The following is a 56534-nucleotide window of genomic DNA, read 5'->3' as shown; positions in this document are numbered from 1 at the left end:
GCGGCGAGCTCGATCCCGGTGGCCGTCGGCGAGTCGCTGTATTCGGTGGCCCAGTTCCGCGAGTACCTGCATCGGCGGGCGGCCGGCATCGTCCAGGTCGACGTGGCCCGCATCGGCGGCATCACCCCTTGGCTGAAGGTCGCGCACCTGGCCGAGGCGTACAACGTCCAGGTCTGCCCGCACTTCCTCATGGAGCTGCACGTCAGCCTCTGCTGCGCGGTGCCGAACAGCGGCTACCTGGAGCACATCCCGCAACTGCGGGCGATCACCCGGCACGAGATCGAGATCGTGGACGGGCACGCGCTGGCTCCGTCCGCCCCCGGGCTCGGCATCGAGTGGGACCGCGACGCGATCGACGACCGGAGAGTCGGGTGAGCACGCGGACCGCCACGCCACCGGAGGCCTCCCCAGCAGGACCGCGCAGGCCGCCGCGCATCCCGCTCTGGGCCAACCCCCGCCTCGGCCTGGTCGTTCTGCTCATCGGCCTGGTCGCGCTGTTCACCACGTTGCGGCCGGCGTTCCTGGACACCGGGCTCACGCTGGTGCCGTTGCAGTCGGACATCAGCGTGTACGCGGTCGTCGGGCTCGCCCAGTTGGCGGTCCTCTCGCTCGGGCACATGAACGTGGCCGTCGGCCGCATGGCGGCGATGAGCGCGTTCGCCATGGGGCTCGCCTACGACCGGCTCGGCGTGCCGCTGCCGGTCGGCCTGGTGATCGGGCTGGCCGTCGGTACGCTGCTCGGCGCACTCGCCGGTCTGATCATCTCGCGGACCGGCGTCAACTCGTTCGTGGTCACGCTCGCGATGGACTTCGCCCTGGTCGGGCTCATCACGATCCTCTACACGAGGTTCACCGACGGGGTCGCCTTCAGCGGTCAGCCGGCGGGCATGACGGCGCTGCGCAACGACACGTTCGCCGACTACTGCATGGGCGAGGTGTGCGGCCCCCGCGTTCCGCTGATCGTGCCAGTGGCGCTGGTCGCGGCGCTCGCGGTCGGGTTGCTGTTCCGGTACACCCGGCTGGGCCGGGAGATCCTGATGACGGGCTCGAACGAGAAGGCCGCCGAGCTGTCCGGCATTCCCACGAAGAACCGCGTCGTGCAGGCGCACGCGCTCAGCGGGCTGCTCGCGGGGCTGGCCGGGTTCCTGCTCGCGGCGAACAACGGGGCGTTCTCGGCCAGTATCGGGGACCAGTTCCTCCTGCCGTCGTTCCTGGGGCCGGTGCTCGGTGGCACGCTGCTGGCCGGCGGCGCGGTCAGCATTCTCGGCACGGTCCTCGGCGCGACGCTCACCCAGGTCATCTACAAGGGACTGAACCTGCTGCAGTTCCAGCTCGACGAGCTCAAGCTCTACATCGGGCTGGTGCTGCTGGTCGCCCTCTCGCTGGACCGGGTGCGTCACGTGATCGCCGAGCGAAGGGGGGCACGGGCATGAGCACCAGCCGTACCAGCGTGATCGCCGGCCGCCCGGAGTTCACCCTCGCTCTGCTGGCGGCGGCCGGTTTCGTGGCACTGGCCGTCGCCACCGGGGGCGGCCTGCTCTCCAGCGGCACGCTGGGCGCGTTCTTCCGGTTCCTGGCCGTGCCGATCATCATCGGGCTGTCCCAGATGGTGGTGCTCGCGATCGGGCAGATGAACCTGTCGGTCGGCGCGCTCACCGGACTCTGCTCGATGGTCGCGGCCTGGCTGATGATCGACGCCGGACTGCCGGCGCCGGTGGCCGTACTCGGAGCACTCGCCGTCGGCGGCGCCGCCGGCCTGGTCAACGGGCTGCTCGTCGTGTTCACCCGGATCAACGGGTTCATCGTCACGCTCGCCACCATGACCATCATCGAGGGGCTCCGGTACGGGGTGAACGGCCCCGACACCTTCCAGGGCTACTCGCCCGGGTTGCGGGACTTCGGCCGCGCCTCCGTGCTCGGGCTGCCGGTGGTCTTCCTCGTCGCACTCGCGGTGGCCGCTCTCGTGGGCGTCTTCTTCGCGCGTACGGTCGCCGGTCGGCAACTGCTCGCCACCGGCGGGAGTCCCTTCGCCGCGCGGCTGTCCGGGGTCTCCAACGACCGGTCGATCATCGTGGCGCACGGGCTCAGCGGACTGCTGGCCGGGGTCGCCGCGATCATCACGGTGGCCGCCTCCGGCTCGGTCAACTCCAGCATCGGCGATGACCTGCTGCTGCCGAGCTTCGCGGCGCCGATCATCGGCGGGGTCGCGCTCACCGGCGGCGTGGTCAGCGTCGTCGGCACCTGTCTCGCGGCGTTCCTGGTCCGGCTGGTGGACGTCATGCAGGCCCAGTTCGGCATCAACCCGCGCTGGATCGACCTGATCGTCGGCGCGGTCGTCCTTGGCGCGGTGCTGCTCGGCACCGTCCGGCAGAGACTGTTGCGGAGGTCGTCGTGATGCTCACGGCCGAGGGTCTGGTCAAGACATTCCCGGGGGTACGCGCGCTGGACGGCGCCACCCTGCGGCTCACCGCCGGCAGCGTGCACGCCCTGCTCGGCGAGAACGGCGCGGGCAAGAGCACGCTGATCAAGATCTTGACCGGGGTGTACCAGCCGGACGGCGGGCGGGTGCGCCTCGGTGACACCGAGGTGCACCTGGCCGGTCCGCTGGACGCCCAGCGGGCCGGGATCGGCGTGGTGCACCAGGAACGCAACCTGATCCCCCAATTCTCCATCGCCGAGAACATCGTGCTGCACCACCTGCCACGGCGCTTCGGGCTGGTCGACCGCTCCCGGATGCGGGCCGAGGCCCGGCGCTGCCTGGACCTGCTCGACCTCGACCTCGACCCGGACGCCCCGGTCTCCGGGCTCTCCGTCGCGCAGGCCCAACTCGTCGAGATCGCCAAGGCGCTCAGCATCGACAGCAAGGTGCTGTTGCTGGACGAACCGACCGCGTCGCTCACCGGCGACGAGGCCGACCGGCTCTACGCGATCGTCCGCAAGCTGCGTGACAGCGGGCACGCCGTCGTGCTGGTCAGCCACAAGCTGGAGGAGGTCTTCGCCGTCGCCGACACGGTGACCGTGCTGCGTGACGGGCGTACCGTCGCCGAGGCCGAGCCGCTGGCGGACTACACGCAGGACCGGATCGTCGATCTGATGGTCGGGCGGGCGTACGCCTCGGTGCGCCTGCCCGAGCGGCAGGTCGACCCCGAGACGCCGGCGGCTCTGCGCCTGCGCGGGGTGAGCACCGCGCGGGGCCACCGCGACATCTCCCTGTCCGTACGTCCCGGCGAGATCCTCGGGCTGTACGGCCTGGTGGGCGCCGGCCGCAGCGAGCTGGCCAAGGCGCTGCTCGGGCTGGACCGGATCACGTCGGGCACGGTGGAGGTCCAGGGTCGGCCGGTGCGCATTCGCGATGTCGGCGAGGCGCTGCGGCGCTACCGGATCGGTTACGTGACGGAGAACCGGAAGGAAGAAGGGCTCTTCCTCGACCAGCCGATCACCCGCAACATCGGCGTGACCGTGTGGCGGAGCCTCGCCCGCGCCGGGCTCGTGACGGACCGGGCCGAGCGGCGTCTGTCCGAGGAGTACGCCGACCGGCTCGGCATCCGGGCCTCCTCGGTACGCCAGCTCGCCGGCCAGCTCTCCGGGGGCAACCAGCAGAAGGTGAGCCTCGCGAAGTGGCTGGCCGCGCGCTGCGAGATCCTGATCGTGGACGAGCCGACCGTCGGCATCGACGTACGTACCAAGGCGGCCTTCCACGAGCTGATCGCCGAACTGGCCGGCTCCGGGCTGGGGCTGCTGCTGATCTCGTCGGACCTGCCGGAGATCGTCACCCTCGCCGACCGGATCGCGGTGATGAGCGACTTCAGCCTCCGCGGCGAGCTGGTCAACGACCATGACTACGCTCGGATGAGCCAGGCGATCATACGGTTGATCCACGCCGGGTCCCCCGGCTCTGAAGCCGCATGAATCCGGGTGAGCCGGACGACGATCTCGCCCGGCTCACTCGTGGCATTACGTGGCGTTCGCGCCGTTCTTGGGATTGCCCTTGACGCGTACGAAGCCCCAGTAGACCAACGCGATCCGCCTACAGGCCGTGCGCACCAGGATGAAGTACCCACCGCATACCTTGTCGCGCAGTGTGATGTAGAACCGGCTGTCCGCATCGGCCTTGCGACTGCGATCGAGGTAGTACTTGTAATGCTTGTACGTGTTGCCGATCAGCCCGTAGCCGTAGTCGTGCGAGTCACAGGCCGGTCGGAAGTCGAACCCCGAGGGGCGGTCCGGAGATTGCGTGCAGTGGTCGTGGTTGATGCCCATGACCTTGAACCCGCTGGCGGTCCGCTTCCAGCTCGGACTGTGCCAGCCGTAGTGAGCCGCCCAGGAGATGCAACCGATCTTGGTCCACCACATCCAGTCCTTGGCCGTGGGGCAGTACTTGGGGTAGGCCTGCGGAGGATCGATGCCGTCCGGGAGGAAATCGCTCGCCGGCGGGCCTGTGGCGTTGGGGTCGGGGAAGGCCGCACCCGCGATCGGCGCGTCGGGAGCCGGCCGGTCGGAATCGGTGGAGGTCACGGTGGGAGCCGCGGTGCCTGCCGCGAAGGCCAGTTGCCACCCGCCGTTGGTGGCTGACTGGATCGACGTCAGGCGCCCGATCTGGTCGTAGCCGTAGGTCGCGTCGGTGCTGCCATCGCTGGGATCGGTCACGGTGCGCAGCAGGCCGGAGGTGTCGTACGCGTAGCCGGCCAGTGTCTGCGGCGACTCGGTGCCGGCGGTGACCGTGATCCCCTTGAGCCGGCCCGCGTAGTCGCCGAGCGTGCTGCCGGTGGCCGTGGTCGTCGTGGCGTAGGCGAACGTGAGGAGGGTCTCGGGTGCTTCCGCGCCGGCCGGTTCCGTGATGGTGCCGATGCGGCCCTGGGAGTCGTAACCCACCGTTGACTTGCCGTAGGCGGTGGTGCCGGCGCTGGTCACCCGCCAGGTGTCAGTGCTCTGCAGCCCGGCCGGCTGCGCCCAGGTGTAGGTGTACTTGAGATCGGCCGCGCTGACGGGATTGCCGTTGGCGTCGGTGAAGGTGTCGTCGCCGGTCTCCACGGCGCCCGGATCCACCACGACCGCCTCGGACATCGTGGTGCGCATCGTCCCGACAATCGCGTCCCACTTGGTCGTTTGGGTGATCTTGGATCCGGTGGTGTCCTCGTAGGTCTGGATACCGCCGCCGTCGGGGAACGAGATGCTGCTCTTCAGGTTGTAGCGGATCGAGGTTCCGTCGGCCAGTTCCGTGGTGACGATGGCGCCGCTCTGGACGTCCAGCTTCCGGTTGATCGCCCCGCCGAGGAACTCCGCTTGCCATCCGGGCCCGAAGACGGCCAGCTCGGGGCGGGTGGCGGGGGCTGACTGCGGTCGAGCCAGATCACCGGCGGCGGCGGCGACGCCGTGCTGGCGGCCGATCACCCCTTCGGACACGTCCAGTTCGTTGATCTTGAAGGTGCTGGAGTCGGAGAAGTATTGACCTGGGCCGACCTCCTGGACCGCGGCCGGCGCCGGATCATCGGTGGTGGTGGCGGATGCTTCTGGGGAGAGCAGGGGGAGCATCACCATCGCGACGGCGACGGTGACCGTTAATCGGCGCAATTAGTTCTCCTGGGTGAGCTGGTGATCTGATCAGTTCCACCTGGACAGTAGATGACCGAAAACCTCTCAACAAGGGTCTGTACAGACATTCAAGTTGGTGCTCAAATCGCGTACGGGCTATGCTTTGCCGCAATTCCCGAAAAGCGCGAATAACCATCATCATCCCAGGTCAGATGAGCTAAGGCCATTCGTGTAGCGATTTTATGGCGGCTTTATGGTGACCCTGTGGCGACCGCGTCTATAATCAATGCTCTACCGATTCGGCGCCGTTTCGGTCCATTCCGCGACCTCGTACGTCTCGTACTCGGACACTTCGCCAGGCTTGTGGAATCGGTCAGGCTGGCTCCCGACCGTCAGGCGGCGAGGCTTGCCGTCGTCTCCCGGAGGGAGTTTCCGGGAGCCGTGCGGCGGCGTCGCCACGACATCCCGCATGGCCAGCAGCGTTCCGTTGCCGGGGTTGATGATCCACTGGCGGCGGTACGTGCCGAGCTGCTTGGGTGCGGTGTAGAGACCGAGGGGAATGGTCGTCTCCACCGGCAAGGAGATCACCACTCCGCGGCGGCCCAGGGGGTCGGTCGTCTCGGCCTCGACCTTGACGCCGGGCAGGGTGGCGAGCATCCGGAACGCGGCCGCCCGTACCTCCGGAGGGGCGGGTGCCCCGGCCAGCAGGGTGCCGGCCACATCACTCAGCGCCCGGACGCGCTTCTCACCCGGCAGGGCCCGTATCGGCTGCCTCGTGACCGTCGGGGCGTACGCCTCCCAGTTGCCGTCGAGGTTCAGCAGGGCGTTCTCCAGTTGCTTGGGCTGGGTCGGCAGCGTGGCCACCTGTTCGGGGGTCATGCCGAAGAATCGTTGATCACTGTTCCTGCGGCACGTCTGCGCCCTCTTCGCGGTCTCCAAGAACAGGGTGCCGGTCCCTTCCTCAGTCGGGACCGACACCTTCATGGGCGCCCCCGCCTGCTGCCATTTCCGCTTGTCGTCGGCGGTCCATGGACGGGCGGGCAGGTCCTGGTAGGTGAAGCACGACTTGCCGCTCCGATCGGTCCATTGGTCGTACTGCATCCTCCCCTCGACCTTGTAATGGTCCGACGCGCTCTCGCCGACCGCGTAGATCGTCCCGGCGATGCGGGTGGTGTGCCAGTACGTGCCGGTCGGCCCTTTCCGCACATTGGTGGCGGCCACCAGCAGTGCGTTGCCCGGCTCGTGAAGAATCTCGTTCTTGCCCAAACGGATGGACTGATCCCTGTCCGAGGTCAGAGAGATGGCGGCCACGATCCCCGCGATCAGAGCGGCCGTCGCCACCATGCTCACCATCGGGACCCTGAAGCCGCGGCGGGCGCGCGGCGGAGGGCCGGAGCGCCAGTTGGTTCGCAGGGTGAGCCGGTCCGGGTTCTCCTCACGGGCCAGTGCCGTCCGTACCTGCCGTAGCGCGTCGATCTCATCCATCGTTCTTCTCCCCGGGGAGGGCGCTGCGGAGCTTTATCCGAGCCCGGTGAATCTTGGCCTTGACGGTGCCGAGGGGCAGCTCCAAAGTCGCTGCGATCTCGGCGTACGACAGCTCGCCCCAGGCGAGCAGCAGAACGGCGCTGCGGTCCTGGGCGCTCAGCGAGGCGAGGGCCTTCGCCAGCCGAGGGCCGTACGCCGCGGCGGCCACCCGATCACTGACCAACTCGGCGAGGCCGTCCTCCGCGGGGTCCACGCCCGTTCGGGCGAACGCCTTGTACATACGGGTTTCCTGCCGATGGTGCTTGGCGAGCAGATTGCTGGCGATGCCCCACAGCCACGCGCCGAACTCCGATCGCCCGTCGAACCGCTCCCGCTGCCGGAACGCGGTGGCGAACGCCTCCGCCACGACGTCATCGGCGAGAGCTGGCCCGAGGCGCCGCTTGATGTAGGCATGGAGTCGTGGGGCGTGGCGGCGGAACAGTTCGCCGAACGCCTCAGGGTCTTCCAGAGAGGCGGCGACAACTTCCAGGTCGCCGAGCCTCTCCGTAGGTTGACTCACCACTCTCGCCGCAACCATGGGGTGGTGTGTCCCGTCATGGGTAGTTCCTCCGTGTCCGAGGTGCTGACAATCTCCTCTATCCCGAAGGCGGCTCCCCGGTTGCGGCCTACTCGCCGTTCGCGAGGTGTTTGTCGAGGAAGGCGAATGTGCGCTGCCACGCGTCATCCGCCGCCGGCCGGACGAGGCCGTGACGCAGCGGGAACAGCGCGAGTTTCGCGATGGGGTGATGACCGTCGGTCATGAAGGAATGCCCGGCGGCCGGATAGATCTCCACGTCGTGCTCGACGCCGAGCGCCCGCATGTGCTCCCGCAGCCGCGAACCGTGCGGCACGAAGCCCAGGTCGCGGCCGCCATAGGAGCCCACGACGGGACATACCGCCCGCAGCTCTTCCTGGTCCCGGGGGACCGCGCCGTAGTTCACCGATACGGCTCGCACGCCGGGCGGCTCGCTCGCCGCGTACGCGAGGGCGAATCCACCACCCATACAGAATCCGATCACCCCGAGCCGGCCGCCGTCGACGTCTTCGCGGTCGGCCAGCCACCGCCGGGTCGCGTCGATGTCGGCGGCCGGGCGCCCCGGCTTACCGGTCGCGAACTGGTGCATGGCCCGTGTCAGGCACCCGATCCTGGTGCCGTGGCTGTACAAATCCGGCAAGACGGCCGCATAGCCATGCGCGGCGAATATGTCTATTACATGAAGCATGTCCGGTTCTACGCCGTAGATTTCGTGCACGACCACCATCCCCGGCCATCCGGCCGCGGGTACGGTCCCTTTCGGTAGTGCCATTGTCGCCGTCAGTGAACTGCCGTCCGGCAGCGGAATGCGTACGGGTTGTCGCACCAAGCGCTCCTTAGGAGATGACCAAATCTATGATTTTGGTCGTGCAGAAAGATATGCTCCTCCTGGCTTGGTCGAAGGCGCCACCCACAAAGCGCTCCCCTTGATATGCGGGCGATATGCGGGTGCTATGCGGGCCCTCGATTACCGTCGGCTTCCGGAGTCATCTGGACGCCAGATCAGCGAACTTTCCGGCGCTATGTTCATGGCCAAGGAACTGGGCGCCTAACCGTATCCCCCCATACGCACCTGTTCAGAGAGGTGAGCATGCCCGCAACCAGCAGGCCGACCGTCAGATCCGCGATCACCGCCCTAGCGGTCACTTTCGCGGTGGCGCTGATTCCCCAGGCCGCCTCAGCGCAGGCCGCCGGCGCACTGGCCGTGTCCCACAAGAGCCCGTTCAACTGCGGGAAGACCTTCTACGCCAACAACTGGACCCCCACCCACAACCCAGCGGGGTCCATCGACTGGCAGAACTATGGCAGCGACGCCATCAACGGTGAGACCGTGCGCGCCACCGCCGCGGGCACCGCGACCTTCTACAACGCGGGAAGCACCAGCTACGGCAGGTGGGTCGAGATCCGTCACAGTGACGGCACCAGAACCCGATACGCCCACCTCGCGACCCAGGTGAAGTCGCCCGGCAGCTCCATGACCGTCAGCCAGGGCACCGTGATCGGGACGGTCGGCTCGACGGGCGGATCGAACGCTCCACACCTGCACTACGAACAGCGCACCTCCAGCGGCGCGATGGACACCAGCCCGACCGTGGAGGGCACGACCGTGTCCTTGGGCACGAAGAAGGCCCTCAAGAGCACCAACGGCTGCGGCGGCGGCAGCCCCACCAACCCCAACACCCCGGAGAGCGTCTGCGGCAGCGGCTTCACGGTCATCGACTCGGCCGCCCTCACCGGTGGCCGCGTCTATCTGCTCTACAACTCGGGTAACAAGAACAACTGCGTCGTCACGCTGAAGACGACGAGCCTCGGCACGGCGACGTCGGTGTCGGCCTTCCTGCAGCCGAAGGGCGAGAGCAAGGCGAGCGACTCGGGCAAGTTCGACTACTACGCGGGGCCGGTCAAGCGCGACGCGGCCGGACAGTGCGTCGTGTGGGGCGGCTCGGTCGGCAGCAGCACCTACACCAGCCCCTCTGAGCACTGCGGTTAGTTCTCTCAGCTGGGCGACACACGTCAAAGGCCACTGCCCGATCGGGGAGTGGCCTTTGACGTGTGGTTCTCGCGGTTGGGCGCCCACAGTTGGTCGGCGTCCCCGGCGGCGAGCCGGCCTCGGTAGACGTCGATCTTGTGGTCGATGAGCTTGAGGTTCTCCTGTATCTCGGCGAGCTTGGCGCTCACGTCGGCGCGGTGGGCCTCCATGAGGGCGAGTCGTTCCTGCTCGTTGCCGTGCCCGGCGGCGACGAGCTGGGCGTAGCGCCGGATGGTCTTGATGGGCATGCCGGTGGCCCGCAGCCGGGTGCAGACGGTGATCCAGTCCAGGTCGAGCTGCTGGTAACGGCGCCGGCCGCCGGCGGTGCGGTCGACGGTGGTGACGACCAGGCCGGCGCGTTCGTAGTAGCGCAGGGTGTGCACGCTCACGCCGGTGCGACGGGCGGCCTCGGCGATGCTCAGGCCGGTCTGAGAGACAGAGCGCTTGACTTCGAGCACGCTCTAAATTCTAGCGTCGTGGTCATGGGTACCTCAATGCTGCCGAAGACCACGGACGACGAGCTCAGCCAAGGCCGCAGGCTGCTGGTTCTCGCGATCTGCTGCGCCAGCATCATCGTCGTGGTGATGGACATCTCCATCGTCAACGTCGCGCTGCCGGCGATCCGTCGCGACCTGCACGCCTCGGTGTCCGGCCTGCAGTGGACGGTCGACGCGTACACCCTGGTGCTGGCCGGCTTCCTGGTGCTGGGCGGGTCGACCGCCGACCGGGTCGGCCGCCGGCGCGTCTTCCAGGTCGGCCTCGCCGCCTTCGGGCTCGGCTCGCTGCTGTGCAGCCTGGCGCCGAGCATCGGCTGGCTGATCGCGGCGCGTGCGCTGCAGGCTGTCGGTGGCACGATGCTCAACCCGGTGGCGATGGCGATCACCGCCACCACGTTCCCCGATCCGGCCGAGCGGGCCAGGGCCATCGGCGTGTTCGGCTCGATGTCCGGCCTGTCGCTGGCGCTGGGGCCGATCCTCGGCGGCGCCCTGGTCGACGGCCTTGGCTGGCGCTCCATCTTCTGGATCAACGTGCCGATCGTGGCCGCCGCGATCGTGTGCACCGCGCTGTTCGTGCCCGAGTCCCGCGCCGCCCGGGCGCGCCGGTTCGATCCGGTGGGTCAGGTTCTGGTGATCCTGATGCTGGGCAGCGTCGTCTACGCGATCATCGAGTCCCGCACGCTGGGCTGGACCTCGCCGGTCATCCTCAGCCTGCTCGCCGTCGCCGTGCTCGGCGCGCTGGGCCTCCTCGGCTACGAAGCGCGCCGGGCCGACCCGCTGCTGGAGCTGCGCCTGTTTCGCAGCGTGCCGTTCAGCTCGGCGATTCTGATGGCGCTCTTCGCCTTGTGCGGGTTCGGTGCGTTCCTGTTCGTGACCACCCAGTACCTACAGGACGTACGCGGCATGTCGGCGCTGACGGCCGGGCTGTGCCTGCTCCCGGTCGGGGTGCTGGTCGTGGTGCTGTCCCCGTTCACCGGCCGGCTGGTCGGCAGGCGCGGTCCTCGGCTGCCGCTGGTGGTCGCCGGGGCCGCGCTGGCTCTGGGCGGCGGCGCGTCGATGTGGCTCGGCCCGGCCACCCCGCTGCCGGCCGTACTCGCGATCTATCTGCTGTTCGGCGTCTTCCTGGGCACCGTCAACCCGCCGATCACCAACACGGCGGTCTCCGGGATGCCCCGCTCGATGGCCGGGGTGGCCGCCTCGTTGGCCTCCGCCAGCCGGCAGAGCGGCACCACGCTCGGTGTCGCGATCTCCGGAACGATCGTGGGTTCGGCCCTGGCCGGCGGCGGGACGGCGTACACCGGCGCGGAGCACGGCGTGTGGTGGCTGGTGCTCGGGCTCGGCGTCGGCATCCTGGTCCTGGGGCTGCTCAGCACCGGGCGCTGGGCCGCGGACACCGCCGGGCGGGCGGCGGCGCTGTTCGAGGAAGTGGACCGGGGCGCGGATCTTGGGGAACACCCGGCCGGCACGTAACTCCGCAACGGGACAAACGTTGCCAACGCGGCGCTAGACTTGCATAATTCGTTATCTTGTACCTTTCGTGTTTATGTAGGTAGGTTTGGCGCTATGACCGCATCCAGGACTCCGACCACCGCCGAGGAGCTGCGCGGTGCAGGCCTCCGGGTGACGGCCGCCCGCGTCGCACTGATCGAGACCGTCCGCGACGGTGACCATCTCGATGTCGAGGCGATCGCCTCCGGTGTACGCGATCGCGTGGGCCACATCTCCCTGCAAGCCGTGTATGAGGCCCTCAACGCGCTCACCGCGGTGGGACTCGTACGCCGCATCGAACCGGCCGGCAGCCCGGCCCGGTTCGAGGGACGCGTCGGGGACAACCACCACCACGTCGTGTGCCGGTCGTGCGGTGTCGTCGCTGACGTCGACTGCGCGGTCGGCGAGGTGCCCTGCCTGACCGCGTCCGACGCCCACGGCTTCTTGATCGACGAGGCCGAGGTCATCTACTGGGGCCTGTGTCCCGACTGTTCCACCGCCAGCAGTTCCTGAGCACCGTGATCCCATAGTCCGGAAGGATTTGCATGTCCGAGAACCATGATGCAATCGTCACAGACGCGAAGGCAGAGGGCGGAGGTGGCTGCCCGGTCGCGCACGAGCGCGCCCCGCACCCGACGCAGGGCGGCGGAAACCGCCAGTGGTGGCCGGAGCGGCTCAACCTGAAGATCCTCGCCAAGAACCCCGCCGTGGCCAACCCCCTCGGTGAGGAGTTCGACTACGCCGAGGCGTTCAAGACCCTCGACCTCGCGGCCGTGAAGCGGGACATCGCGGAGGTGCTGACGACCTCGCAGGACTGGTGGCCGGCCGACTTCGGCAACTACGGCCCGTTCATGATCCGGATGGCGTGGCACAGCGCAGGCACCTACCGGATCAGCGACGGCCGCGGCGGCGCCGGCGCCGGCCAGCAGCGCTTCGCCCCGCTCAACAGCTGGCCGGACAACGGAAACCTCGACAAGGCTCGCCGCCTGCTGTGGCCGGTCAAGAAGAAGTACGGCCAGAAGCTCTCGTGGGCCGACCTCATGATCCTCACCGGCAACGTCGCCCTGGAGTCGATGGGCTTCAAGACCTTCGGCTTCGGCGGCGGTCGTGCGGACGTCTGGGAGCCCGACGAGGACGTCTACTGGGGCCCCGAGACCGCCTGGCTCGACGACCAGCGCTACAGCGGCGACCGGGAGCTCGAGAGCCCCCTCGGCGCGGTCCAGATGGGCCTCATCTACGTCAACCCGGAGGGCCCGAACGGCAACCCGGACCCGCTCGCCGCGGCCCGCGACATCCGTGAGACGTTCCGCCGGATGGCGATGAACGACGAGGAGACGGTCGCCCTGATCGCGGGCGGTCACACCTTCGGCAAGACGCACGGCGCCGGCCCGGCGGACAACGTCGGCGCCGACCCCGAGGCCGCCTCGATCGAGGACCAGGGCTTCGGCTGGAAGAACACCTTCGGCACCGGCAAGGGCGCCGACGCGATCACCAGCGGCCTTGAGGGCATCTGGACGAACACCCCCGTGACGTGGGACAACAGCTTCTTCGAGATCCTGTTCGGCTACGAGTGGGAGCTGTTCAAGAGCCCCGCGGGCGCGAACCAGTGGCGGCCGAAGGACGGTGCCGGGGCGGGCACCGTCCCCGACGCCCACGACCCGTCGAAGCGCGTCGCACCGACGATGCTGACGACCGACCTCTCGCTCCGCATCGACCCGATCTATGAGCAGATCTCGCGACGCTTCCTCGAGAACCCCGACGCGTTCGCGGACGCCTTCGCCCGTGCGTGGTACAAGCTCACCCACCGCGACATGGGCCCGATCGTGCGCTACCTCGGCCCGGAGGTCCCGGCCGAGACGCTGCTGTGGCAGGACCCCCTCCCCGCGGTGACGCACGAGCTCATCGACGCCGCGGACATCGCCTCCCTCAAGGGCCAGATCCTCGCCTCGGGCCTGTCGGTGTCCCAGCTCGTATCCACCGCGTGGGCGTCGGCCTCGACCTTCCGCGGCGGCGACAAGCGCGGCGGCGCCAACGGCGCGCGCATCCGTCTCGAGCCGCAGAGCGGATGGGAGGTCAACGACCCCGACCAGCTCGCGATCGTGCTGCGCACGCTGGAGGGGATCCAGCAGGCCTTCAACGCCGCCCAGACCGGCGGCAAGCAGGTCTCGCTCGCCGACCTGATCGTGCTCGCCGGTGGTGCGGCCGTCGAGCAGGGCGCCAAGAACGCCGGCTTCGACGTCGAGGTCCCCTTCACGCCTGGCCGCGTGGACGCCTCGCTGGAGCAGACCGACGTGGAGTCGTTCGCCGCGCTCGAGCCGACCGCCGACGGGTTCCGCAACTACCTCGGGAAGGGCAACCGGCTGCCGGCCGAGTACCTGCTCATCGACCGGGCGAACCTGCTGACCCTGAGTGCCCCCGAGCTGACGGTCCTCGTCGGTGGCCTTCGCGTCCTGGGCGCGAACTACCAGCAGTCGCAGCTCGGCCTCTTCACCGCCACCCCCGGGTCGCTGACCAACGACTTCTTCGCCAACCTGCTCGAGCTGGGCACGACGTGGCAGGCGACGTCCGAGGACGCGAACACGTTCGAGGGCCGCGACGCCGCCACGGGCGAGGTCAAGTGGACCGGAACTCGCGCCGACCTCGTCTTCGGGTCGAACTCCGAGCTGCGCGCGGTCGCGGAGGTCTACGCGAGCGATGACGCGAAGGAGAAGTTCGTGAAGGACTTCGTCGCGGCGTGGGACAAGGTGATGAACCTCGACCGGTTCGACCTCGTCTGATCATGACGTTCAGGCCCGCAACCTGCTCCGATAGTGGCCGTGTAGCGATCGTGTAGACCCCGCGACGAAAGTCGTTCCTGTCTCTCACAGGGACAGGAACGAAAGGGGAAGTCATGGTTAAGACGGTCCGGTTCTACGCGCGCTATGTCGTCAGCACCCTCTCCACTGCCGTGTTCATCCTCAACGGCTGAGGTTCGGTCCCACTTGACGGCCTCTGGGAGCGGCTTTGTGCCGCCCCAGGGGCCGTCGTGTTCCACGACCACCGCGCAAAGGATGGAACAGGATGTTCGGGACAGCCGCCCGGCAGATGGGTTACGCCTGGTCGATGCTGGCAGGCCGGCGATTCCGGGTGAAGGACGTGGCCGCGCTGGTGGACGACCTGCGCGCGACCCTGGAGGAGTTCGGATCCCCCGGTGAGGGCGCGGGCGAGATGCTGACCGCGCCCGATCCCGAGATGCAGCGAGACCTCGCCGCGCGCCGGCTCCGGCGGACGGTGCGGTTGACGGCCCGCGACACCCCCTACTACCGCCGCTGGTTCGAGCAGCACGGCATCGACCCGGCATCCATCACCCTGGACTCCCTGGCATCGATCGAGCCGACGACGAAGGCCGCGCTGCGCGACCTGCCGTCCACGTTCGTCGCCGACCGGGCCCGCCCGGCCGTACTCGCCCAGACCACGGGCACGACGGGCGTGCCGACCATGGTCTGGTTCTCCCGGTACGAGATCGACCTGATGTCTGGCATGTCGGCCTTGGCGCTGATGCTCGCCGGTGGGCTCCGCCCCGAGCATGTCTGGGCCAACTGCATCACCTCGCGGTCCATCGCCCAGATCCTCATCGAGCGGGCGGTGACCATGACCGGGGCGGCCTTCTTCCACCTCGGTGTCGTGGACCCTCGCGCCACGCTGGACCGGTTGGCGGTCCCGCTGCACGTCCCGGGCAAACGGCCTCAGGTGACCCACCTCAACACGACGGCCTCCTACCTCGCGGCCCTGGTCCAGGAGGCCGAGCGGGGCGGATGGCACGCGAAGGACTTCGGTCTCGAAGAGATCCACTCCGGTGGCGAGGTCCTCACCGACGCGCTGAAGGAGCGTGCGGAGGCCATGTTCGGGGCTCCCGTCCTGGACGGCTACTCGATGACGGAGATCGCCCCCGTGGGCGGCCAGGTCTGCGGGCAGGGACACCTTCATCTCCCCACCGACCAGGGACACGTCGAGGTCCTCGACCCCGAGACCTTCCGACCGGCGGCTCCTGGGGCCCACGGTGTGCTGGTGGTGACGCCCTACACCATGTACCGCGACACGACCCTGCTGCTCCGTTATGTCACCGGTGACATCGTCAAAGTGCTGCCCGAGAGCGAGACGCCGGCCTGCGAGCTCGCGGCCGTACCGGCGACCTCACGGGTGCTCGGCCGGCTGTCACCCTCGTCCCTGACCACGCGCGACGTCCTGGACCTCCTCCAAGCGGAGCACGAGATCCCGCTCCCGACGCGATACGCGCTGGAGGAGACCCGGTCGGGACCGGTGCTGCACGCCGTGACCGGCAAAGTGAGCCGCGCGCTGGTGTCCCGGCTGGAGGAGCGCGCGGCCGAGCTGAAGCTTCCGCTGCGGGGCATCGAGCTCGTCGACGATCCGGCCGACCTCCCCGCCCTCTGCCGCGTCCGCGCGGACCTGCGGGAGCACACCTTCGAGCAGGTCACGGCCACCGCGTCCGCCCGGGTGGACAAGCCGGCCCTGCGGGCGGCCGCGGAGGCGGTCGCCGAGATAGGAGTCCGATGAGCGCGCCAGTGAGCGAGGCGGTCCTGCGCGGACTGGTCCTCTACCTGCTCATCCTGCTGACCGTGGGTGTCGCGGCGGTCTACTTCGCCAGAGTGACGATGCCGCGCCCGCCGGTCGGCCGGTTCGTCTGGACCGACATCTGGATCATGGTCGTGGCACTCGTCGCCATGCCGTTCGCCTACATGCACATGCCGGTCGGGCTGGTCGTCACGATCTTCGGTGTGGTCGTCTTCACCGTGTCGCAACTCGCCCTGTCGCCGGTGCTGGGCGGCCGGAACGCCGCGCTGGCGGCCGCTCTGCTCTGCGCGGCGGACGTGGCCGCGTACTTCGCGGGATGGCCGACGGCGGTGCTCGTCGTCAACGACCTCACGATGATCCTCCTCACCGTCGGGGTCGCCAACCTGTGGGCGCAGACGGGGATGAAGGCCGCCCACGTGGCGGGCCTGGCCGCCGCACTGACCGTGTACGACGCCCTTGCCACGGGCGTGAGCTCGCTGACGACTGATTTCGTGTTCCGGGTCGAGGGGTTGCCGTTCGCCCCGATACTCGCCACCGGCTACGGGCCCGTCACGAGTCTGGCCGGTCTCGGCGACTGCCTGATGCTGGCCGTGTGGCCTCTGGTGGCGGCCAAGGCGTACGGCAGGGCCGCCGGCTGGTGGGCCGCCGTGATCGAGGGGACGTTGCTGCTGGGCCTGACGCTCGCCGTCCTGTTCACCGATCTGGACTTCGTGCCGCTGCTGCTGCCCCTGGGGCCGCTGATCGTGGGACAGCACCTGTTCTGGCGGCGCCGCGACCGGGCTCGCGCCCTGCGGAGCGGACCGGATCGAGTCGAGCTCACCGAGGCACTGGCCGATCTCCCCGCCGCCGCAGGCTCCTGGGTCGCGCTGCACGAAGGAGCCGTCGTCGCGACGGGGGCTTCACCGGGTACGGCCCGGCGGGCGGCACGGCAGGCAGGCGTCACAGCCATGCCAGTTGTCCGGGGAACGGGTGGCTGACCCGGTGTCACTCAGCGGACACCGGGCGCAAGGTATCGAGAAAGGCACTCACCTCCGCCGCCTCCGCGGAGTCGAAGCTGTGGAAGATGGCGAGCGCCTCGTTCCAGGCGGCCAGGGCGGCGTCCGGGTCGCCGAGATCGGCATGGACGCGGCCGATCTCGCGCAGGACTCGGGCGCGCCAGTGCTGCATCTCCCGGACGCCCAGCACATCAAGCGCGTGCGTCAGGTGCCGCAGTGCCTCGTGCGCACGGTGACGCCGGAAGGCGACCTCTCCGAGGGCGTACGCGGTGAGCGTCTCACCGTACGTGTCGCCGAAGCGCGCGAAGCTCCGCTGGCAGTGCGTGAGCGTCCGCACCGCCTCGTCGAACCGTCCCACCGCGCCCAGAGCCTCCCCCAGCCGGCGCTCCGTCAAGGTGGTGATGATCGGATAGCCGTGCCGGCGGCTGAGTTCGAGACTCTCCTCATAGCGCCGGATCGCCTCCGTCACCTCGCCCTTGCTGTAGTGGGTGATGCCCAGGGCCCGGAGCAGGATCGCCCGGGGGTACGCGGTGCGGCCCCCGCGCGCCAGCTCCAGTCCACGACGGCAGACCTCGGCGGCCTGGTCGTGGTGGCCGAGTTCAAGGTGGATCGACGTCAAATGGATCAATGTGCTGAGCAGTCCTCCGTGGTCGCCGAGCTCCTCGAACCGGTCGACGGCTTCGGTGGTGCGATCCAGCGCCTCCTCGAAGTCCCCGAACACATGCCGGCAGATGCCGAGGCCGCTGAGCGCGTACGCGGCGGAGTGCCGGTCCCCCATGCGCTCGAACAGCTCGAGCAGTGATTCGAACTCCCGCAGCGCGTCGCCGAACATCCCCCGCTCCACCAGGAGATCCGCCCGCAGCAGCCGGGTGGTCAGCAACGCGGGGGTGTGCTCCAGCCGGGTCGCGGCGGCGATGACGGCATCGTGAATCCGGGTGGCCTGGTCGAAGAAGCCGTGGATCCGTAGATAGGCCGTCAGATGGTAGGCCAGCTCGCCCGCGAGGGCGGGTCTGTCCAGCGCGGCCGCGAGCTCGACCACCGCCACCATGTTCCCGCGTTCCTCCATCAGCCACTCGGAGTCGCCCTGCCCTGTCGCCGGGCGGGACTCGCCGGCGCCCGGCATAGGCGCGCAGGGCAGGGGGAGATCACCGACGGCCGCCGCCACCCGGTCGAGACTCTCCCTGACGAGCCCGAGCAGGATCGCGCGCCGCCGTGTCTCGCTCTCCTCCGCCTCGGCCTGTTCCCGCGCGAACGCCCGCAGCAGATCGTGCAGCCGGTATCGCAGGCCTCCCGCGGCGCAGGCTTCCGGCCCGTTCACCAGACCGGCGACGACCAGGGTCTCCAGAGCGCGATCCGTTACATCCCGGGACTCTCCCAGCAGCGCCGCCGCGGCCCACTCGGGCACGCTCTCCAGCCCGGACAGGCCGAGCAGCCGGAACGTCCGCCGCGCCACGTCGGTGAGGGCGTCATAGCTCACGGCGAAGTTGGCGCGAACGGTCTGCTGTCCCAGAGCCAGTTCGTCGAGGCGCCGGCGAGTGTCCTCCAGGCGGGCCGCGAAGTCGGACAACGGCCAAGCGGGCCGGGCCGACAGTCTCGCCGCCGCTATGCGGATCGCCAGCGGCAGCCGTCCGCAGGCGCGCAGAATCGACGCCGCCGCCTTCGGCTCCGCGCGCACGCGGGCCTGTCCGGCCACCCGTTCGAGCAGCTCCACCGCTTCGTTCTCGTCGGGTACGTCCAGCAAGATCGCCTGAGCGCCGGGTAAGGCGAGCTGCGCACGGGAGGTCACCAGCACCGCGCCACGCGCTGTGCCCGGTAACAGGGGCGACACCTGCGCCTCCTCCGCCGCGTCGTCGAGGATGATGAGGATCTCGCGATCCGCGAGGCGTGACCGGTACAGAGCGGCCCGCTCTTCGAGCGTGTCGGGGATCGCGCTCCCCTCCACTCCGAGCGCTCTCAGCAGCTCCCCGAGAATGCGCCGGGGATCGCGTGGCGCGGGTGAGGCCGCGCCGAGCCGTACGTAGAGCTGGCCGTCGGGAAAGGCGGGCCGGAGCAGATGCGCCAGGTGGATCGCCAGGGTGCTCTTGCCGAGTCCGGGGGTGCCCGACAGGGCCACGATCACGGGTGCGGAGGCCTCGGGGTCCCTGCCGCGCAGAATCGTGGTAATCGATTTCAGTTCAGCGCTTCTGCCCACGAAGTCGGCGAGGTCCGCAGGTAGCTGGCAGATGTGGTGCCACGCCGTGGTGTCCGGCACTGCGGGCCCGTGCGGCGCGGTAGCCGGTTCTGGAGCTTTGTGGGCTGACGGGTGATCCGCCAAGAGGCTCGCGTGGAGGCTGCGTAAATCGGCGCCCGGCTCGACGCCCAGCTCCTCCACCAGGACCGTCCGCACCCGACGGTAGGCGTCCAACGCCTCACCCCGCCGCCCGGCCCGGTGCAGGGCGAGCATGAGCTGACCCCAGAGACGCTCGCGCAGTGGATGCGCGTCCGCGATCTTCCGCAGCTCACCGATCAACTGGTCATGCTGCCCGAGGGCCAGACGGACGTCGATCCAGTCGGAACGCGCCTGGTACAGCTCCTCCTCCAACTCGGCGATCCGGGGCGTCAGCACCTCGCCGAGCACGAGGTCCTCGGCGGGCCGGCCCCGCCAGAGCGCCACCGCCCGCCCGAACGCCCTCTCGGCGACCGTCAGCTCGCCCCGCTGTACGGCGAGCCGCCCCTCGCGCGCCACATCACTGAAGATCAGTGCGTCCAGCTGATCGGGCTCGGCGCACAGCAGATAGCCGGACCCTTCGGTCCGCACGATCTGGTCCCCACCGGGGATCGCCCGCCGTAGCTGCCATACGTGGGTCTGGATGTTGGCCACGGCCGTGGTCGGAGGTTCATCCCACAGAGCGGCCACCAGCCCGTCCCGGGAGATCACGGTGTTGGCGTTGAGCAGCAGAGTGGCCAGCACGGCCCGAGGTTTGCCCCGGAGATGGATCGGGGTCCTCGGGGTGCCCTCCAGGAAGACCTGAACGGAGCCCAGGACGGCGAAACTCACCCGCTGGTGGTGCACCATGAAGCAGCCAATCCCTTGCGTAACAACACCGTACTCGTGATCTTTGGTGCGTCTGCTGAGCGGTTCGGCAGAGGATTGTCATCGCGATGCGGACGCGCACCATGATTACGGACGTGATCGTCTTTGCGCCACCTCGGCCTCGGCTGAGCGTGTAGCTGTACACGAGCCGGTACCGTCGCATGGGGCAATGGTAGGAAGTCGTTGCAGTCGCCGTTGATGTTGCTGACCAGCGTGTGGGTGCCCTGGCGGTCGCCCATCGCGTACGACGTCGAGCCCTGGATGAAGCCGCCGCCGCGCGGCGGTGCCGGGGATCGTCAGGGCGGTTCCCGCGACAGTCAGGGCGACGGCGCTCAACCCAGCCCTGGCGGCGGTTACGGCTTCGGGATGGCCGACCGCACCCACCGCCGCGACCTGGCGTCGGCTTGATCGATATAGTGTGGCATGCCGGAGTTGATCGCGCCCACCGCACGTTTGCACGCCGCCTGGCTCGAGGCGCATGCCGAGTGGGGGCCCGGCGTCCATGAGGACGGGTTCGGGCTGCTGCCGTCGGATGAGGTCGAGTCGACGGCCGGGTTCGCGGCCTGGGTGGCGCGGCTGGTCGACGAGTCGGATCAGGCGAAGGCAGCGGATGTCGGCGAGGCGCCGTGCACGTACCGGTGGATCGTCGATGGCGACCGGGTGCTCGGCGGGATCGCGCTGAGGCACGGGTTCGGTGAGTTCGTGGAGTGGGCCGGCCACATCGGGTACGGCATCCGGCCGTCCGCGCGCCGGCGCGGGTTGGCTACCTGGGCGCTGGGCCGGATGCTTGACGAGGCGCGAGAGTTGGGCATGGACAAGGTGCTGGTTGTCTGCGCGGCCGGCAACGTTGCCTCGGTGAAGACGATCGAGCGCCACGGTGGCGTCCTCGAAGGTATCCGAGACACCGAACTCGGCCCGGCGCGGCGTTACTGGATCAAGATCAGCGTACCGAGCGCGTGATTCATCGGTAGGGAGCCGACGTTGGGCAAGGAGGGATGCCGTATGGATGGAGAACAGGGTGCCGAGCCGGTCTTCGTCCGCTCGAAGTGGGGGACGGCTCGCTATGTGTACAACCCGAAGCACCCCATGGGCGTCGCCCTCATCGTGGGTTCCCTCCTGCTCGCGGTAGGCGGGATGTACTACGTCAACGACCGCGCGAACTGGAGTGAGGGAGAGCTGCGGGACGCCGTCCACGGAGCTGCCCGCGCGCTGGAGGCGGAGCCGCAGACCGTGAGTCTCTTCACCGGCTACGAAGAACTGATCCACGAGGCGATCAGGAAGACCGGAGCGGGACCGCCGCACGGATCGGTCAAGGTCTCGGCCGTGCGGGCCGCCGGTTACGGCGCGAACCGGCCGACGGACGACTTCGAGATCAGATCGGACGATGTGGACGGCGTGTACTGCCTGCGCATCTCACCTCCGCAACCCGACACACCGAAGTCAAGCGTGACCTCCACGCTCTCCACGACCGTGGAGGACCACTCCTGCTAGTGCGGGCCACCGGCCGGCTCATCTTTGACGGGCTAGCTCTTCTTCACCGAAGGAAGCTGGTCCGTCCACTCCGTGGTCACGGAGATGAACTTCTTGCTCCACGCCACGCCGCCGTCGCTGGCGAGGATGAGATTGGCGCGGGCCACCTGGGCCTTCTCGGGATCGACGACCAGCTCGATGCCCCTCTTACCGCCTTCAGGATCAGGGAAGCGCAGTTGCTGGCCGCCTTCGACCGCGCCCGTGTTCTCAACTCCCGGCGTCGCGGCGAGCGCCCGGAACGCCGCGGAGCGGACCTCCGCGGGTGCCGGCAGCTCCGTGATCAGCGTGAGCAGGGGGAACGTGGGGTCACCTTGGATTTCGGATCCGGACATGTCGCTCTCGTTGCCCTTGCGCTCGGCGATCCACGCCTTCAGCGCCTCCGGGTCCGTCGGCAGCCTTTCGAGGTCCTCGAAGCTCACCTTGGCGCCCTTGAGTCTGAGCGTTTTCCACGCCGGCGCCGGTACGAGGGCATCGGGAGGATCCCCGGGCTCGCCCTTGGTCCAGCGCTTGCCGTCGCGCGCGGTCCAGCTCTCCATCGGCGGCATTTCCGCCTTGGACCACTGACGCGTGACGTGCCAGTACGTCCCAGAACCTTGGGGCGTACGTTCCGCGCCGACGGCGGCCATGAGCAGGACCTCCTTGCCAGAGACCGGGGCGCCGTCGTTCGTGGGCGCCCCCGTGGCGAGCACGACCGCTGCGGCGGCCCCGGCGGCGACCAGGGCGACTCCCGGCACGAACCAGCCGACGCGCCTGCGCGCCCGGCCCGCCCGCGTCCTTTGCTGGAGGCGGTCCCTGCTGCGCGCGACCGCCTGAGCGGACGGCTCCGGCTTGGCCAGCAGAGTGGCGACCTCTTCCAGGTCATTCATGGGTCGTCTCCTTGTCGATGAGGGCTTGGATCTTGGCGCGGGCCCGGCTGAGCCGCGAGCCCACTGCGCCGATGGAAATGCCGAGCGCCTGGGCGATCTCGTCGTAACTGAGCTGGCCCAGCGCCAGGAGCAGCAGCACGTCACGTTCGCCGCCGTTCAGCGAGGCGAGCGCCATGGCCAGGTGCGGCTGCATGCGCTGGGCGGTCACGGAGGTGACGACCCGGTTCTCGTGTCCTTCCACGACCGGCGCGGGGTCCAGCCGGGCCAGCGCCTTGTAGTGGCGGGCCTCCTTGCGGCGGTGCCTGGCCACCAGGTTCGTGGCGAAGCCGAACAGCCAGGGCCGCAAACCCCCTTTTTCCAGGTCGAAGCGGTCACGCCGGTCGAACGCCAGCAGGAACGTCTCCGCCGCGATGTCCTCGGCCACCTGGGTGTCGAGGCGGCCCGCCACGTACAGGTAGATGTCGCGGAAATACCGGTCATGCACGGCGGTGAACAGCTCGGAGTTCCCCCGGTAGCCGGCGACGAGATCGGCGTCGGTCACCTGTTCGCCCACGTCGGCGGTCACGTGCCCGTCTCCGTCATAAGTGTGCCTTCCGGATGGTGATTGTTACTTTCATCCATCCTTCGCCGCATGCCCGCATCTTCTTCCCGCCCCCGAAGAGCGGCCGTTCAGCAGCCGGGCGCGTCTTCCACGCGTCCCGGCTTCATCCTCCGGCTTTCTCCCGGAAGGACCCATCGGGAAGGGTGGGCTTGGTGTCGTTCCAGCCAGAGTCCACGACCGCCCAGTAGCCCAGCATCCTGCCGGGACCTCGTCGCGGCGGTATCGGCTGATGTGGTTGGTCGCGATGCCGTAGAGCCAGGGGCGGGCGCTGCGGTGGCTCGTGTCGTACCGGCGACGCTGACGGAAGGCGAGGGCGAACGTCTCAGCGCAGACATCGTCGGCGGCGTGCGGACCGAGTCGGCGGGAGACGTACCGGTGAATCTCCGCGTAGTGCGCGTCGAAGACGGCGCCGAAACGCTCGGGTTCGTCCCAGGACCGCTCGATCACCACGGCGTCGTCCTGCGACGGTGGGGCGTCGCCCGGGGGATCGGCCAGGTGTGGCTCATTCATTCAACGGCCTTGTGGTCGGCGGGACATTGGTCACCTGTTGTTGTCCGCAGACGATCCTCGCCTTCCCCTGAGTTCCGGCGGGTCTCGGCCGGGAGCAGCGCCCGTCTCACCGGGCGCGGCCGGCCTGGGTCTGCGATCGGGAGTGTCTGTGCGACACCGATCCTTGGGGTTCTCGGCTGATCTAGGTTGCGGATCACAGAAGTCCATGGGCAAGACGCAAAGCGGGCGTGGGACCGGTTTTCCGGTCCCACGCCCGCTTTTCGTGGCGCTGTCGGTCAGTTCTGATGGGCGACCTCCGGTGTGGCTTGCTCGGCCGGTCGATAGCCGAGGCGGCCTCGGGTCGCGACGAGCACCACGATCGCTGCCGTGGCGCCCGCGAGCAGGGTGACGTGGGACGCCTGCTCGACGCTGGCGATCGACGGGAACATGTCCGAGTAGGCGATCGACATGAAGTTGTTGACGCTGACGTGCAGCAGCATGACCAGCGGCAGGCTCTGGCCGGTCCGGTTGAACACCCACGTGACGATCACGCTGAAGACGCAGCAGAAGGCGACGAACTCGGCGACCCTGATCGGGGTGACGTTCGGCCACTCGCCCCACTCGCTCAGGAACAGCGGCATGTGCCAGAGGCCCCACAGCGGACCGAGGACGAAGGTGGCGACCAGCGGACCGAACCTGCGCTGCAGGCGGGGCAGGGCGAAGTCACGCCAGCCGGGCTCTTCCGCCAGACCGGTGGTGACCATCTGGAGCAGCAGCCCCGGCAGGTAGGCCACCAGCACGGCGACGGGCGGCATGTGGATATCTTCGTTGGTCACCGCGAGACCGGCAAGGATGATGGCGGCCGGAACGCCGACGACGGTCACGACGTACCAGATCCAGCTGACCCGCCACTTCGTCATCCGCCCGACCCACCGGCGGAGGCCTGCCCTGCCATCCGCCACCACGGTCACGATGAACGCGGCGAGGATGGGACCGAGATAGGCGCCAGGGAGAACGCCGAGGAGCTGCGTGCTACCGAGCAGCGAGGGGAATGTGAAATCCAAGACCCCCAGGCCGGTCGCCGAGAGAATGTAAGGCACCCAGGCGGCCCAGCTCAGCAGGTTGGCCAGGACGAAGAAACTGATCAGTGGACGGCGACGGATGAAACCCCGCAGCCCGGTCTGACTCGGCTGCTGCTCGATATCCGGCCGGCTGTTGACTGCCATTTTATTTCTCCTGGGAGGAGCGCTTGACTGACAGTGATCAGCACATCAGCCGAGGGCCTTCCCAGTCGTTCCCGCGTACGCCCCAATGGGGGTATAGCTAGGGGTACCGCGGAGAGAACGCGCAGCTCAGAGCATTGGCCAGGAAGGGTAGAGCACGCGCCCCAAGTTGCCGTCTCATCCTGAACCTGGCGGACGTTACGTGCGGTAATTCTTCCCAGGGGGCTTACCGGGGATCGGCTTGGCGATGAGAGCGACGGGGATGAAGAAGCAGATCTGGCCGATCACCAGGGTGAGTGTCCAGAGGGCCTTGTCGTCGTAGTGGGTGGATGCCTTGGCGTACAGCTCGTCGGGGACGCGTTCCCCGGACGGGTTCGGGGTGAGGACGGCCTCCACGAGCTCCAGTGCGACCCGTTCGGCGTCGGTGAAGTAGGGGGCGTCCCGCCAGGACGCCACGGCGGTGATGCGCTCCTCTGCCTCCCCGGCCCGGCGGAGGAGGCCGGTCTGCCGGACGGCGTGGTACGTGCTGCCGACGATCTGCCCGGCGCGGAGCTGCACCAGGTTGACGGTGGCCTGCGGAATCGAACCGTTCAGCGTGGCCTTGAGCATGGCTCCGGCGATTGTTCCCACCTCGGGAAAGAACTGGGCAGGGTCGGGCAGACGCGACCGGAGGTCGTCCTGCTCGGTTGTCGTGGGCGTGGCCATGGCGAGGTTTCCCTTCTCAATCTCTTGGGGCTTGCGACCATCACGAAGTGGCCGGCTGCGGGGACGATCACGGGGATCACGACCAGTGGTAGACCAGGTTCACGGCAAGTGCGGCCACCGCGGTGGCGAAGAATCCGGCCCAATTCACGAGCTTGCGGGAACCCACTCGCAGGTGCGCGAGGAGCGCGCCGATGAAGTAGAGCACGAGGCCAGCGGCAGCGAGTGTCCCCAGCATTGGCACAGCGAACCCGCCCAACAGCCCCAAAGAGCCCGCCGCCAGCAACATGCCCAACACCGGTACCCACGACCGTGGCAAGCGCTTCATGTCCGCCTGAGCCTTTGGAAATTCGTGGCCGATCAGGTAGACGACGGCGGCGCTGCCGTACAGTACCGAGGCGAAGATGGTGACCGTGGCATAAGCGGCGAACATGAGCCCTCCTTTGCGCTTTTTTGCTGCAAGAACTTCCGTTGAGTGCATCGTTGATCGCCGCTCGATCCCAGCGGTGTTCGAGCCTTGCGACCCGGTGTCGTAGTAGTCCGACGAAACAACTGCTGGAAATGTCAGGCGCTGTCTCGTCGAACTGGTGAGGGCAACTGCGACAGGGGCCGTCGATCCGTCTCGTCTCCCGTCCCATCGGGCATGCGATAGGCACAGGGTTCCGTGGCGATTGTCATGTTCCAACGGAGTGCTTACAGGAGGCGGCCGCTTCTGGGACGGGACCAGTTATGACAGGTCACCTGCTCCGTTCTCTGCTTCGACACCACGAACGGCGAAGCCAGGCTCTCCCTTCGCGCACTCGAACCTGATCCTTTCCAGGAGTTCGCTGACGCGGCTCACGAGGGACAAGAGTTCTACGGAACCGTGACCAAGCTCGTCCCCTTCGGAGCCTTCGTCAGCGTGGCAGAAGGCATTGAGGGCTTGGTGCACGTGGACGAGCTCGCCGAAACCCGCAAAAAGGCCGACTCTGCTCCTCGGTCGCCTTGATGGCACCTGGACGGGAAACAGCACACTCCGAGACCTATGCCAGCTGGCCGACCTCACCGCATGAGGTGGAAGGTGCGGCAGGGCCTGGCTCGCCGTCGTCCATCACCACGACCAGCGGCGTGTGGGAGCAGGCCGTCACTCCATGGCGGCCTGTGTGGAGGATCGGTGAAACCGGCTGAGGAGCTTGGGCGATGCTACGCCGACTGCCGTCGCGCTGTGAGCGTGGCGTGCAGGGCATCGAGGCCCTCGCGGAAGATGCCGGCGAACAGTGCTTCCGCTTCCGCGTCGCTCACCCCGTCGGGTACGAAGCGGCCGCTCCACTGGACCTCGGCGGCGTCCGGGCGGCCGGGCAGGGCGAAGACCCACAGAGTGGCGAGGTAGTCAGTGACGGGGAAGGGCGCTTGGAGGATGGTGTAGCTGTAGGAGCGCTCCGCTTCGCTGTAGGCCGTCAGTCGTTCGACGATCACGTCGCCGTCGCTGGTGCGGAGGCTGCGGACGCGGCCGCCCTGCTGAAGGGTGCTCTCCGATATGTAGGGGAGCCAGTCCGGCAGGGCGTGAAAGCCGCCGATGAGTCCCCAGACGTCTTCCGGGCCGGCCGGGACGGTCTGGTTGACTGAAGTGGTTGCCATGATCTGTGTCCTTGCTGCGTACAGGGTGGTTGATGGCGTTGCGGCGCGGGTGGCTCAGGCGCCGGTCGGCAGCGGCGCGGCAGGATCGAGCAGGCCGGCCGCTCGGAGTTCGGTCCAGAAGCCGGTGGGGATCTCTTCCCGCAGGGCTGCCAGGTCCTCGGAGATGCGCGAGGGGCGGGTGGCGCCGGGGATGACCGCCGCGGCGGCGGGGTGGGCCAGGGAGAACTGGAGCGCCGCCGCCTTGACGGTCACGCCGTAGCGCTCGGCGAGGTCGCTGATCTGCCGGACCTTCACCACGATGCCGGCCGGGGCCTGCTGGTACTCGAAGTGGGTGCCGCCGGCGAGGACGCCGGAGCTGTAGGGGCCGCCGACGACCATGTCGACGCCCTGCTCCTGAGCGGCGGGCAGGAGCCGCTGCAGTGCCTGGCGGTGGTCGAGGAGGGTGTAGCGGCCTGCGAGCAGGAAGCCGTCAGGGCGGGGCTCGTCCAGGGCGAGGGTCAGCTCGATCGGCTCGACGCGGTTGACGCCGAGCCCCCACGCCTTGATGACGCCCTGGTCGCGTAGGTCGTCCAGGACGCGGAAGGCGCCTGTGCGGGCGATCTCGAACTGGGCCAGCCAACGGTCGCCGTGGAAGTCTTGGGCGATGTCGTGCACCCAGACGATGTCCAGCCGGTCGGTGTGTAGTCGCTGGAGGCTGTCCTCGATCGAGCGCTTGGTGGCGTCGGCCGAGTAGTCGTCGGTCATCTTGTTCGGCCGGCCGTGTTCGAACAAGCCGCCCTTCTCGCCGAGGTCGCGGCCGGCGGGATCCTCGCTCTCGTCGTGAATGATCCGGCCGACCTTCGTCGACAGGACGAAGGAGTCCCGCGGGTGCTGGGCGAGCATCTCCCCGAGACGGATCTCGGCGAGGCCCGCGCCGTAGAACGGAGCGGTGTCGAAGTAGCGGATCCCCTGGTCCCAGGCGGCCCGCAGCGTCGCCTGGACCTCCTCCTCCGGGATCGCACGGAACATGTTGCCCAGCGGTGCGGTGCCGAATCCGAGACGACCGGGCAGCAGCGTGGTGAGGCTCATAAGGAGCGCCTTCTCTTCCTTGGTTCTTGGCCCTTGGCTGGACGGCGCTTTCGTGCGTCGTCAGCGGACTTGCCCGCGCCGAAGATGCCGAGGTCGTTGACGAGGATGTCCACCTGCGGAACGGCGTTCAGGACGGCTCGTGCGCAGGCGGCGAATCAGTTGAGGCTGTCGGGGTCCGGGCCCGTGCGCGTGCCGGTGTCGAGGCCGGTGATCGCGGCGATGGCGTCGTCGCTCAGCTCAAAGCCGAAGACGTCGAGGTTCTGGCGGATGCGCTCCGGGGTGACCGACTTGGGGATGACCACATTGCCGGTTTGGAGGTGCCAGCGCAGCACCACCTGGGCGGGGCTGACGCCGTACTTACCGGCGATGTCCACGATGGCCTGGGCTCCGAGAACGGCGCCCTGGGCCAGCGGGCTCCATGCCTCGGTGGCGATGCGGTGCTCCGCGTGGAAGGCACGCAGTTCGCTCTGCTGGAGGGCGGGGTGCAGCTCGACCTGGTTGACCACCGGGGTGATGCCGGTGTGCTCCAGCAGGCGCTGGAGGTGGGGCACCTGGAAGTTGGACACGCCGATGGCGCGGGTCCGGCCGTCGGCGAGCAGCTTTTCGAAGGCGCGCCAGGTGTCGAGGTACCTGTCACGGGCCGGAGTGGGCCAGTGGATCAGGTAGAGGTCGACGTGGTCCAGGCCGAGCTTCTCCAGGGAGGTGTCAAAGGCCGCGAGGGTCGCATCGTAGCCCTGGTCGTCGTTCCACAGCTTGGTTGTGACGAACAGCTCCTCGCGAGGGATGTCGGAGGCGGCCAGCGCGCGGCCGACTCCGCGTTCGTTGCCGTAGATGGCGGCGGTGTCAATGCTGCGGTAGCCGGCCTCCAGGGCGCTGGTGACCGCAGCAGTGGTCTCGTCATCGGGGACCTGGAAGACACCGAAGCCCAACTGCGGCATCGCGACATCGTTGTTCAGCGTCACATTCGGAATCGACGTCACGGTCGATGTCCTTTCTGGGGTGTTCTTTCTCGCGCCGGTTGCGCGAGAGGGGCGGGAGAGCGGAGAGAAAGACGAGGGGGCGCTCCACCGCGGCAGCGCGCGCCGGGGGTCAGTGGTGGACGACTTCAGCGTCCGGCGTGTCCGCCCGCCCGGTGGCCGGCTGCTGCGACCGGGCGGCGACGGGCCCAGAGCGGCGCTCCAGGCGCCGCGAGACGAGCGCGAGGACGAGAGCGGCGGCGGCGAGCACCGCGCCCACGGCGTTGGGGGCGGTGTAGCCGTACCCGGCGGAGATCACGATGCCGCCGAGCCAGGCGGAGAGAGCGTTGCCCAGGTTGAAGGCACCGATGTTGACGGCCGACGCCAGGGTGGGGGCGCCGTGCGCGTAGTCCAGGACCCGCTTCTGGAGCGGGGGGACGGTGGCGAAACCCAGCGCGCCGATGAGGAAGACGGCCACGGCCGCCACGGCCTTGTTCGGCGCGCCGACAGTGAACAGCGCCAGGACGACCGCGAGACCGCCCAGGGCCGTGAAGAGCATCGCCATGAGCCGGCGGTCGGCGAACCGTCCTCCGATGAGGTTCCCGACCACCATGCCCAGTCCGAAGAGCACCATCAGCCAGGGCACGGAGGAGTCCGCGTAGCCGCTGACCTCGGTCATCATCGGCGCGATATAGGTGATCGCGGCGAAAACACCTCCGAAGCCGAGCACGGTCATCGCCATGGCCAGCAGCACCTGGGGGTTGATGAGCGCTGCCACCTCGTGCCGCAGGTGTACGCCCTCGGGCTTGGGGAGGTTCGGGACCAGCTTGGCGACACCGGCCAGGCCGACGACACCGAGCCCCGCGACGATCAGGAAGGTGACGCGCCAGCCCGCGCTCTGGCCGACGAAGGTGCCCAGCGGGACGCCGACCACGTTCGCCACGGTCAGCCCGGTGAACATCATGGAGATCGCCCCGGCCTTCTTCTCCGGTGCTACCAGCTCGGCGGCCACCACGGAGCCGATGCCGAAGAAGGCGCCATGGGCCAGCGAGGCCACGACCCGGCCGACGAGCATGACGGCGAAGACCGGAGCCACGGCGGAGATGACGTTCCCCACGATGAACAGGCCCATGAGCAGCATGAGCATGTTTCTGCGGGAGATCCTGGTACCGAGGACCGTCATGATCGGCGCTCCGATCATGACACCGAGCGCATAACCGGTGACGAGCAGGCCGGCCGTCGGCACGGAGACTCCGAGGTCGCCGGCGACCTGAGGCAGCAGCCCCATGATCACGAATTCGGTGGTACCGATCCCGAAGGCCCCAATGGCCAGGGCCAGCAGTGCGAGCGGCATGACGTGTCCTTACGATGCAGACGAAAAAGTAGTGCGCAAGCGCCTTACGGGCATGAACAATAATTGCAGACGCGGCATATGGCAAACGCGGTATAGTGGCGTACGTGACTAAGGGGTGCCGTTCCGCGGTGCGCCTCAGCCGACCGCCCGGACCGAGGGAGCCGACATGACCGCCACAGACCCTGCGATGACCGCTCTCGCCCACAGCTGGTCTGCGCTCTCGCTACTGCACGGGCGCATCGAGAGCAGCATCGAACGCGCGCTCCAGGCCGCACACGACCTGAGCGCACGTGAATACTCCTTGCTCGACGTCCTCAGCCGGCAGCACGACGGCGAGGGCGGCCACTTGCAGATGCGCCAGGTCGCCGACTCCGTCATCCTCAGCCAGAGCGCGACCACCCGCCTGGTCACCCGGCTGGAGAACCGCGGCCTGCTCGCCCGCTACCTGTGCCCCACCGACCGGCGCGGCATCTACACCGACATCACCGACAAGGGCCGGCACCTGCTGGAGGAAGCCCGCCCCACCAACAACGCGGCCCTGCGCGAGGCCCTCGAAGCGGCAGCCGCCGCACCCGAACTCGCCCCCCTCGTCCACGCGGTCGAGCAGTTGCAGAGCCGTCCGGTCCCTGTGTGACCTTCCCGGCAAGCCGGGGTTTGCGCGCCGTCGGCCGTGATCGACATGGAGCTCCCGGCAACCGGTGAAACCGGCTGAGGGTGCCGTGAAACCGGCGCGGCCGAGAGTGAAGCCATGAGCATCACAGAACTCGGACGTACCGGGGGCGGCCCGGCCTCCGGCGGAGGAACCGATCTGGCCGTACGTGCGGAAGGGCTGGTGAAGACGTTCGGCGGGCACCGTGCCGTCGACGGGATCGACCTGGACGTACGCCCCGGTGAGATCTTCGGCGTCCTCGGCCCGAACGGCGCCGGCAAGACCACCATGCTGCGGATGCTGGCCACCCTGTTGAAGATCGACGCGGGCCGTGCCGAGATCTTCGGGGTCGACGTGGCCGGCAACCCGCACATGATCCGCCAGCTGGTCGGCGTCACCGGACAGTACGCGTCGGTCGACGAGAACCTGACCGCCCGCGAGAACCTCTGGCTCTTCAGCCGCCTGCAGGGCATCGCCGCGCCGCGCGCCCGGGGCATCGCCGTCGAATTGCTGGGCCAGTTCGGCCTGGAGGAGGCCGCCGACCGACCGATCGCGCAGTTCTCCGGTGGCATGCGCCGGCGCCTCGACCTGGCGGCCAGCCTGATCACCAGGCCACCGCTGATCTTCCTCGACGAGCCGACCACCGGCCTCGATCCGCGCACGCGCGGCCAGATGTGGGACACCATCCGCGGTCTGGTCGCCGACGGCTGCACCGTGCTGCTGACCACGCAATATCTGGACGAGGCCGATCAGCTCGCCGATCGCGTCGCCGTCATCGACCACGGCCGCAAAGTCGCCGAGGGCACCCCCGACGAGTTGAAGACAGCGGTCGGCAACTCCGCCCTCCAGTTGCTGCTCGCCGAGCCGGACGAGGTGCCCACCGCCGTGGAGGTCGTGCGGCGCGTCCTCGGCTCCGACCCGGTCCTCAGCCCGGAGCAGGGCCGCCTCAACGTCGCCCTCGACCAGGCCGACCTGGCCGCGGACGTACTGATCGCACTGCGCGCCGCCGGGGTGTCGATCTCCTCGGTGAGCGTGGCCAAGCCCAGCCTGGACGAGGTGTTCCTCGCCCTCACCGGCCACGGGACGGACGGGGACGACGAGACCGGCACGGAGGAGAACCGATGAGCACCATGACCGCACCCGCCCGCGAGACGGTACGGGCCGCCGACCGCGTGGCGGCCGCCCGGCGGCGCGTCTCCACGGGGGAGACGATCGTCCAGACCCTGACGATGGCGTGGCGGGCGCTCAAGAAGATGCGTCGCAACCCGGAGCAGTTCTTCGACGTGGCGCTGCAGCCGATCCTGTTCACCGCGATGTTCGCCTTCATCTTCGGTGGCGCCATCGCCGGCGACGTGGAGAGCTACCTCCCCCTGATGATCCCCGGCATCCTCGCCCAGACCGTGCTGACGACGTGCATGGCCACGGGCACGCAACTCCGCGAGGACATGGAGAAGGGCGTTTTCGACCGGTTCAAGTCGCTGCCGATCGCCCGGATCGCGCCGCTCGCCGGCCCCATGGTGGCCGACCTGCTGCGCTACACGATCGCGGCCACTCTGACCTTCGGCATGGGCCTGGTGATGGGCTACCGCCCGGGCGGCGGAGCGGGCGGCGTGCTCGCCGCGATCCTGCTGGCTATCATCACGGGCTGGTCTCTGGCCTGGGTCTTCACCTGGGTCGGCACGATCGCCCGGAGCGCCCAGGCCGTCCAGAGCATCTCCATGATGATCTTGTTCCCGCTGACGTTCCTGTCGAACGCGTTCGTCCCCGTCGAGACCCTGCCCGGCTGGCTGGCCGCGTTCGTCCGGATCAACCCGGTCTCACACCTGGTCACGGCCGCCCGCGACCTCGCCAACAGCGCCCTCGTCAGCGGAGAGGTGGCCTGGACGCTCCTGGCGTGCCTGATCGTCATCGCGATCTTCGCGCCGCTGTCGGTACGCAGTTACAAGCGGCACATGTGACCTGCGCCCGTCACGGCCGGAGACCTGCTCAACGAGGCCGCGCGCCTCGTCGAGCAGGTCGGGGCCACGTCGATCGCCGTACTCGGCGCGCACGGCTGCGATCATCCCGGGCGCGGCCCGCTCCGCGTACGGTTCGATCCGCTCGAAGGTCATGCTGGGCATGCTGCCGTTGTACGCGAACCGCTCGGCCAGCACCAGCAACCTGATCGCGTCGCGGGGGGACATAGCTCCCCGCAGCAGCCCCCAAGCGCCGAGCGCGAAGAGCATCGAGCCGCACACCGGGTAGTCGAGGACGGGATTCTTCACGGTCAGCAGGTCGTAGCCCCGGACGGTGGAGAACAGCTCCTCGCCGTACCGGACGTCTTCCGGAGGAGCGTGGTACGCGTACGCCGTCAGGGTGACCGACACCGCGATGATCGTCCACAACGTGAGCTCCGCGCGCGACACCCCGGGCAGGCGCAGGTCGTGCGCCCGCTGGACGGCCCGGCGGTATTCCGCCAGCGCGGCGGCCGTCTCGCCGCGGGCGAGGGCGAGCTCGGCCGCGCACAACGAGACGATCGCCACCCCGCCGAGCACTGCCTCGTTGTCGTTGATCCGGGTGATCTCGGCGAGCTCGGCCTCCGCGGTGTCGAGATCGCCGTCGGCGAGCGCGGAGACCAGCAGCAGCGCGCGGAGCTGGGTCTCGTCGTCGGTGGCGCCGAGCCGACTCAGCGCCGGGATGGCGGTCCGCGCGTGTCCGACCGCCCGCCGGCGGTCGCCGAGCTGCATGACCAGGTGGGCCAGCACGGCGTGCATGATCGCGACGGACCACGGCCCCTCATCCTCGCGGATCATCGTCAGGGTTCGCTCGGCGGCCTTGACCGCCTCGGTCACGTCGCCCGCGTTCTCCAAGATCTGGACGTTCATCTGCATCGCCGCCAAGGCCACGTCACGGTCGGCGCTCCGGCACAACTCCGCCAGCCTGCGGCGCATGTCGGCGCCATCGCGCACGTCGCACGCGATCAGCACCGTGGCCAGCGCCGACAGGCGGGGATCTGTCGTGTCGCTGGTGGGCAGCGTACGGAGGAGATCGCGCAGCGGATCGTCGCGGCGGTCGGCGACGATCATGATGTTCATGAGCGCGATCAGCATGGCGGCCCTGGTCGCCTCCACGAGGTACGGCGGCGGCACCCAGTCGGTGATCACCTGGGTGATCGCGCCCCGGTGAACGAACACCCGGAAGTGGTCGCCACGGATCGACCACAACGCGCCGACGCCGGCCAGCAACTGGATCGTCGTGACGGGATCGGACTCGCCGAGAGCCTGCCGGAGCAGTTCGGCAAGGTTGCTCTCCTCGGCGTGCAACGCGTCGGCCGCCGCGAACTGCGCCGGGCTGAACAGCGCGAAGGCGTGTTCGAGGGCGTACGCCGTCGCCCAGGCCCGCTGCGCCGCCCGGGCGGGCGCCTCCTCGCCGGCCTCCTTCAGCCGCATCCGCCCGAACTCCCTGACGGTCTCCAGCATCCGGTAGCGCAGGCCGTACGTCGTCTCGCGGACGCTCAGCATCGACTGCTCGGTCAGCGCGTCCACGGCGCGCAGGGTGTCCGGGCCGAGTACGTGCTCGGCCACGGCCAGCGTGAACCCGTCGCCGAACAGCGACAACCATCGCAACGCCCGCCGTTCTGGCTCCTCCAGCAGATTCCACGACCAGTCGATGACCGCGAGCAACGTCTTGTGCCGGTCGGGGGCCGTACGGTTCCCCCCGCGCAGCAGGGCGAATCGGTCCGCCAGGCGCCGCGCGATCTCCTCCACCGACATCACCCGCACTTTGGCCGCGGCCAGCTCGATCGCGAGCGGCAGCCCGTCGAGGCGGGCGACGACCTCCTCGACCACTTTCTCGTCGATCCGCACACCCGGGCGGGCGGCCGTGGCGCGCTGGCGGAACAACTCCACCGCGTCGCCCGTGGGCAGCTCGCCGAGCAGGTAGACGCGTTCGGCGGGGATCGACAAGGGAGCACGCGAGGTGATGAGCACCCGCAGGTCGCGGGTCGTCACGGTCAGGAAAGCCACCAGGTCGGCGACGGCCTCGATCACGTGCTCGCAGTTGTCCAGGATCAGCAGCGCCGGAGCCTGGTCGAGATGCTGGGCGATCCGGGTGCGTACGTCGGAGCGCTGCTCGGCGGTCAGGACACGACGCCCGCTGACCGAGTCCCGAACCCCGAGCACCGAACCCACCTCGCCCACCACGCCCTCCGGCGAGGAGACGCCGACGAGCTCGACGAAGTGAGCGATGGGCTGCGTGGCGTTCCTGCCGACGACATGTGCCAGCCGCGTCTTGCCCAGTCCGCCAGGGCCGATGATGGAGACCACCCGATTGGTCGGCAACAGGGCGTGCACCGCACGGATGTCGCCCTCGCGGCCGAGCAGCGAGGAACCGTCGAACAGGATGCCCTCACGTACCGGCCGATCGGCGACGAGGAGTTCGGCGTACACGCGGGCGAGCTCAGGCCCTGGTCCAGTGCCGAGCCGCGCGACCAGGCCCGCGCGATACCGCTCGTAACGCTCCAGAGCGGCGGCGGCACCTCGTATGGCGGCCTCGCTGCGCAGCAGGCAGGCGAGCAGTTCCTCGTCGTGCGGGCGATCGGCCGCGGCCTCCTCCAGCAGCGGCAGCGCGCCCTCGTGAGCGCCGCTCCGGCCCCGCGCGATCGCCGCCACCCGCCGTGCCTCAGCCACCCACCCTGCTGCGACGCCTCTCAGCTCGGCGAGTGGGCCCGCGGCGCCGTCCACGCCGCCGGCCACGATAGCCATGGCCTCCTCGGCGCGGCGCCGCGCGAGCACCATGTCGTCCTCGCCCAGTGCGGCCCGTGCCTGCTCCACCAGCGCGCCGAGCAGCAGCGCGTCCACCTGACCAGCGGGCAGCCCGAGCCGGTAACCACGCGGGATCCGCACCACGACGTCGGCGCAGGTCACCGCCCGGGTCCGCGAGACGACCACCTGCAGCGCCTTCGTCGGGTTGGCCGGCTCCTCGTCGGGCCACAACTCCTCGACCAGGCGCTCGACGCTGACCCCCGCGTGGCCGTGCATGGCGAGTACGGCCAGCAGGGTCTGCGCGCGATCGCCGACCACGCGCACACCCCGCCAGCGAACGTCGTCGAGCAGGACGAGTGCGGGGGACACACCCTCAGCTTACGGACGAGTCACCGGTGGGGAGCGTGACCGAGGGCATCTCGAGAGGCCGCCACAGGTGAGGACATCGATGACCGCCCGCGGGCGAACATCGCGTCAGTCCGTCGCCGTGGCCGTGCGAACCGTTCTACTCAGTGTTCGCTGCGAGGGCCAGGAGCTGGTGAGGGTGTCGCACAGCATGGTGATGGACAGCGTCCCGAGTGGAAATCGGCGGATGGGCGCGGGAGCCATGAGGCTTCCGAGAAGGGCGCCGATCGCGGCGCCGGCGAAGACGATGCCGACCTGTGCGGCGTTGGCGTGCAGGTGCTGGGCCAGCATGATGATCAGGAGGTAGCCGGCGCCGTACCGCAGGCTGTCTCCCGCGTCGAGCAGGGCCAGCGTTCGAATCACAGGTTCGCGCCACAGCCAGGACAGGCCGTGCGCGATGTCGGCCAGGAGTTCTCGCGGCGAGGCCGCGGCTTCCCACGAGGCAGGCGGTCAAAGACATGAGGTGGAAGGTGCGGCAGGGCCTGGCCCGTACCGGCTCGATGGAAACGCCTAGGAAACGGTCCCCTGGCTAGGACTGGAGCTTCACATCGGAGCTTCGGCTTTCCAGGAGAAGTGATTCATGGTTTCGCGTCAATCGGCCATCACCCGCGTCGTCTCGGCGGGATGCGCGGCGTTGGCTCTGAGCGTGTCCGCGCCCGCCATCGCGTCGACGGACAACGCCTCCGTCAAGGTAGGGGACGTGCAGGAGGCGATGGAGGCCTTGGTAAAGAGTGGCCACGTGGTGGGCGCCATCGGCGAGGTGTACGTGAACGGTAAGCGGGCCGGGAAGGGGTCGGCCGGATCCCGACTGCTCGATGGCCGGGGCGGCGCGATCCCCTCCACCGCCCGCTACCGGATCGGCTCACAGACCAAGAACATGACCGCCACCGCTGCCCTGCAACTCGTGCAGAGCGGCAAGCTGAAGCTGGATGACAAGCTCAGCAAGCTGCTCCCCGAGGTGGCGGAGAAGGATCTCGTGGAACGGGCCGACGAGATCACGGTACGCAACCTGATCCAGCAGACCTCGGGCATCCCCGACTTCCTCACCCCCGACATCGACCCGCTCGACTCCACGATCACGTATCGCCCCGTCGACTTGCTGGCCTCCTCCCGCAAGCAGCAACGGCCATCGGAGATCGGGACCTTCAACTACTCCAACACCAACTACATCCTGCTCGGCATGATCATCGAGAAGCTGACCGGGAATTCGCTGGCGACCGAGCTCAAGCGGAGGATCTTCACCCCGCTGGGCATGCGGGACACCTACCTGCCGGCCAAGGCCGCCGAGGGGATCAAGGGCCCGCATGGGCACGGCTACATGGTGGATGAGACGGGCAAGCTGCTCGATGTCGACAAGCTCAACCCCACCACCATGCTGGGCGCCGGCGGCGTGGTCTCCACCACGCACGACATCAGTGCCTTCCAACGCGCGTTCGCTCAGGGCAAGCTACTGCCGGACTCCCTGAGCAAAGTGATCACCGACCCGGCGCCCGGCCAGCAGCCACCGCCGCAGGGCGGCCTGTGCGAAGGTAACCCCAGCTTCCAGCCACGCGGCGGCAGCGCTCCCGGCTTCGTCGCCGTGACCTACACCTCCCCGGACGGGAAGCTGCAGTTCGCGGTCTCCGTGACGGTGGCCGCGAACGATGCCGAGCGCGGCGCTGTGGGGATGCGCGTCGACAAAGCCCTCATATCGGTGTTCTGCCCTGCTTCTGCCTCATAGCACTGGCGTCTAGTCCTGACTTCTCTGGGGGTTCCCGAGGGCGAGTCACGTCAGGAACATGTGCGCCCGGCATCAGGCCAAGCGTCGCGGGCGAAACGTTCGGCACCGCCCAGGGCGCCAGGGTCCGGCTCCTCGTGGACATGGTTGCATATGGCACGGATCCACGTACGGACCTCACGAACCGAACCACGGGAGTAGTGCATGAGTTTGGCCTGGTGACAGGTGTGGCGTCGTGAAATGGGGACGGCCATCGCGTGATCCTTCGAGTGCGCAGTTCAAGATCGAAAGAGAACAAGGCGATGGCCGCAGACAACAGTGTGATGCCCGGTGAGTAGCTGGCGAGGCAGATCGAGGCCGATGACCCGGACATGTTGCGATCCATGGTGAAGACCATGGCTCACCGTAGTCGGCGAGGTCAGTTCGCGGTAGGTCTCGGCCAGGAAGGCGAACTCGCTCCGCGACGCACTCAGCCGAGCGCTCAGAGAACGTCGCGCCGCTGAGAACCTCGGCCCTGCGGACAGGCCCAGCCGCTCTTCGAAGCTCATCGGACCTTGCTGAACCGGACCAGCGACACTGAGGGTGCTACCGTGTAGCACCAGATAGCACGCTGAGATAAAGTTGACGAGTGAGCACTCCTGAGCCCGAGCACTCCCATCAAATCTCCCAACGCGACCTGCGCAACCGGTCAGCGGAGATCATGGACGGCCTGGAACGCGGCGAGCGATACGCCGTCACACGCAACGGTCATCACATCGGCGACCTGGTCCCCATCCGCCGTCGGCGCCGGGCCGTCTCGCGCGCCGAGTTCGCCGCAGTGTCCCGCGGCATGCCGCGACTGGACGACCAGAAATACCGCGAGGACATGGACCGTCACGTCGACGACGACCTCTACGACCCTTACGATCGCGCCTACAGCAGAGGCGAGTTCGCAGAGGACGGGGAATGACTCTCACTCAAGGGCTGCTGGACACCAACATCCTCATCCTGCGTGCCGGAATCGACCCCGACGAGCTGCCCGACGAGATGATGATCAGTGCCATCACCACTGCCGAGCTGTCGGTCGGCGTACTGGCGGCCTCCGGCGCACAGGAACTCGCGCAGCGAATGAAGATCCTTCAAACCGCCGAGGCCGAGTTCGACCCTCTTCCCTTCGACGACACCGCCGCCCGCGAGTACAGCCAGTTGTGGACCGCCGTCATCGCGTCAGGACGCAAACCCCGCCCCCGAACAGCAGACCTGATGATCGCCTGCGTGGCCATCGCGAACCGCCTCCCCCTTTACACCTGCAATCCCAAGGATTTCAAAGGCCTGGACCACCTGCTCGCCGTGGTCCCGGTCACACGGCCACAGTGGGGCAGTGCATGAGGGAAGCCGGCCCTGCGGCCTGGATGGAGAAGCTTCGCTGAACGCTCTTGATCACCCCGTTTGGACAGCCGACGACGCAACGGGCACGGAAGCTAAACCAGGCTAATTCGCCCAACGGCTTCGTCCTGGTCAAGCGGCAGATGCTGACTGATGCCGCGCGCTCGTATGCGTCGATGTTGCTGTACAGGACTGCTGTACAGCAATCAGCGTGCATCTCGCTCAGTGAGTAACGATCACGCCGGTCTAGCCGTCTCCAGTGCAGGAGTCGACCGCGTCCTGGTGAAATGAAAATTTCACCCATCATGCCGGTATTACGGCTCCGCAGGTCTAATCCCCGACCTGGTGGCCCGCCTCGCCTACCCACGCGCAAGCTGCCGTGGCACAAGTTAACGCCGGGCCGAATCAGTGGCTCTCCATCGTCTATCTGGACGCCTGGAGGCCCCGACAATATTCTCCGTGCGCGCTCCGCCGACATCATGAAAGAGACGAGGTTGGAATTGATACGTTCCAAAGCACGTCGTGCGGCCAGCTCTGTCGCCATCGCCATCGCAACACTCGCGGCAATCCTGATGCCCGTCACTCCCGCACACGCCGCCTACGGTCCAGACCAGGCCGTGTCCCTCACGGTGACCTCGAACGCCGGCCCGTCGATCATGCTCGCCCAGCTGACCGGCACGCTGGCGTTCGACGACGGGAACACGAAGTTCAGGTACGCGCTCCGGCTGTGCTGGGGGAGCGGGTCCTACCCCATGCCGAACTTCTACGTCTCCGTCAACGGCAGCACCGTCTTCTATCCGGGCCAGACGGGTACGGCGGCTGCTCCCCCCGGGTGCCAGGTGTCCCTATTCCTCTACGACGGTGAATACACCCACTCCACCACCCTCGCGAACGTCACCTTGTACGTGACGGGCGGCTGGTTCTATCCCGGCAATACTTACAACAGTCGCACCAAATCCGTGACCTACGACAACCCCTACAACTGAGCCGTCCGAAAAGCAGCGAGCACCCCGCCACCCGGCGTACGCAACTGGGACACGACCCCGTCCGCGCAGGGTGGTAGCCGAACGTGGGCTCTCGCGCTGGACCACTTCTGGACAGGCACCAGGCAGCGTGTGCAGACAGCGTGCCGGCGCCGAAATACTGATACACGACTTCCAGCGGAAGAGAGATCGTAGTCACTCAGATAGTCACGCACCCTCGCCGACCAGGTACATCCGCAGAGAGCGCCCCTCAGGCCGCGCTCAGGCGCGGCCTATCCCGTCACCGTCATCGGCTCCAGCGCTCCAGTCGACCACAGCGCCCCGGCAGATGGCATCCCTCGAATGGAGGATGCCGGGCGACGTGATGGGCGATGCCGTACGGCTCGCCGTCGCACGAGGCTTTGAGCATGGAAGCCATCGAAGTGAGAGACCTCCGCAAGACGTACGGAGGCACGCACGCCGTGGACGGTGTCACGTTCACGGTACGGACCGGCGAGACGTTCGGGCTCGTCGGCCACAACGGGGCGGGCAAGACCACGACCGTCGAGTGCCTGATCGGGCTCACGCGGCCCGACGAGGGCACGGTCCGGGTGCTCGGCGAGGACCCGGCGCGCAGGCGGCGGGCGCTGGCGCAGCGGGTCGGGGCGCAGTTGCAGGAGAGCTCGCTGCCGGAGCGGATCAAGGTCGCCGAGGCGCTGCGCATGTTCGGCTCCTTCTACCAGAGCGGGAACGACTGGCGGCAGGTGATGGAACGCTGGGGGCTCGGGCCGCTGGCACGGAAGGCTTTCGGCGACCTGTCCGGCGGCCAGAAGCAGCGGCTGATGCTCGCGCTCGCCCTGGTCGGCGACCCCGAGGTAGTCGTGCTCGACGAGCTGACCACGGGCCTCGACCCGATCGCGCGCAGGGAGACCTGGCAGCTGATCAAGGATCTCAAGACCGCCGGCACCACTGTCGTGCTGGTCAGCCACTACTTCGACGAGACCGAGGCGCTCTGCGACCGGATCGCCGTCCTCGCCCGCGGCCGGGTCAGGGCCATGGGCAGCCCGAGCGAGATCATCGCTGGGACCGGCACCGCCTCCCTGGAAGAGGCCTACTTCGCGCTGGAGGGTACGGACCGATGAAGGCGCTCACCTCTCTCACAGCCACCGAGCTGCGGCTGCTGTTCCGCGACCCCGCCTCGCTATTCTTCATGATGGCGTTCCCACTCATGCTGCTCGTGCTGAAGCGCGGCGAGAGCGGCGCCGTACCCGGGTACATCGCGATGATCGCCGCCATCGGCGGGATGGGCGCGCTACCCGGCACCGTGGCCTCCTACCGCGAACGCAAGGTGCTCAAGCGGCTGGCCGCCACGCCGATCTCCCCCGTCCTGCTGCTGGCCGGCCAGCTTGTGGCGCAGGTCGTCGCGGCCCTGGCGGGGGCGGTGGTGCTGGTGGTCGCCTCGATCGTGGTGTTCGACGTCGAGGCGCCGAGGAACGTGCTCCTGCTGGCCGCCGCCTTCTTGCTGTGCTCGGTGATGGTCTGCTCGCTCGGGTTCGTGATCGCAGCGGTCGTGCGCAACACCAGGGGCGCGACACTGATCGGGATGCTGGTCATGTTCCCGATGATCTTCCTGGCCGGCGCGGCCGTGCCCAGGAAGGCGCTGCCGGACTCGCTGCGCCAGATCGGCGACTTCCTGCCGCTGACCCCGGGCGTGCAGGCACTGAGTGACGGGTGGTCCGGCACCGCCGCGGTCTTCCCGATCGTGATCCTCACCGGGATAATCGTGGCCGGCACGGCCATCGCCGCAGCGCTGTTCCGATGGGAGTGACGACATGAACATCTGGGAGGCACGCTGGTCGCGCGCCTTCCATTGGCTCTTCTACGCCTGCCTGACCCTCGGGTTGATCCTGTCGATCGGCGAGGACGGCGGCCCCAAGCCGCTGACGCTGGGCATCGTCGCGCTGATGGCCCTTTGGCACTGGTTCTTCGTCGCACGCCGGCCGGAGCTGATCGGGCGGCTCAACCCGATGGCGTTCCACCTGGTCGTGATCTGCGGGCTCTACGTCGCGCTGGTGGTCGGCGACCGCGCCTTCGACGTGGTGATCTTCGGCCTGATGCCCCAGCCGTACCTCATGCTGGCCGGCCCCTGGTCCTACGCGGGGGCGGTGGCGACGGTCCTGTGCACCTTCGCCGCCCGGGGCAGGCTGGACGACCCCGGCGCCCTGTGGGAGCTCGCCGGAGCCGCCGGCCTGGTGGTGGCGATCGGACTGTTCGTGGACTACGTGTCCAGGCAGAGCACCCAGAACAGAACGGTCGGGATGCTGGAGGAACGGGCGAGGCTGGCAAGGGAGATCCACGACACCATCGCCCAGGGACTGAGCGGGATCATCACCCAGCTCGAGGCGGCCGAGCAGGCGATGCCCGACCTGCACACCGTGCAGAAGCGGATCTCGCTGGCCAAGGAGCTGGCGCGCGACAACCTGCGGGAGGCACGGCGTTCCGTGGACGCGCTACGGCCTGGGCCGCTGGCCGACGCCCAGCTCGACGCGGCGCTCACGGAGGTGGCCGGCCGGTGGTCGCGGACGTCGGGGCTGACGGCGACCGTGTCGGTGGAGGGCACGCCCAGGCCACTGGCGGGCGAGGCGGGGGCAACGCTGCTGCGGGCGGCGCAGGAAGGGCTGTCCAACGTCGCCAAGCACGCCCGAGCGGGCAGGGTGGCGATCACGCTGACCTACATGGACGACGAGGTGACGCTCGACGTGTTCGACGACGGTACGGGGTTCGACCCGGCCGCGCGGAGCCAGGGGTACGGGCTGGCCGCCATGCGCGAACGGGCCGGCGGGCTGGGTGGCACGCTCACGGTGGAGTCCGCTCCGGGGGAAGGAACGGCGCTGTGCCTGCGCATCCCCTCAAGCTGATGATCGTCGACGACCATCCGGTGGTGCGTGACGGGCTGCGCGGCATGTTCGACCGCGTGGCCGACATCGAGGTCGTGGCGGATGCGTCCGACGGGTTCGAGGCACTGGCCATGGCCCGGCGGGCACGCCCGGACGTAGTGCTCATGGACCTGCGCATGCCCGGACTCGACGGAATGGGCGCGATCAAGCGGCTGCACGCCGACCATCCGGGGATCAAGGTGATCGTGCTGACCACGTACGACACGGACGCGGACGTGATGCGGGCCATGGCCGCCGGGGTCGCGGGCTACCTGCTGAAGGACGCGCCACGGGAGGAACTGCACCGGGCGGTCCGCACGGCCGCCGCCGGAGGAGCGGTCCTGGCCCCGTCGGTCGCGTCCGCCATCATCGGCAGGCCCCCTGCGCAGGAGCCGAGCCCGCGGGAGCTGGAGGTGCTCCGCCTGGTGGCGCGTGGAGGGGCGAACAAGGAGATCGCCAGGACCCTGCTGATCAGCGAGACGACCGTGAAGACGCATCTCAAGCACGTCTTCGCCAAGCTCGGCGTCGACAGCAGGGCCGCGGCGGTCGTCGTGGCCATGGAACGCGGACTCCTGTGATCGTCCTGGTCACTGCGTTCCGGTCCCGGGGTTCTCCACGGGCAGGCCACCGGATCCAGTCCTCGATCTCGTCAACCCCGGAGGCCAGGGCTGGCCACCCTTCGCGCTGAGCTCCGCTTTCAAGCGGCCGTCGAGGTAATGCGCGGGCGCCGCCTCAGCAACGCCGTCACCCCGCTGAAGTCGTTGTTCCGCTTCGCCACCAAGCATCAGCGGATCTTCACTCGAGCTGACCCACGACGCCCTGCGCGACTACCTCGCCGAACGCCGCCAGCGCTGGCCGCAAACAAGCCCATGGAACGGTATGGCACCAGGTGGAACGCCTAAGAGGGTGTCGTCACATCAGATTCAAGGAGTGATAAGGAGACATTCGTGTCATCCGTCTTCATGAGAGCGGGTGCTGCCGTCCTGGCCGCCGCCGCGCTGCTCGCCGTCCCCTCTCCCGCACTGGCCCAGGCCGTCGCGGGACCAGTCTTGCCACCGTCCGGCGGCGTGGTCTACGTCACGAACGCGGGCTCCGGCAACGTCTCCTCCCTGGCGATCGGCCCGAGGGCCACCCTCAAGCTCCTCGGCAAGCCCGTGTCCACCGACGGCAAGACCCCCCGGGGCATCGCCCTCACCCCGGACGGGGCCACCGCGTACGTCGTCAACAGCGACTCCGACACGCTCTCGGTGTTCCGCGTGGGAGCGCAGGGCGCGCTCCAGCCGAACCCGCGGATCGTCAAGACCGGCGACGAGCCGTGGGGAGCGACCGTCTCCCCGAACGGCCGCACCCTGTACGTGACCAACACTGGCGTCGACGACGCGACGATCTCGGCGTACCGGATCGGCCTGGACGGGACGCCCACCAAACTCGGCGACTTCAAGACCACCTCGGACCATCCCAAGCAGACGGTGCTGTCCCCCGACGGCCGCTTCCTCTACCTCTCGTACGCGGACGCGGACGAGACCGCCGACAGCCCGCCGCGGGTCATCACCAGATACACCGTGCTGCCGGACGGCACGCTCGGACCCGCGCAGGACGTGGCGAGGGCCGGGCCGGCCAACTACGGGATCACGATGAGCCCGGACGGCGGCCTGTTGTACGTGACCTCGAACGTCGCGCAGAACGTGTGGGGGTTCCGGGTCGGTAAGGATGGCTCGCTGAAACCCGTGCCCGGGATGCCGGTCTCCGTACGGGACCCGGTCGGTCTCAAGGTCACGCCCGACGGGCAGCACCTGTACGTCTGCGCCAACTTCGACGCCGGCTCGCCCCCCGGCGGTCTGCTCGGCTTCACGATCCACGCGGACGGCTCACTCACGCCGACCGCCGACTCGCCCGCCCCCACTGATGGCACCTCGGCGGTCGCGATCACACCGGACGGCCAGGACATCTTCGCCAACATCCAGGACACGAGCCAGGTGGTCGCGTTCGCGATCGAATCCGGCGGCACGCTGAAGCAGGCCCCCGGATCGCCGTTCCCCACCGGTGGGAAGCACCCGCTGAGCCAGTCGGTCGCCGTACGCCCGGTTCCCGCAGCCACCCCGCAGTAGGGATCAGCCCGACCGTGATGCGCAGATCGCCGCTACCGACGATCTGCGCATCACGGTCGGCACCGCTGAGGCTCATGCCTGGTCGGCGACGCATTCCGGGCGACATCCAGCTGTGGTCCGCCGAGGGTCGAAGCCACGCTCGCGGTCGGTGTGCCCGTGCAGCGCCCTCTCCAGACCCGCCACAGCATGCCCGGTGATAGCAGCGCCTGCGGTGGGCCAAGGAAGTTCGCCACCTTCAGGAACGTGCCACTCACCACCGTGTCGAGAGTCGCCGCGCGGTGGAGCCTCGGCAGGTACGCGTTGAGCAGCCTCATCCGCCGCGTCCGGGGCCTGTCGGATGCAACCCTTAGCCAGGAGAGCCGGTCAAAGCCGAGCTTGCCAGCCCCCTCTACCAGCACGAGGAGGAGTGAGCCGTTGCACCTCATCTTCGCCACCGAACCAGCCCACGCGAGCCGGCCCAACGAGGACTTCGTAGGCGCGACGCCAGAGGCGGTCGTCCTCCTCGACGGCGCGGGGCACCCATCGGGCATGGCCTCCGGATGCTCTCACGGTGTGGCCTGGTACTCCCACACCCTCGGCTCGACCCTGCTGGCCACGCTCGGCAACAGCTCGGGGCAGTTCGACGAGGTCCTGGCCGAGAGCATCAAGACCGTGTCCTCAAGGCACGGTGCCATATGCGACCTAGTTTGCTAACAACATGCTAACTAGCATGCTAGTTAGCATGTTGAGGTCAGAAGGCATGAACGCTCAAGCCGATGCCCTGAACAGATGCCTTCTGCGCTTGCTCCACTCCGATGGCACTCTCACCCCAGCCACGCATTTTGGGGTGTAGCGGCGGCGTGGCCCACCTGTGGCGGGTGCAATGGGTACGGCGGGCGGGCGAAGGGCCGTGCGGCGGCTCGCCGCGCCGCCGCACGAATACCTATGAGCCCAATTCGGCAAATTCTGTGAGCGTGCGTTTCCAGGGGTAGGCGTCGGAGAGGCCGGAGACTGGCCGCGCAACAGAGGAAGACTGCGATCAGCGGCCACCCTAAGAGCAATCGGCCGGTCGCACGTACCCACGACTCGGCGTTGCCTTGTATGCGATCATCCATGGATGGCAACGAGAAAGGCTCATGGTCGCTGACCTCCGGCTCGCAATCCACGCGACGCTTCCCGACCGCTACGCCCGTTATGAGGTCCTGGCCTCGACTATCGACCACCGCGGCCGGCTCACCGCCCTGGTGGCCGACCCCGCCCAGGGACTCACCTCCATCCCCCACTTCTCCATGCTCCGGCCACCCCCGCGCTTCGACGCGATTGCCGTCATCTGCGACGGGGCCGAGATCCGCGAGATTCCGCTGACAGATCTCGGCCTATGGTTCACCCACATCGACACCCACATCGACACCCTCGGCGATGGCATCGTGCTGGCCGCTGCCCGCTGTGAGCCCGTGGGCATCGACGTCGAGCGCTACCGAGGGCCAGTCCCCGAGGGCGAACTACACCTCACCGACAACGTCCGGGTGATCGACGGAGACGGGCAGACCCTGTCGGCCTTCTACGCTGGTGACGGCATCGAGCAGCTCATGACGGATGCCCAGGGCAACATCTGGATCAGCTACTTCGACGAGTCGAACTACTGGTCCACCAACCCGGACGGCACCCGCTCCTACAGCTTCATGATCGGCCTGGCACGCTGGGACAGCGCCGGCGGCCTACCCTGGATGGCGCCGTCCCACTCACCAGGCGTCGTCTGGTGCGACTGCTATGCGCTTAATGTCGGCAGCGGCATGGTCCATGCGTGCCCTTACACCGACTTTCCGCTGATCGAGATCGACGCTGACGGCATCCGGAGCGTCACACCCAACCCCGTCACACGGTGCAGCGGCCTGGCCGTCTCCGGCTCCGAGCTTGCCTTCCTCGATCAGCACCGAGCGGGCGGAGGCTTCCGCTGGGAGATCCGCAGAGCCCGCCGACAGGACGGAGCCGTCACTGAGACGCACCGCGAGCACCTGCTGCTACCAGACGACCGACACCCCAACGGCTGGGCACGAGGGAAGATCGGCAGAGATGAGACGCTGTGGCTGCATGAGGACGGGGATCCCCGGCGTTGGTACCGCTATGAGGTGCACACCTGAACCTGATCCAGGGTGCCGTCATCCGAGAGCGATGATCGCTTCGAAGCGTTCTTTCTGCTGTTCAATGCTGGTGGCCAGGGGCAGGTGAGCACGGATTCGCCCCTGCTCAAAGGCCGCCGGTGGGTCTGAAACAGCATGGAGAGTGTTGGAGTGCACCTAGGAAGGCACCACCGGCGGCATAACTTCGATGATGTGTGCCGTTCCGGCGGGTGGCCGCATCTCGTGCATGGTGATCACGTCACCCGGTGCGAGGTGCAACCAGTGCCCAGGGGTCAGGGGGATAAGCCTCGCCGGTGCGCACCCGCCCGGTTCCAGCGGTTCACGACCCTCAACCCAAAGGGAGGCGATGCTGAGCGAGGATTCACCCTCGTCCGTGCGTCGGCCGATGTCCCACATGGGCCGGATTAGCCCGCCAGGAGGTATCGGCAGCGCACGGCCCCCCTCCTCGGTACGCATCAGACAGATTTCAGCCCGAAGGGCACCGTTCCGCGCTTCGCTGCGCCGCCACTCGTACCAGTCGGCATCCTCTCGAAGCCATATCAAGCGAGCGGCGTCGGCCAGCAGTGCCCAGAACTCGGGCGGCTGCGGACGAGCATCGCCGAGATCTTGGAGAAGGATGAGGGCTGCCTCCCAGCCGTCGGTTTCGCTGCTCTCCATGACCTGGAGCGCGCTGGCGGGGTCCTCCTCGGCGCGCATGCCTGAGAGATAGATCCGGGCAGCGTCGTGAAGCGGGGAGTCCTGGGAATCCACGGCCTGATTGTGGCAGGCTCTCGAACCCAGAACCTGAGAATTAAAGATCCAGTTCGAGCCGTTCCGGATCGTTCAATGCAGGTCAGTGGCTGTGTGCGGTCTTCCCAGAACGCTCCTGAACGGCGTGGAACTGCAACTGGCGACGGCTCACCTTTCGTCACCCGGTGCTTTGAGACCCATGGCGGAACACTTTCCCCCGACCGCACTGGCCAAAGATCTGGAGCGCCAACCCGCTCGAGCGAGTGGAACAAGGAGATCAAACGCCGGGCCCGGGTGGTAGGCATCTTCCCCAAAGAGGCGGCAGTCATACGGTTCATCGGCGCGATCCTGGCCGACATGCACGATGAGTGGCAATCAGGCGAGCGCCGCTACCTGTCCGAGGAGTCCACGACCCAACTCAAACCAACCAGCGATACCGGCGGCATCGCCGCGATCAACAGCGGCGCGAGTAGACACCCCGGTACCTGACCGCGCATCCAGGCAGTAGACCGGGCACCGATGACTTTCGGGCGGCAGTGTCGTCTAAAGCATTAGCGACAGGCCACAGACGCGGCGGCCACGCGAACGCTGCGGCCCAGGACACGCACGTTTCCCTAGCGAGCACGGTCCCCAGACGACCCGAGACTACGGAGTTTTGATCATGCGGAAGCTGATAGCGACAGTGTTCAACTACTCCCTCGACGGCCTTCTCGCCGACGAGGGCACCGAGTTTTGGAAGTTCTGCTTCGACCTGCCCGAAAATCGTCAGCCCGACGACCCGGCGCACCTCGACTTTCTCCAGAGCGCGTACGCGCACCTCATGGGCCGCACCGCCTACGAGAGCATCGCCGGGGCCATGACAACCTCCACCGACCACCCGTTCGCCGACATTCTGAACGCCGGGCGCAAGGTCGTCTTCTCCCGGACCCTGAAGACGGCCGACTGGGCCAACACCACTATCGCCGCTGGTGACACGACAGACGAGATCGACAAGCTCAGGCTGGGCGGCGACGGCCACATCGTGGTCTGGGGCGGCGTCAGCCTCTGGCGGTCTCTCATGCGGCTCGACCTGATCGACGAGCTCCAGCTGAGCATGTTCCCCTACGTTGCGGGCGAGGGCACCCGGTTGTTCGACGGCGTCCCCAAGTCCTACCAGCTCGACCTGGTCTCCAGCACCGCCTCCAGCAACGGAATCGTAGAGCTGCAGTACCGGCGACACCGCTAACCCAGCGGCCGACATGCACAACGAGCGGCAGTCACGCGAGCCCCGCTACCTGTCCGAGGAGTCCACGACCCAACTCAAACCAACCAGCGATACCGGCGGCATCGCCGCGATCGACAGCGGCAAGTAGACACCGAGGCTCAACCTCAAAGCCCACCACTCCACGGGGCATTGCCCACGTTGCCGGTGAGCCAGGATGAAGCGCGAGAAAGGAGATGACGACGGCACAGCGGGAGTGCTGGTCCCCGCAGGCTAATGGCACGTTAGTGGCACGAACACCCCATCACAAGATCGGTGGCGGGGTGTTTTTGCTGGTGGAGCCTAGGAGATTCGAACCGTGCGCTGCTGCTGGCAAGGTATGAAGTAGCAGAGGGAAGGTTTAGTAGGACTGACGATGGCTCCGTGAAGGCTCTCGATCTTGCGGACCAGTTGGGGCCGGGTCCGTTGCCATGTACGCACTTGGCCAGACGAGCGGTTGTCGAGCTGCACCGCTAATCGCCGTGGTGGCTTTTCCGATATCCCACTGTGTTACACGAGGGGCTAAGAATGTGTGGTTTCACCGCCTCGTGGACTCTAAAGACTGCTGCCCCGCCTTCTTCCCGTGATCACGTGGTGCCCGCCGCTGCGCGGCGGGCTTGATTATGTAGGGAAGGTATGAACCACGCCCTCCGGCGTCTATCGGCTGGCTCTGACTGCTGCGGCGATCTCGCGCATGTCCTTGCTCACCACGTCGGCGCCTGCCTGGGCGAGAGTCACGTCCTTGCCCTCTGCGTTGGCGTAGGCGATGCTGCGGGCTCCCGCGTTGATCGCGGCTTCCATGTCGAACCACGAGTCCCCGATCAGTACAGCCTCATCTGGCCGAACATCGGTCATCTCACACGCTCGTAGCACCGATCGCGGATGAGGCTTCATCTCGGCGGGGGCACCGATTGGGCGGCCCACAACGCCGGCCAAACTCTTGTCGAGACCGGCATGGTCAAGGAACCTCTCGATGGCAGGCTCTGAGTTGTTGCTCACGATCACGACCGGTCGGCCCGTCCCGGCGCAGGCAGCGAGCAGATCCCTCGCTCCTGGCGTGATCTCGGCAAAGTCCACAGCTTTAATCTCGTAGGCCATCAGCGCGGTCTCGACCTTGTCCACGAGTTCGGGCGCGAAGTCCGCCGTACGGCGCAGCACCTTGAGCGGGTCGTCCAGTTCGGCGACGTCTTGAGGCAGTTCTGCGCCCTGGCCTCGCAGCAGGCGCTTGAGCCCTTCCGCCGCACTGGCCGCCGGGAGACCGGCGAAGATTCGACACACAGGGCCGTCGAAGTCGAGCAGGACGGCGCGGGTCTCCCGGAAGATGTCAACGAGGCCGTCGGTCACAGCTCGACTTCCCGGCTGATGGTGCCCCACATGCTGTCGAACCACATCCGGACCTGGGCGACGTACTGCGACTGCATCGAGGAGGCGTCCTCGGTCACTTGGTAGTGGAACAGGACAGCGTCCTTGCCCATCACGTCGTACAGCTCTCGCGGCTCGCCCTTGATCCGCACGGTGTGCTTGACCACCGGGTAGAAGCCGAAGAACACCTGATCCCGATTGATCACGTAGAACTTGAACGCGGGCGTGGTCTGATGGACGCGCACTTCGACGGATGCGGACTTCACCAGCCCGAGGTCTGCCAGCTCGTGCACGGCATCGGCGATGGCCTGCGTGCTGCGCTGCTGAATACGGTGGGCGCGTTCCCGAATCGTCGGGCAATCGGTGAGGTCCTCGGCGCGGCAGGGCAGTGATATGGGGTGCTCCATGTCCGGTACCAGAATACGGATGCCGATGGAGTCCGGCGTGAGCCGTCCAAGGCGGATCTTGTCCAGTGGCTCCTGGAGCATGCCTTGCAGCGTCTCCCCGGAGAAGCCGGCGAAGTCGATGGTGACGTTGCTGACGTCGAAGGCGTGCTCGATGTGCGGCCGCAACTCCACCGGCCGCTCTGTGCGTTCGCGGACGAACACACCGCTGCCCTGCCGCGACACAATCAGGCCCTCGTCACGGAGGATCCGGACGGCCTGTTGCACGGTCATGCGCGCCACGCCGTACTGCTTGGCGAGTTCGGTTCCTGAGGGCAGCTTCTCCCCCGGCTCGAACTTCTTCGTCAGGATCGCCGCGCGCAGGGCGTTCGCGACCTGCTGGTAGGGCGGGCGAGGGTCGTCAGGATCAAGACTCATCACACAAATCAGCCTAGTTCTCCTAGGTCGCCTAGGCCAGTTCTTCTGCGATGCTTGACATGGCTAGCCATGTTAGGCAACATGAAATCGACAACCTGCCTAGCCAAGTTAGGCAACATCGAGGAGCGATCAGCATGCGGAACCTCTCCGTCGACACCACCGCCCTGGCGTTCACGGTTGCCGGCGAGCCCGAGCCGAAGATCGTCGGCCGCACCACGGGCGAGGTGAAGAGGGACGCCGAAGGGCGGGAGCTCTACACCATCCCGCTCCTGCCCAAGCTGAACGACGACCGGCGCAACCCGGCGATCGTGGTGACACTCCCGAGCGAGACGTTCCCGCAGATCCCCGAAGGCGTGCAGGTCGCGCCCGTCGGACTGACCGCCTTCTACTGGCAGATGAACGGGCGCTCCCGGCTTGGCTTTAGCGCCGAGACCATCCGCCCCGCCGCCAAGGCGGCCTGACCAGGTAGTACCCCCGGAGCTTACCCATGTCGACCTGGCGCTTCTCTCGCTACTTCCTCGGCTCCGCTCCCTCCGTCAGGGAAGCCCGGCGCTTCATCACTTCACTACTCCGTGACTGGCCAGCGGCCGACGCGGCCGAGCTCATCGTCAGCGAACTGGCCACCAACGCGATACGCCACACCGACAGCGGACGATTCGGGGGCCGCTTCTTGGTGAGTGTCCAAGCTCATCCGGACCGTCTCTGGCTCGGCGTACTCGACGAGGGCGGCCAGTCTTCTCCCCTGGTCTTCAGGCACGCCCCGGATGGCGAAGGCGGCCGCGGGCTCCTTCTAGTCTCTAGCCTGGCGATCGACTGGGGCGTCTGGGGCGATGAACGCGGCAGGACCGTGTGGGCCACGCTCAGCACCGGATCGCAGCCGACGTCATGCCGATGACCTCCTGCCTGGCACCTCATCCGCCGCTACCGCAGTCGGCGAGCGTACGACTTGAATGGCTGACCTCTCGCGACGTTGGTCGATGCCGAGTAATCGCCTGGACGTGCGACTGCCGCGCCGCCTACTACGAACTCTGCCAGTCCGGCGGCCTGGGCTTCGTTCGGCGTGTCATCCAGGGAGAGGAGAATGTCGTTGCTGAGACTCACCATGTACGGCTCACGGAAGCCCACCTTCTGTGGGCCGCCCTGCTTACCGGGCTGGCACGGTGAGCCCGCGAAGTGTGCCCAACCGACGGTCCGCCATTCGCGCCGTCAGCCGAACTGGCCAGTCCCCTCTACCGGCATGAGGAGAAGTGACGAACGTGCGCCTGGCCCTCGCCACAGAAGCAGCCAGAGCAGACCGCGCCAATGAGGACTTCGTCGGTGCCATCCCCAACGGCGTGGTCGTCCTGGACGGTGCCGGCTACCCTCCAGAGCTTCAGACGGGATGCCGTCACAGCGTGGCGTGGTACGCGCGCACGCTCGGTACTTCCTTGCTCGGCGCACTCGGGACCGAGGACGGCTCGTTGACCGACGCACTGGCCCAGAGCATCAAGACCGTGGCATCACTCCACTCGTCAACCTGCGACCTCGCACATCCGGGATCACCCTCGGCAACCGTGGTCGCGCTCCGCCGAACAAACACAGCTCTGGAGTGGCTGGTCCTGTCCGACTCGGTGCTCGTACTGGATGTGGACACCGCAGCAGAACCGATCGTGATCACCGACGAACGCCTGGACGACGTCGCGGCAGACCTACGGACACACCTCACCTACCACCCCTCCCCCTCCAAGACACACGGTAAGGAGCGACATCGGTTCCAAGAAGCTCTGCTCCAGCACCGCAACAAAAAAGACGGCTACTGGGTTGCGTCCGCCGACCCACTGGCAGCCGAACACGCCCTCACAGGAACCATGCCGATCCACTCAGTAAGAGCCGCGGCAATGCTCAGCGACGGGGCATCACGACTCGTCGATCTCTTCCAACTCGCCACTTGGCGACAGCTCATGGACATCCTGGCTGCCGACGACCCAGACGAACTGATCAACCAGGTACGTGAGGCCGAGCGCACCGACCCAGACGGCTCCCGGTGGCCACGGAGCAAGGCACACGACGATGCCACGGCCGCGTACTGGCGGTTCTGATACGTCACACCGATTCTGTTTACCAAAAGGTTAGTGAGGTGATCACGGACCTCAACCACTGAACGGCCTAACTCCTGCCGCGATCATCTCGGAGTCCGAGGCCCCGCCGGAGGCTGCTTGGGCAGAATCTCGTGAGCAGGGAGCGGCGTGGCCGTGGGAAGGCGCAGAGCCTGGAGGCACTTTCCAGCTCACTTGCTATGACCGGCCACGTGGAAGGCGCAGGCAGAGCCTGCGCTCGAGAAGATAAGGCGTCTGAGCGAAGCGAAGTCCTCCAGGGGTCGGGGCTGCGGCCCGACTGGAAGCCAACGCCTGAGCGCCCCAGCGCGAAGCGCCCCCATTGCGAAGCCCGTTGTGCGCCGAAGGCGCGCCAGGAAGAACAGCCCGAGCGACAGCGAGGACCGCTCGGGGTGGGCTGCCACGGTTAACCACCCAGACGGGCAAGGGGTGGGTGGCACACGGTCCACCTACACGAAGGAAATGGTGGAGCCTAGGAGATTCGAACTCCTGACTTCCTGCTTGCAAAGCAGGCGCTCTGCCAACTGAGCTAAGGCCCCTCGACGAAGATAGCTTACCGGTCCGCGACACCCATCTGCTGCCTGCTCGGGTCTTCGCTCAAGATCAAGCCAGGGAAGTCCGCGATCGAGTCCAGGATGTGCGTGGCGCCTCCCTTGAGGAGCCGCTCCCGGCTGTGGACCCCCGTCATCACCCCGGCCACCACAGAAGCACCCGCTCGACGGCCGCAGAGCATGTCGCTTTCCGAGTCGCCTATGACCGCCACCTGTCGTACGTCCTCGATGCCGAGGCGGAGTACGGCGTGCAGGACCATGTCGGGCCAGGGGCGGCCGCGGCCGCCGGCGTCTTCGGGGCAGATGGCGAGGTCGATCTTGTCGTGCCAGCCGAGCACGCTGAGGACGCGGCTCAGGGTGACGCGGCTGAAGCCGGTGATCAGGGCCAGGCGCAGGCCGGAGCCGCGGAGCTTTTCGAGGACTTCGATGACGCCGGGCATGGGGACGAGACCCGCTCGGTCGAGCGCACCCTCGTACGAGCGCTCGAACGTCAGGTTCGCCGCCTGGGCCTGGGCCTCGTTGCCGGGGAAGATCCCTCGGAAGACATCGATCTTGGGGCAGCCCCGGGACCGGTGCACGTGCACCATGGCACGCGCGTACGCTCCGGTCCCGGGGACGATGCCTTGAGTGGCTATCGCCTCGGCGAAAGCACGCTCGACCATGGCGATGTCACCGACTGTTGTGCCGGCCAGGTCCAGGCACGCCAGCTTGATGGGGACGACGTCACTCATCGCCTCGCCAGGTCGATTAGTTCTCGCTGCCGGTGGCCTCGGTCCAGAGATCGAGCTCGGCGCGGTCAGCCTGCACTTTGCGCCAGACCAGCAGCCCCCCAAGGGCGATCAGCGCCAGAACGACAAGCTTCTTCACGGTGTGACCCCACTTCTTCGACGGCCTCACCTGCCGGGGTGAGACCCAACGGTTGACATGCAGCCTAGCAAGGGATGGCTGCGGTCCTTGTGTTGTGCACGAACCAGATGTACCGGATGTGCAAAGAACAAGGGAACAGACCCAGGTGGGGCCGGTTATGCCCGTCCCAACTTGGACACTATGTGATCATGTCAAACCCGGTCATAGGGTACGTACACCGGGGGTTCGCGAAGCCCATTTGACGGCCGGGCCCATCGCGGCGCCGGCCGCCACGAACACCCCGCCGACCAGCAGCCATCCCAGCGTCCCCCCGCCGATGACGAGCGTGGTGAGGACGACGGGCCCGAGCATCCTGGCCACCGCCACACCGGTCCCGAAGAACCCCTGGTACTGCCCCTGCTTGTCAGCCGGAGCCAGCGCGAACCCGATCTCCCAGGAACCCGCCCCCAGCAGCATCTCGCCGTACACCTGGAGCCCGGCCGCGGCCAGCAGGATCAGCCCGGCGAGCCAGGCCGACGAGCCGATGGACGACATCGCGAACACCACGCAGGCCGCCAGCATGACCAGGCCCGCGTGCCGTACCGACCGGGACGCGTCGGCCAGGCCCCTGACCCGCCGCGCGAGGCGCACCTGGAACAGCAGCACGCTCACCGTGTTCACCAGGAGCAGGGCCGAGACCAGCCAGGTCGGTGCCGTGGTGCGCTGGACGATCCACAGGGGGACGATCAGGCTGAGCAGCGGCATGTAGAAGAGCATGACCGCGTTGATCAGCGTGACCACCGCGTACGGCCGGTCCCTGAGCACGGCCAGCTTCGGACCGGCGACGGCCGGGACGGGGGCGACGGCGGGCAGTCTCTGCAGCAGTACGGCGGCGGCCAGGAAGCTGACCGCGTCCACCGCGAACACCGCCAGGTACGCCTCCCGAGTGCCGAAGTGCAGCGCCAGCCCACCCAGCGCGGCGCCCACCGCGAGACCGCCGTTGAGCGTGGACTGGAGCACGGCCCGGACCTCGGTGCGCTGGTCCGGCTCGATCAGTCCGGCGAGCAGCGCCTGGCGGGCCGCGGACAGGCCGGTCTGCGCGGTGCCGTACAGGCAGGCGACCAGCGTGAACAGCGCGAACGACCGCACGAACAGGAACGACGCGACCGCGACGGCGGTCATCAGGGCGAGCAGGATGGCCACTCCGCGCGGCCCGCGCCGGTCGGCCAAGTGGCCG

Annotated in this window: 54 protein-coding genes, 1 tRNA gene and 3 pseudogenes (2 of these 58 running past the window's edge); 33 read left to right on the top strand and 25 right to left on the bottom strand. The window is 68.0% G+C overall.

Annotated elements, in window-relative coordinates:
• The 4 genes in view from KLK06_RS11535 to KLK06_RS11520 are tightly spaced (each overlapping or abutting the next) and all read left to right on the top strand, a layout consistent with a single transcriptional unit that may run on beyond the window.
• Nucleotides 1–375: the end of a mandelate racemase/muconate lactonizing enzyme family protein gene (locus KLK06_RS11535; protein ID WP_214635342.1), read on the top strand. It extends 711 nt beyond the left edge of the window; only the last 375 of its 1086 coding nucleotides appear in the window; its start codon lies beyond the left edge, outside the window; it ends in the stop codon at nt 373–375.
• Nucleotides 372–1433 (top strand): ABC transporter permease, encoded by a 1062-nt coding sequence (locus KLK06_RS11530; RefSeq protein ID WP_214635341.1) that lies wholly within the window; start codon nt 372–374, stop codon nt 1431–1433. Before KLK06_RS11535 ends, KLK06_RS11530 begins: the two co-directional genes overlap by 4 nt.
• Nucleotides 1430–2395, top strand: a complete 966-nt coding sequence (locus KLK06_RS11525; RefSeq protein ID WP_214635340.1) for an ABC transporter permease — start codon at nt 1430–1432, stop codon at nt 2393–2395. The genes KLK06_RS11530 and KLK06_RS11525 overlap by 4 nt, the downstream gene beginning before the upstream one ends.
• Nucleotides 2395–3909, top strand: a complete 1515-nt coding sequence (locus tag KLK06_RS11520) for a sugar ABC transporter ATP-binding protein (RefSeq protein WP_250905307.1) — start codon at nt 2395–2397, stop codon at nt 3907–3909. The genes KLK06_RS11525 and KLK06_RS11520 overlap by 1 nt, the downstream gene beginning before the upstream one ends.
• A gap of 45 nt (nt 3910–3954) precedes the next feature.
• Here KLK06_RS11520 and KLK06_RS11515 read toward each other — a convergent pair whose 3' ends face one another.
• From KLK06_RS11515 to KLK06_RS11500, 4 genes are all read right to left on the bottom strand, one after another.
• Entirely contained in the window at nt 3955–5571 is a 1617-nt protein-coding gene (locus tag KLK06_RS11515) for a phospholipase A2 (RefSeq protein WP_214635338.1), read from the bottom strand.
• 252 nt (nt 5572–5823) lie between these two features.
• Nucleotides 5824–7017, bottom strand: coding sequence for a CU044_5270 family protein (locus tag KLK06_RS11510; protein WP_214635337.1), 1194 nt, complete (start codon nt 7015–7017; stop codon nt 5824–5826).
• Nucleotides 7010–7576 (bottom strand): RNA polymerase sigma factor, encoded by a 567-nt coding sequence (locus tag KLK06_RS11505; protein ID WP_308168197.1) that lies wholly within the window; start codon nt 7574–7576, stop codon nt 7010–7012. Before KLK06_RS11505 ends, KLK06_RS11510 begins: the two co-directional genes overlap by 8 nt.
• 106 nt (nt 7577–7682) lie before the next feature.
• Complete coding sequence (locus KLK06_RS11500) at nt 7683–8417, bottom strand: dienelactone hydrolase family protein (RefSeq protein WP_308168196.1); 735 nt, start codon at nt 8415–8417, stop codon at nt 7683–7685.
• 264 nt (nt 8418–8681) lie between these two features.
• On the opposite strand from KLK06_RS11500, the gene KLK06_RS11495 reads away from it, so the two are divergent.
• Nucleotides 8682–9581 (top strand): M23 family metallopeptidase, encoded by a 900-nt coding sequence (locus KLK06_RS11495; protein ID WP_250905178.1) that lies wholly within the window; start codon nt 8682–8684, stop codon nt 9579–9581.
• Between the two features lie 23 nt (nt 9582–9604).
• Here KLK06_RS11495 and KLK06_RS11490 read toward each other — a convergent pair whose 3' ends face one another.
• On the bottom strand, nt 9605–10078 hold the full coding sequence (locus KLK06_RS11490; RefSeq protein ID WP_308168195.1) for a MerR family transcriptional regulator: 474 nt from the start codon (nt 10076–10078) through the stop codon (nt 9605–9607).
• 24 nt (nt 10079–10102) lie between these two features.
• On the opposite strand from KLK06_RS11490, the gene KLK06_RS11485 reads away from it, so the two are divergent.
• From KLK06_RS11485 to KLK06_RS11465, 5 genes are all read left to right on the top strand, one after another.
• Nucleotides 10103–11587, top strand: a complete 1485-nt coding sequence (locus KLK06_RS11485; RefSeq protein ID WP_250905177.1) for an MFS transporter — start codon at nt 10103–10105, stop codon at nt 11585–11587.
• A gap of 93 nt (nt 11588–11680) precedes the next feature.
• The gene (locus KLK06_RS11480) at nt 11681–12118 is read left to right on the top strand and encodes a Fur family transcriptional regulator (protein WP_214635333.1); all 438 of its coding nucleotides are present in this window, start codon (nt 11681–11683) and stop codon (nt 12116–12118) included.
• Nucleotides 12119–12150: 32 nt separating this feature from the next.
• Nucleotides 12151–14382, top strand: coding sequence for a catalase/peroxidase HPI (gene katG / locus KLK06_RS11475; protein ID WP_214635332.1), 2232 nt, complete (start codon nt 12151–12153; stop codon nt 14380–14382).
• A 283-nt stretch (nt 14383–14665) separates the two neighbouring features.
• The gene (locus KLK06_RS11470; protein ID WP_214635331.1) at nt 14666–16159 is read left to right on the top strand and encodes a phenylacetate--CoA ligase family protein; all 1494 of its coding nucleotides are present in this window, start codon (nt 14666–14668) and stop codon (nt 16157–16159) included.
• Nucleotides 16156–17154 (top strand): hypothetical protein, encoded by a 999-nt coding sequence (locus tag KLK06_RS11465; RefSeq protein WP_214635330.1) that lies wholly within the window; start codon nt 16156–16158, stop codon nt 17152–17154. The genes KLK06_RS11470 and KLK06_RS11465 overlap by 4 nt, the downstream gene beginning before the upstream one ends.
• Before the next feature lie 7 nt (nt 17155–17161).
• Here KLK06_RS11465 and KLK06_RS11460 read toward each other — a convergent pair whose 3' ends face one another.
• Nucleotides 17162–20227 (bottom strand): BTAD domain-containing putative transcriptional regulator, encoded by a 3066-nt coding sequence (locus KLK06_RS11460; RefSeq protein ID WP_214635329.1) that lies wholly within the window; start codon nt 20225–20227, stop codon nt 17162–17164.
• A gap of 216 nt (nt 20228–20443) precedes the next feature.
• Here KLK06_RS11460 and KLK06_RS11455 point away from each other — a divergent pair, with 216 nt between their 5' ends.
• From KLK06_RS11455 to KLK06_RS11445, 3 genes are read left to right on the top strand one after another with little or no spacing between them, the layout of a single operon-like run.
• Nucleotides 20444–20653, top strand: coding sequence for a hypothetical protein (locus KLK06_RS11455; protein WP_214635328.1), 210 nt, complete (start codon nt 20444–20446; stop codon nt 20651–20653).
• A gap of 15 nt (nt 20654–20668) precedes the next feature.
• On the top strand, nt 20669–21205 hold the full coding sequence (locus KLK06_RS11450) for a GNAT family N-acetyltransferase (RefSeq protein ID WP_214635327.1): 537 nt from the start codon (nt 20669–20671) through the stop codon (nt 21203–21205).
• Between the two features lie 42 nt (nt 21206–21247).
• Nucleotides 21248–21736, top strand: coding sequence for a hypothetical protein (locus tag KLK06_RS11445; RefSeq protein WP_214635326.1), 489 nt, complete (start codon nt 21248–21250; stop codon nt 21734–21736).
• A 32-nt stretch (nt 21737–21768) separates the two neighbouring features.
• Here the strand turns inward: KLK06_RS11445 and KLK06_RS11440 are convergent, their stop codons facing one another.
• From KLK06_RS11440 to KLK06_RS11415, 6 genes are all read right to left on the bottom strand, one after another.
• Entirely contained in the window at nt 21769–22641 is an 873-nt protein-coding gene (locus tag KLK06_RS11440; RefSeq protein WP_214635325.1) for a CU044_5270 family protein, read from the bottom strand.
• Complete coding sequence (locus KLK06_RS11435; protein ID WP_214635324.1) at nt 22634–23206, bottom strand: RNA polymerase sigma factor; 573 nt, start codon at nt 23204–23206, stop codon at nt 22634–22636. Before KLK06_RS11435 ends, KLK06_RS11440 begins: the two co-directional genes overlap by 8 nt.
• Before the next feature lie 48 nt (nt 23207–23254).
• Nucleotides 23255–23752 carry an RNA polymerase sigma factor gene (locus KLK06_RS11430; RefSeq protein WP_214635323.1) on the bottom strand — a complete coding sequence of 166 codons (498 nt, stop codon included), beginning with the start codon at nt 23750–23752 and terminating at the stop codon, nt 23255–23257.
• A gap of 275 nt (nt 23753–24027) precedes the next feature.
• Nucleotides 24028–24957: a CPBP family intramembrane glutamic endopeptidase gene (locus KLK06_RS11425; RefSeq protein WP_214635322.1), complete on the bottom strand. Its 930-nt coding sequence runs from the start codon at nt 24955–24957 to the stop codon at nt 24028–24030.
• Between the two features lie 195 nt (nt 24958–25152).
• On the bottom strand, nt 25153–25659 hold the full coding sequence (locus tag KLK06_RS11420; RefSeq protein ID WP_214635321.1) for a carboxymuconolactone decarboxylase family protein: 507 nt from the start codon (nt 25657–25659) through the stop codon (nt 25153–25155).
• 76 nt (nt 25660–25735) lie between these two features.
• Nucleotides 25736–26089 (bottom strand): DoxX family protein, encoded by a 354-nt coding sequence (locus KLK06_RS11415; protein ID WP_214635320.1) that lies wholly within the window; start codon nt 26087–26089, stop codon nt 25736–25738.
• A gap of 420 nt (nt 26090–26509) precedes the next feature.
• Here KLK06_RS11415 and KLK06_RS63015 point away from each other — a divergent pair.
• Nucleotides 26510–26644 (top strand): annotated as a pseudogene (locus tag KLK06_RS63015) (S1 RNA-binding domain-containing protein); the annotation flags it as partial.
• Between the two features lie 194 nt (nt 26645–26838).
• Here KLK06_RS63015 and KLK06_RS11405 read toward each other — a convergent pair.
• From KLK06_RS11405 to KLK06_RS11390, 4 genes are all read right to left on the bottom strand, one after another.
• On the bottom strand, nt 26839–27273 hold the full coding sequence (locus KLK06_RS11405; RefSeq protein WP_214635319.1) for an SRPBCC family protein: 435 nt from the start codon (nt 27271–27273) through the stop codon (nt 26839–26841).
• 54 nt (nt 27274–27327) lie between these two features.
• Nucleotides 27328–28341 carry an aldo/keto reductase gene (locus tag KLK06_RS11400; RefSeq protein WP_214635318.1) on the bottom strand — a complete coding sequence of 338 codons (1014 nt, stop codon included), beginning with the start codon at nt 28339–28341 and terminating at the stop codon, nt 27328–27330.
• Nucleotides 28342–28496: 155 nt separating this feature from the next.
• Complete coding sequence (locus tag KLK06_RS11395; protein WP_374197109.1) at nt 28497–29312, bottom strand: aldo/keto reductase; 816 nt, start codon at nt 29310–29312, stop codon at nt 28497–28499.
• A gap of 118 nt (nt 29313–29430) precedes the next feature.
• Nucleotides 29431–30651 carry an MFS transporter gene (locus tag KLK06_RS11390; protein WP_214635317.1) on the bottom strand — a complete coding sequence of 407 codons (1221 nt, stop codon included), beginning with the start codon at nt 30649–30651 and terminating at the stop codon, nt 29431–29433.
• A 166-nt stretch (nt 30652–30817) separates the two neighbouring features.
• Here KLK06_RS11390 and KLK06_RS11385 point away from each other — a divergent pair, with 166 nt between their 5' ends.
• The 3 genes from KLK06_RS11385 to KLK06_RS11375 all read left to right on the top strand — a co-directional run bounded on the left by KLK06_RS11385 (nt 30818) and on the right by KLK06_RS11375 (nt 33258).
• Complete coding sequence (locus KLK06_RS11385; protein WP_214635316.1) at nt 30818–31285, top strand: MarR family winged helix-turn-helix transcriptional regulator; 468 nt, start codon at nt 30818–30820, stop codon at nt 31283–31285.
• A gap of 114 nt (nt 31286–31399) precedes the next feature.
• On the top strand, nt 31400–32425 hold the full coding sequence (locus KLK06_RS11380) for an ATP-binding cassette domain-containing protein (RefSeq protein ID WP_214635315.1): 1026 nt from the start codon (nt 31400–31402) through the stop codon (nt 32423–32425).
• Nucleotides 32422–33258 carry an ABC transporter permease gene (locus KLK06_RS11375; protein ID WP_214635314.1) on the top strand — a complete coding sequence of 279 codons (837 nt, stop codon included), beginning with the start codon at nt 32422–32424 and terminating at the stop codon, nt 33256–33258. Before KLK06_RS11380 ends, KLK06_RS11375 begins: the two co-directional genes overlap by 4 nt.
• A gap of 1686 nt (nt 33259–34944) precedes the next feature.
• Here the strand turns inward: KLK06_RS11375 and KLK06_RS59755 are convergent.
• Nucleotides 34945–36318: pseudogene (locus KLK06_RS59755) on the bottom strand (BTAD domain-containing putative transcriptional regulator); the annotation flags it as partial.
• Between the two features lie 198 nt (nt 36319–36516).
• Complete coding sequence (locus tag KLK06_RS11365) at nt 36517–36810, bottom strand: hypothetical protein (RefSeq protein ID WP_214635313.1); 294 nt, start codon at nt 36808–36810, stop codon at nt 36517–36519.
• 217 nt (nt 36811–37027) lie between these two features.
• Here KLK06_RS11365 and KLK06_RS11360 point away from each other — a divergent pair, with 217 nt between their 5' ends.
• From KLK06_RS11360 to KLK06_RS11310, 11 genes are all read left to right on the top strand, one after another.
• Nucleotides 37028–38167, top strand: coding sequence for a serine hydrolase (locus KLK06_RS11360; RefSeq protein ID WP_214635312.1), 1140 nt, complete (start codon nt 37028–37030; stop codon nt 38165–38167).
• 625 nt (nt 38168–38792) lie between these two features.
• Nucleotides 38793–39113, top strand: coding sequence for a type II toxin-antitoxin system Phd/YefM family antitoxin (locus tag KLK06_RS11355; RefSeq protein WP_214635311.1), 321 nt, complete (start codon nt 38793–38795; stop codon nt 39111–39113).
• Complete coding sequence (locus KLK06_RS11350) at nt 39110–39532, top strand: type II toxin-antitoxin system VapC family toxin (protein WP_214635310.1); 423 nt, start codon at nt 39110–39112, stop codon at nt 39530–39532. Before KLK06_RS11355 ends, KLK06_RS11350 begins: the two co-directional genes overlap by 4 nt.
• A gap of 569 nt (nt 39533–40101) precedes the next feature.
• Nucleotides 40102–40515 (top strand): hypothetical protein, encoded by a 414-nt coding sequence (locus KLK06_RS11345; protein ID WP_214635309.1) that lies wholly within the window; start codon nt 40102–40104, stop codon nt 40513–40515.
• A 404-nt stretch (nt 40516–40919) separates the two neighbouring features.
• The gene (locus KLK06_RS11340; RefSeq protein WP_214635308.1) at nt 40920–41633 is read left to right on the top strand and encodes an ABC transporter ATP-binding protein; all 714 of its coding nucleotides are present in this window, start codon (nt 40920–40922) and stop codon (nt 41631–41633) included.
• Complete coding sequence (locus KLK06_RS11335; RefSeq protein ID WP_214635307.1) at nt 41630–42319, top strand: ABC transporter permease; 690 nt, start codon at nt 41630–41632, stop codon at nt 42317–42319. Before KLK06_RS11340 ends, KLK06_RS11335 begins: the two co-directional genes overlap by 4 nt.
• A gap of 4 nt (nt 42320–42323) precedes the next feature.
• A complete protein-coding gene (locus KLK06_RS11330; protein ID WP_214635306.1) occupies nt 42324–43409 on the top strand; it encodes a sensor histidine kinase in 1086 nt (361 codons plus the stop codon).
• The gene (locus KLK06_RS11325) at nt 43409–44005 is read left to right on the top strand and encodes a response regulator transcription factor (protein WP_214635524.1); all 597 of its coding nucleotides are present in this window, start codon (nt 43409–43411) and stop codon (nt 44003–44005) included. The genes KLK06_RS11330 and KLK06_RS11325 overlap by 1 nt, the downstream gene beginning before the upstream one ends.
• 369 nt (nt 44006–44374) lie before the next feature.
• Nucleotides 44375–45535, top strand: coding sequence for a beta-propeller fold lactonase family protein (locus tag KLK06_RS11320; protein ID WP_214635305.1), 1161 nt, complete (start codon nt 44375–44377; stop codon nt 45533–45535).
• Between the two features lie 414 nt (nt 45536–45949).
• Nucleotides 45950–46228, top strand: a complete 279-nt coding sequence (locus KLK06_RS11315) for a hypothetical protein (protein WP_214635304.1) — start codon at nt 45950–45952, stop codon at nt 46226–46228.
• A 422-nt stretch (nt 46229–46650) separates the two neighbouring features.
• Entirely contained in the window at nt 46651–47655 is a 1005-nt protein-coding gene (locus KLK06_RS11310; RefSeq protein WP_214635303.1) for a hypothetical protein, read from the top strand.
• 156 nt (nt 47656–47811) lie between these two features.
• Here KLK06_RS11310 and KLK06_RS11305 read toward each other — a convergent pair whose 3' ends face one another.
• Complete coding sequence (locus KLK06_RS11305) at nt 47812–48405, bottom strand: hypothetical protein (protein WP_214635302.1); 594 nt, start codon at nt 48403–48405, stop codon at nt 47812–47814.
• 191 nt (nt 48406–48596) lie between these two features.
• Here KLK06_RS11305 and KLK06_RS11300 point away from each other — a divergent pair.
• Nucleotides 48597–48873: pseudogene (locus KLK06_RS11300) on the top strand (transposase); the annotation flags it as partial.
• Nucleotides 48874–49045: 172 nt separating this feature from the next.
• Nucleotides 49046–49609: a dihydrofolate reductase family protein gene (locus KLK06_RS11295; RefSeq protein WP_214635300.1), complete on the top strand. Its 564-nt coding sequence runs from the start codon at nt 49046–49048 to the stop codon at nt 49607–49609.
• A 672-nt stretch (nt 49610–50281) separates the two neighbouring features.
• On the opposite strand, the gene KLK06_RS11290 is transcribed toward KLK06_RS11295, so the two are convergent.
• Both KLK06_RS11290 and KLK06_RS11285 read right to left on the bottom strand, forming a co-directional pair.
• A complete protein-coding gene (locus KLK06_RS11290) occupies nt 50282–50968 on the bottom strand; it encodes an HAD family hydrolase (protein ID WP_214635299.1) in 687 nt (228 codons plus the stop codon).
• A complete protein-coding gene (locus KLK06_RS11285) occupies nt 50965–51807 on the bottom strand; it encodes a GntR family transcriptional regulator (protein ID WP_214635298.1) in 843 nt (280 codons plus the stop codon). The genes KLK06_RS11290 and KLK06_RS11285 overlap by 4 nt, the downstream gene beginning before the upstream one ends.
• 134 nt (nt 51808–51941) lie before the next feature.
• Between KLK06_RS11285 and KLK06_RS11280 the strand changes: the two genes are divergently transcribed.
• The 3 genes from KLK06_RS11280 to KLK06_RS11270 all read left to right on the top strand — a co-directional run bounded on the left by KLK06_RS11280 (nt 51942) and on the right by KLK06_RS11270 (nt 53885).
• Complete coding sequence (locus KLK06_RS11280) at nt 51942–52268, top strand: hypothetical protein (RefSeq protein WP_214635297.1); 327 nt, start codon at nt 51942–51944, stop codon at nt 52266–52268.
• Between the two features lie 26 nt (nt 52269–52294).
• On the top strand, nt 52295–52702 hold the full coding sequence (locus KLK06_RS11275) for an ATP-binding protein (protein ID WP_214635296.1): 408 nt from the start codon (nt 52295–52297) through the stop codon (nt 52700–52702).
• Nucleotides 52703–53054: 352 nt separating this feature from the next.
• Nucleotides 53055–53885, top strand: coding sequence for an integrase (locus KLK06_RS11270; RefSeq protein ID WP_308168193.1), 831 nt, complete (start codon nt 53055–53057; stop codon nt 53883–53885).
• A gap of 478 nt (nt 53886–54363) precedes the next feature.
• Here KLK06_RS11270 and KLK06_RS11265 read toward each other — a convergent pair.
• From KLK06_RS11265 to KLK06_RS11250, 4 genes are all read right to left on the bottom strand, one after another.
• A tRNA-Ala gene (locus KLK06_RS11265) sits at nt 54364–54439 on the bottom strand.
• A gap of 14 nt (nt 54440–54453) precedes the next feature.
• A complete protein-coding gene (locus KLK06_RS11260) occupies nt 54454–55182 on the bottom strand; it encodes an HAD-IA family hydrolase (RefSeq protein WP_214635295.1) in 729 nt (242 codons plus the stop codon).
• A 16-nt stretch (nt 55183–55198) separates the two neighbouring features.
• Complete coding sequence (locus KLK06_RS61385) at nt 55199–55318, bottom strand: DLW-39 family protein (RefSeq protein WP_214635294.1); 120 nt, start codon at nt 55316–55318, stop codon at nt 55199–55201.
• 201 nt (nt 55319–55519) lie between these two features.
• On the bottom strand, nt 55520–56534 hold the 3' portion of the coding sequence (locus tag KLK06_RS11250; RefSeq protein WP_214635293.1) for an MFS transporter. It continues 221 nt past the right edge of the window; only the last 1015 of its 1236 coding nucleotides appear in the window; the start codon falls outside the window, past its right edge; its stop codon occupies nt 55520–55522.

Source organism: Nonomuraea sp. NEAU-A123, from assembly GCF_018603905.1.
Taxonomy (GTDB): Bacteria; Actinomycetota; Actinomycetes; order Streptosporangiales; family Streptosporangiaceae; genus Nonomuraea.
The sequence above is the reverse complement of the archived record's forward strand: the minus strand, read 5'-3'. Positions and strand labels throughout refer to the sequence as shown.

What these genes read in the sequence shown, in the direction of transcription:
- KLK06_RS11470 (WP_214635331.1), top strand. Translation starts at nt 14,666, where the DNA reads ATGTTCGGGACAGCCGCCCGGCAGATGGGTTACGCCTGGTCGATGCTG.
- KLK06_RS11430 (WP_214635323.1), bottom strand. Translation starts at nt 23,752, where the DNA reads ATGAATGAGCCACACCTGGCCGATCCCCCGGGCGACGCCCCACCGTCG.
- KLK06_RS11440 (WP_214635325.1), bottom strand. Translation starts at nt 22,641, where the DNA reads ATGAATGACCTGGAAGAGGTCGCCACTCTGCTGGCCAAGCCGGAGCCG.
- KLK06_RS11405 (WP_214635319.1), bottom strand. Translation starts at nt 27,273, where the DNA reads ATGGCAACCACTTCAGTCAACCAGACCGTCCCGGCCGGCCCGGAAGAC.
- KLK06_RS11340 (WP_214635308.1), top strand. Translation starts at nt 40,920, where the DNA reads ATGGAAGCCATCGAAGTGAGAGACCTCCGCAAGACGTACGGAGGCACG.
- KLK06_RS11465 (WP_214635330.1), top strand. Translation starts at nt 16,156, where the DNA reads ATGAGCGCGCCAGTGAGCGAGGCGGTCCTGCGCGGACTGGTCCTCTAC.
- KLK06_RS11390 (WP_214635317.1), bottom strand. Translation starts at nt 30,651, where the DNA reads ATGCCGCTCGCACTGCTGGCCCTGGCCATTGGGGCCTTCGGGATCGGT.
- KLK06_RS11525 (WP_214635340.1), top strand. Translation starts at nt 1,430, where the DNA reads ATGAGCACCAGCCGTACCAGCGTGATCGCCGGCCGCCCGGAGTTCACC.
- KLK06_RS11485 (WP_250905177.1), top strand. Translation starts at nt 10,103, where the DNA reads ATGGGTACCTCAATGCTGCCGAAGACCACGGACGACGAGCTCAGCCAA.
- KLK06_RS11420 (WP_214635321.1), bottom strand. Translation starts at nt 25,659, where the DNA reads ATGGCCACGCCCACGACAACCGAGCAGGACGACCTCCGGTCGCGTCTG.
- KLK06_RS11335 (WP_214635307.1), top strand. Translation starts at nt 41,630, where the DNA reads ATGAAGGCGCTCACCTCTCTCACAGCCACCGAGCTGCGGCTGCTGTTC.
- KLK06_RS11425 (WP_214635322.1), bottom strand. Translation starts at nt 24,957, where the DNA reads ATGGCAGTCAACAGCCGGCCGGATATCGAGCAGCAGCCGAGTCAGACC.
- katG (WP_214635332.1), top strand. Translation starts at nt 12,151, where the DNA reads ATGTCCGAGAACCATGATGCAATCGTCACAGACGCGAAGGCAGAGGGC.
- KLK06_RS11455 (WP_214635328.1), top strand. Translation starts at nt 20,444, where the DNA reads ATGTTGCTGACCAGCGTGTGGGTGCCCTGGCGGTCGCCCATCGCGTAC.
- KLK06_RS11400 (WP_214635318.1), bottom strand. Translation starts at nt 28,341, where the DNA reads ATGAGCCTCACCACGCTGCTGCCCGGTCGTCTCGGATTCGGCACCGCA.
- KLK06_RS11345 (WP_214635309.1), top strand. Translation starts at nt 40,102, where the DNA reads ATGCCCGTCACTCCCGCACACGCCGCCTACGGTCCAGACCAGGCCGTG.
- KLK06_RS11350 (WP_214635310.1), top strand. Translation starts at nt 39,110, where the DNA reads ATGACTCTCACTCAAGGGCTGCTGGACACCAACATCCTCATCCTGCGT.
- KLK06_RS11450 (WP_214635327.1), top strand. Translation starts at nt 20,669, where the DNA reads ATGCCGGAGTTGATCGCGCCCACCGCACGTTTGCACGCCGCCTGGCTC.
- KLK06_RS11495 (WP_250905178.1), top strand. Translation starts at nt 8,682, where the DNA reads ATGCCCGCAACCAGCAGGCCGACCGTCAGATCCGCGATCACCGCCCTA.
- KLK06_RS11325 (WP_214635524.1), top strand. Translation starts at nt 43,409, where the DNA reads ATGATCGTCGACGACCATCCGGTGGTGCGTGACGGGCTGCGCGGCATG.
- KLK06_RS11310 (WP_214635303.1), top strand. Translation starts at nt 46,651, where the DNA reads ATGGTCGCTGACCTCCGGCTCGCAATCCACGCGACGCTTCCCGACCGC.
- KLK06_RS11260 (WP_214635295.1), bottom strand. Translation starts at nt 55,182, where the DNA reads ATGAGTGACGTCGTCCCCATCAAGCTGGCGTGCCTGGACCTGGCCGGC.
- KLK06_RS11360 (WP_214635312.1), top strand. Translation starts at nt 37,028, where the DNA reads ATGGTTTCGCGTCAATCGGCCATCACCCGCGTCGTCTCGGCGGGATGC.
- KLK06_RS11330 (WP_214635306.1), top strand. Translation starts at nt 42,324, where the DNA reads ATGAACATCTGGGAGGCACGCTGGTCGCGCGCCTTCCATTGGCTCTTC.
- KLK06_RS11380 (WP_214635315.1), top strand. Translation starts at nt 31,400, where the DNA reads ATGAGCATCACAGAACTCGGACGTACCGGGGGCGGCCCGGCCTCCGGC.
- KLK06_RS11280 (WP_214635297.1), top strand. Translation starts at nt 51,942, where the DNA reads ATGCGGAACCTCTCCGTCGACACCACCGCCCTGGCGTTCACGGTTGCC.
- KLK06_RS11285 (WP_214635298.1), bottom strand. Translation starts at nt 51,807, where the DNA reads ATGAGTCTTGATCCTGACGACCCTCGCCCGCCCTACCAGCAGGTCGCG.
- KLK06_RS11460 (WP_214635329.1), bottom strand. Translation starts at nt 20,227, where the DNA reads ATGGTGCACCACCAGCGGGTGAGTTTCGCCGTCCTGGGCTCCGTTCAG.
- KLK06_RS11295 (WP_214635300.1), top strand. Translation starts at nt 49,046, where the DNA reads ATGCGGAAGCTGATAGCGACAGTGTTCAACTACTCCCTCGACGGCCTT.
- KLK06_RS11510 (WP_214635337.1), bottom strand. Translation starts at nt 7,017, where the DNA reads ATGGATGAGATCGACGCGCTACGGCAGGTACGGACGGCACTGGCCCGT.
- KLK06_RS11385 (WP_214635316.1), top strand. Translation starts at nt 30,818, where the DNA reads ATGACCGCCACAGACCCTGCGATGACCGCTCTCGCCCACAGCTGGTCT.
- KLK06_RS11520 (WP_250905307.1), top strand. Translation starts at nt 2,395, where the DNA reads ATGCTCACGGCCGAGGGTCTGGTCAAGACATTCCCGGGGGTACGCGCG.
- KLK06_RS11480 (WP_214635333.1), top strand. Translation starts at nt 11,681, where the DNA reads ATGACCGCATCCAGGACTCCGACCACCGCCGAGGAGCTGCGCGGTGCA.
- KLK06_RS11415 (WP_214635320.1), bottom strand. Translation starts at nt 26,089, where the DNA reads ATGTTCGCCGCTTATGCCACGGTCACCATCTTCGCCTCGGTACTGTAC.
- KLK06_RS11445 (WP_214635326.1), top strand. Translation starts at nt 21,248, where the DNA reads ATGGATGGAGAACAGGGTGCCGAGCCGGTCTTCGTCCGCTCGAAGTGG.
- KLK06_RS11375 (WP_214635314.1), top strand. Translation starts at nt 32,422, where the DNA reads ATGAGCACCATGACCGCACCCGCCCGCGAGACGGTACGGGCCGCCGAC.
- KLK06_RS11275 (WP_214635296.1), top strand. Translation starts at nt 52,295, where the DNA reads ATGTCGACCTGGCGCTTCTCTCGCTACTTCCTCGGCTCCGCTCCCTCC.